This window comes from Ensifer sp. ENS09 (assembly GCF_014852425.1).
Classification (GTDB): domain Bacteria; phylum Pseudomonadota; class Alphaproteobacteria; order Rhizobiales; family Rhizobiaceae; genus Ensifer.
In genome coordinates, this window is the sequence record NZ_JACVBP010000006.1 from 108233 (window position 1) to 164083 (window position 55851).

At 63.1% G+C, this 55851-nt stretch carries 54 protein-coding genes and 1 tRNA gene (2 of these 55 only partly in view); 29 read left to right on the forward strand and 26 right to left on the reverse strand.

From position 1 onward, the window contains the following. Window positions 1-194, forward strand: partial view of a queuosine precursor transporter gene (locus IB267_RS27265; protein WP_192450653.1) — the 3' end only. It extends 448 nt beyond the left edge of the window; 194 of the gene's 642 nt are visible here — the last part of the coding sequence; the start codon falls outside the window, past its left edge; it ends in the stop codon at window positions 192-194. A gap of 103 nt (window positions 195-297) precedes the next feature. Here IB267_RS27265 and IB267_RS27270 read toward each other — a convergent pair whose 3' ends face one another. From IB267_RS27270 to IB267_RS27290, 5 genes are all read right to left on the reverse strand, one after another. Continuing rightward, window positions 298-750, reverse strand: a complete 453-nt coding sequence (locus IB267_RS27270) for a GNAT family N-acetyltransferase (protein ID WP_192450654.1) — start codon at window positions 748-750, stop codon at window positions 298-300. 258 nt (window positions 751-1008) lie between these two features. Beyond that, a complete protein-coding gene (locus tag IB267_RS27275) occupies window positions 1009-2013 on the reverse strand; it encodes an esterase-like activity of phytase family protein (protein WP_192450878.1) in 1005 nt (334 codons plus the stop codon). Window positions 2014-2198: 185 nt separating this feature from the next. Then, window positions 2199-4094: a cobaltochelatase subunit CobT gene (gene cobT, locus IB267_RS27280; protein WP_043623106.1), complete on the reverse strand. Its 1896-nt coding sequence runs from the start codon at window positions 4092-4094 to the stop codon at window positions 2199-2201. 105 nt (window positions 4095-4199) lie between these two features. Beyond that, entirely contained in the window at window positions 4200-5195 is a 996-nt protein-coding gene (cobS, locus tag IB267_RS27285; RefSeq protein WP_043623109.1) for a cobaltochelatase subunit CobS, read from the reverse strand. Window positions 5196-5269: 74 nt separating this feature from the next. After that, window positions 5270-5905: a J domain-containing protein gene (locus IB267_RS27290; protein WP_043623112.1), complete on the reverse strand. Its 636-nt coding sequence runs from the start codon at window positions 5903-5905 to the stop codon at window positions 5270-5272. A 148-nt stretch (window positions 5906-6053) separates the two neighbouring features. Here IB267_RS27290 and IB267_RS27295 point away from each other — a divergent pair, with 148 nt between their 5' ends. Further along, a complete protein-coding gene (locus tag IB267_RS27295) occupies window positions 6054-6335 on the forward strand; it encodes a BolA family transcriptional regulator (protein ID WP_192450655.1) in 282 nt (93 codons plus the stop codon). Window positions 6336-6350: 15 nt separating this feature from the next. Here IB267_RS27295 and IB267_RS27300 read toward each other — a convergent pair whose 3' ends face one another. From IB267_RS27300 to IB267_RS27310, 3 genes are read right to left on the reverse strand one after another with little or no spacing between them, the layout of a single operon-like run. Further along, window positions 6351-7658: an HlyC/CorC family transporter gene (locus IB267_RS27300; protein WP_192450656.1), complete on the reverse strand. Its 1308-nt coding sequence runs from the start codon at window positions 7656-7658 to the stop codon at window positions 6351-6353. Continuing rightward, a complete protein-coding gene (gene aroB / locus IB267_RS27305) occupies window positions 7655-8788 on the reverse strand; it encodes a 3-dehydroquinate synthase (RefSeq protein ID WP_192450657.1) in 1134 nt (377 codons plus the stop codon). Before aroB ends, IB267_RS27300 begins: the two co-directional genes overlap by 4 nt. Further along, window positions 8781-9371 (reverse strand): shikimate kinase, encoded by a 591-nt coding sequence (locus IB267_RS27310; protein ID WP_043623123.1) that lies wholly within the window; start codon window positions 9369-9371, stop codon window positions 8781-8783. Before IB267_RS27310 ends, aroB begins: the two co-directional genes overlap by 8 nt. A gap of 234 nt (window positions 9372-9605) precedes the next feature. On the opposite strand from IB267_RS27310, the gene IB267_RS27315 reads away from it, so the two are divergent. From IB267_RS27315 to IB267_RS27335, 5 genes are all read left to right on the forward strand, one after another. Beyond that, complete coding sequence (locus tag IB267_RS27315) at window positions 9606-9755, forward strand: hypothetical protein (RefSeq protein WP_192450658.1); 150 nt, start codon at window positions 9606-9608, stop codon at window positions 9753-9755. Further along, window positions 9752-10708, forward strand: a complete 957-nt coding sequence (gene xerD / locus IB267_RS27320; protein WP_192450659.1) for a site-specific tyrosine recombinase XerD — start codon at window positions 9752-9754, stop codon at window positions 10706-10708. The genes IB267_RS27315 and xerD overlap by 4 nt, the downstream gene beginning before the upstream one ends. 64 nt (window positions 10709-10772) lie before the next feature. Further along, complete coding sequence (locus IB267_RS27325) at window positions 10773-11726, forward strand: acetyl-CoA carboxylase carboxyltransferase subunit alpha (RefSeq protein WP_034806530.1); 954 nt, start codon at window positions 10773-10775, stop codon at window positions 11724-11726. Window positions 11727-12006: 280 nt separating this feature from the next. Further along, window positions 12007-13449 (forward strand): murein L,D-transpeptidase family protein, encoded by a 1443-nt coding sequence (locus tag IB267_RS27330; RefSeq protein ID WP_192450660.1) that lies wholly within the window; start codon window positions 12007-12009, stop codon window positions 13447-13449. Beyond that, window positions 13449-13685 (forward strand): sulfurtransferase TusA family protein, encoded by a 237-nt coding sequence (locus tag IB267_RS27335; RefSeq protein WP_043623130.1) that lies wholly within the window; start codon window positions 13449-13451, stop codon window positions 13683-13685. The genes IB267_RS27330 and IB267_RS27335 overlap by 1 nt, the downstream gene beginning before the upstream one ends. A 193-nt stretch (window positions 13686-13878) precedes the next feature. On the opposite strand, the gene IB267_RS27340 is transcribed toward IB267_RS27335, so the two are convergent. Both IB267_RS27340 and IB267_RS27345 read right to left on the reverse strand, forming a co-directional pair. Beyond that, window positions 13879-15018 (reverse strand): GTP-binding protein, encoded by a 1140-nt coding sequence (locus tag IB267_RS27340; RefSeq protein ID WP_192450879.1) that lies wholly within the window; start codon window positions 15016-15018, stop codon window positions 13879-13881. Between the two features lie 12 nt (window positions 15019-15030). Beyond that, window positions 15031-16101 carry a D-alanyl-D-alanine carboxypeptidase family protein gene (locus IB267_RS27345; RefSeq protein ID WP_192450661.1) on the reverse strand — a complete coding sequence of 357 codons (1071 nt, stop codon included), beginning with the start codon at window positions 16099-16101 and terminating at the stop codon, window positions 15031-15033. A 201-nt stretch (window positions 16102-16302) separates the two neighbouring features. On the opposite strand from IB267_RS27345, the gene IB267_RS27350 reads away from it, so the two are divergent. Further along, window positions 16303-17466: a M20 aminoacylase family protein gene (locus tag IB267_RS27350; RefSeq protein ID WP_192450662.1), complete on the forward strand. Its 1164-nt coding sequence runs from the start codon at window positions 16303-16305 to the stop codon at window positions 17464-17466. A gap of 19 nt (window positions 17467-17485) precedes the next feature. Further along, a complete protein-coding gene (locus IB267_RS27355; protein WP_034806518.1) occupies window positions 17486-17950 on the forward strand; it encodes an Lrp/AsnC ligand binding domain-containing protein in 465 nt (154 codons plus the stop codon). Window positions 17951-18018: 68 nt separating this feature from the next. Here the strand turns inward: IB267_RS27355 and IB267_RS27360 are convergent, their stop codons facing one another. Continuing rightward, a complete protein-coding gene (locus IB267_RS27360) occupies window positions 18019-19071 on the reverse strand; it encodes an NAD(P)-dependent alcohol dehydrogenase (protein WP_192450663.1) in 1053 nt (350 codons plus the stop codon). 217 nt (window positions 19072-19288) lie between these two features. On the opposite strand from IB267_RS27360, the gene IB267_RS27365 reads away from it, so the two are divergent. Further along, a complete protein-coding gene (locus tag IB267_RS27365) occupies window positions 19289-20227 on the forward strand; it encodes an AraC family transcriptional regulator (protein WP_192450664.1) in 939 nt (312 codons plus the stop codon). A 30-nt stretch (window positions 20228-20257) separates the two neighbouring features. Here the strand turns inward: IB267_RS27365 and IB267_RS27370 are convergent, their stop codons facing one another. Continuing rightward, window positions 20258-20692 (reverse strand): Lrp/AsnC family transcriptional regulator, encoded by a 435-nt coding sequence (locus tag IB267_RS27370; RefSeq protein WP_034806510.1) that lies wholly within the window; start codon window positions 20690-20692, stop codon window positions 20258-20260. A 126-nt stretch (window positions 20693-20818) separates the two neighbouring features. Between IB267_RS27370 and IB267_RS27375 the strand changes: the two genes are divergently transcribed. Continuing rightward, window positions 20819-23875 carry an aminotransferase class III-fold pyridoxal phosphate-dependent enzyme gene (locus IB267_RS27375; protein ID WP_192450665.1) on the forward strand — a complete coding sequence of 1019 codons (3057 nt, stop codon included), beginning with the start codon at window positions 20819-20821 and terminating at the stop codon, window positions 23873-23875. A 106-nt stretch (window positions 23876-23981) separates the two neighbouring features. After that, window positions 23982-25004: an amino acid ABC transporter substrate-binding protein gene (locus IB267_RS27380; RefSeq protein ID WP_192450666.1), complete on the forward strand. Its 1023-nt coding sequence runs from the start codon at window positions 23982-23984 to the stop codon at window positions 25002-25004. Window positions 25005-25103: 99 nt separating this feature from the next. Here IB267_RS27380 and IB267_RS27385 read toward each other — a convergent pair whose 3' ends face one another. Then, window positions 25104-28028 (reverse strand): aminotransferase, encoded by a 2925-nt coding sequence (locus tag IB267_RS27385; RefSeq protein WP_192450667.1) that lies wholly within the window; start codon window positions 28026-28028, stop codon window positions 25104-25106. Window positions 28029-28143: 115 nt separating this feature from the next. Beyond that, on the reverse strand, window positions 28144-28887 hold the full coding sequence (gene hutC / locus IB267_RS27390; protein WP_192450668.1) for a histidine utilization repressor: 744 nt from the start codon (window positions 28885-28887) through the stop codon (window positions 28144-28146). A 136-nt stretch (window positions 28888-29023) separates the two neighbouring features. Here hutC and hutF point away from each other — a divergent pair, with 136 nt between their 5' ends. The 6 genes from hutF (at window position 29024) to IB267_RS27420 (ending at window position 35336) form a co-directional block, all read left to right on the forward strand. Beyond that, window positions 29024-30400 (forward strand): formimidoylglutamate deiminase, encoded by a 1377-nt coding sequence (gene hutF, locus IB267_RS27395; RefSeq protein ID WP_192450669.1) that lies wholly within the window; start codon window positions 29024-29026, stop codon window positions 30398-30400. A gap of 35 nt (window positions 30401-30435) precedes the next feature. Next, window positions 30436-31470, forward strand: coding sequence for an ABC transporter substrate-binding protein (locus tag IB267_RS27400; RefSeq protein WP_192450670.1), 1035 nt, complete (start codon window positions 30436-30438; stop codon window positions 31468-31470). A 136-nt stretch (window positions 31471-31606) separates the two neighbouring features. Beyond that, complete coding sequence (locus IB267_RS27405) at window positions 31607-32464, forward strand: proline/glycine betaine ABC transporter permease (protein ID WP_192450671.1); 858 nt, start codon at window positions 31607-31609, stop codon at window positions 32462-32464. Beyond that, the gene (locus IB267_RS27410) at window positions 32457-33284 is read left to right on the forward strand and encodes a glycine betaine/L-proline ABC transporter ATP-binding protein (RefSeq protein ID WP_192450672.1); all 828 of its coding nucleotides are present in this window, start codon (window positions 32457-32459) and stop codon (window positions 33282-33284) included. Before IB267_RS27405 ends, IB267_RS27410 begins: the two co-directional genes overlap by 8 nt. Next, window positions 33277-34758, forward strand: coding sequence for a histidine ammonia-lyase (hutH, locus tag IB267_RS27415; protein ID WP_192450673.1), 1482 nt, complete (start codon window positions 33277-33279; stop codon window positions 34756-34758). The genes IB267_RS27410 and hutH overlap by 8 nt, the downstream gene beginning before the upstream one ends. Next, a complete protein-coding gene (locus tag IB267_RS27420; RefSeq protein WP_192450674.1) occupies window positions 34755-35336 on the forward strand; it encodes a HutD family protein in 582 nt (193 codons plus the stop codon). Before hutH ends, IB267_RS27420 begins: the two co-directional genes overlap by 4 nt. A gap of 21 nt (window positions 35337-35357) precedes the next feature. Here IB267_RS27420 and IB267_RS27425 read toward each other — a convergent pair whose 3' ends face one another. After that, window positions 35358-35798, reverse strand: coding sequence for an acetyltransferase (locus tag IB267_RS27425; protein ID WP_192450675.1), 441 nt, complete (start codon window positions 35796-35798; stop codon window positions 35358-35360). A gap of 315 nt (window positions 35799-36113) precedes the next feature. On the opposite strand from IB267_RS27425, the gene IB267_RS27430 reads away from it, so the two are divergent. Beyond that, the gene (locus IB267_RS27430) at window positions 36114-36272 is read left to right on the forward strand and encodes a hypothetical protein (protein WP_162768803.1); all 159 of its coding nucleotides are present in this window, start codon (window positions 36114-36116) and stop codon (window positions 36270-36272) included. An 86-nt stretch (window positions 36273-36358) separates the two neighbouring features. Here IB267_RS27430 and IB267_RS27435 read toward each other — a convergent pair whose 3' ends face one another. Then, window positions 36359-37297: a hypothetical protein gene (locus IB267_RS27435; RefSeq protein ID WP_192450676.1), complete on the reverse strand. Its 939-nt coding sequence runs from the start codon at window positions 37295-37297 to the stop codon at window positions 36359-36361. A gap of 88 nt (window positions 37298-37385) precedes the next feature. Between IB267_RS27435 and IB267_RS27440 the strand changes: the two genes are divergently transcribed. Continuing rightward, window positions 37386-37850 (forward strand): hypothetical protein, encoded by a 465-nt coding sequence (locus IB267_RS27440; RefSeq protein ID WP_192450677.1) that lies wholly within the window; start codon window positions 37386-37388, stop codon window positions 37848-37850. 376 nt (window positions 37851-38226) lie between these two features. Continuing rightward, window positions 38227-38481: a hypothetical protein gene (locus IB267_RS27445; RefSeq protein ID WP_192450678.1), complete on the forward strand. Its 255-nt coding sequence runs from the start codon at window positions 38227-38229 to the stop codon at window positions 38479-38481. Window positions 38482-38888: 407 nt separating this feature from the next. Here the strand turns inward: IB267_RS27445 and IB267_RS27450 are convergent. From IB267_RS27450 to IB267_RS27460, 3 genes are all read right to left on the reverse strand, one after another. After that, window positions 38889-38965: transfer RNA gene (locus IB267_RS27450), tRNA-Met, on the reverse strand. 135 nt (window positions 38966-39100) lie between these two features. Further along, a complete protein-coding gene (mnmA, locus tag IB267_RS27455) occupies window positions 39101-40354 on the reverse strand; it encodes a tRNA 2-thiouridine(34) synthase MnmA (protein ID WP_052201569.1) in 1254 nt (417 codons plus the stop codon). 178 nt (window positions 40355-40532) lie between these two features. Then, the gene (locus IB267_RS27460; RefSeq protein ID WP_034806462.1) at window positions 40533-41282 is read right to left on the reverse strand and encodes a LuxR C-terminal-related transcriptional regulator; all 750 of its coding nucleotides are present in this window, start codon (window positions 41280-41282) and stop codon (window positions 40533-40535) included. A 478-nt stretch (window positions 41283-41760) separates the two neighbouring features. Here IB267_RS27460 and IB267_RS27465 point away from each other — a divergent pair, with 478 nt between their 5' ends. Further along, a complete protein-coding gene (locus tag IB267_RS27465; RefSeq protein ID WP_003527546.1) occupies window positions 41761-42036 on the forward strand; it encodes a DUF1153 domain-containing protein in 276 nt (91 codons plus the stop codon). A 207-nt stretch (window positions 42037-42243) separates the two neighbouring features. Next, a complete protein-coding gene (locus IB267_RS27470; RefSeq protein WP_192450679.1) occupies window positions 42244-42525 on the forward strand; it encodes a GNAT family N-acetyltransferase in 282 nt (93 codons plus the stop codon). Window positions 42526-42850: 325 nt separating this feature from the next. Here IB267_RS27470 and IB267_RS27475 read toward each other — a convergent pair whose 3' ends face one another. After that, window positions 42851-43201 carry a flagellar export protein FliJ gene (locus IB267_RS27475; RefSeq protein ID WP_034806460.1) on the reverse strand — a complete coding sequence of 117 codons (351 nt, stop codon included), beginning with the start codon at window positions 43199-43201 and terminating at the stop codon, window positions 42851-42853. Window positions 43202-43642: 441 nt separating this feature from the next. On the opposite strand from IB267_RS27475, the gene ctrA reads away from it, so the two are divergent. Then, window positions 43643-44344, forward strand: a complete 702-nt coding sequence (gene ctrA / locus IB267_RS27480) for a response regulator transcription factor CtrA (protein ID WP_025424706.1) — start codon at window positions 43643-43645, stop codon at window positions 44342-44344. A 278-nt stretch (window positions 44345-44622) separates the two neighbouring features. Here the strand turns inward: ctrA and IB267_RS27485 are convergent, their stop codons facing one another. Continuing rightward, a complete protein-coding gene (locus IB267_RS27485; protein ID WP_034806707.1) occupies window positions 44623-44985 on the reverse strand; it encodes a PleD family two-component system response regulator in 363 nt (120 codons plus the stop codon). Between the two features lie 253 nt (window positions 44986-45238). After that, window positions 45239-45889 (reverse strand): histidine phosphotransferase ChpT, encoded by a 651-nt coding sequence (gene chpT, locus IB267_RS27490; protein ID WP_043611903.1) that lies wholly within the window; start codon window positions 45887-45889, stop codon window positions 45239-45241. Window positions 45890-46162: 273 nt separating this feature from the next. Here chpT and IB267_RS27495 point away from each other — a divergent pair, with 273 nt between their 5' ends. Both IB267_RS27495 and IB267_RS27500 read left to right on the forward strand, forming a co-directional pair. Further along, window positions 46163-46756, forward strand: coding sequence for a DUF1134 domain-containing protein (locus IB267_RS27495; protein WP_082005878.1), 594 nt, complete (start codon window positions 46163-46165; stop codon window positions 46754-46756). Between the two features lie 161 nt (window positions 46757-46917). Further along, entirely contained in the window at window positions 46918-48081 is a 1164-nt protein-coding gene (locus IB267_RS27500; RefSeq protein WP_192450880.1) for a hypothetical protein, read from the forward strand. Between the two features lie 48 nt (window positions 48082-48129). Here the strand turns inward: IB267_RS27500 and IB267_RS27505 are convergent, their stop codons facing one another. Beyond that, the gene (locus IB267_RS27505) at window positions 48130-48966 is read right to left on the reverse strand and encodes an RNA methyltransferase (RefSeq protein ID WP_192450680.1); all 837 of its coding nucleotides are present in this window, start codon (window positions 48964-48966) and stop codon (window positions 48130-48132) included. Between the two features lie 4 nt (window positions 48967-48970). Next, window positions 48971-49354 carry a hypothetical protein gene (locus tag IB267_RS27510; protein ID WP_034806447.1) on the reverse strand — a complete coding sequence of 128 codons (384 nt, stop codon included), beginning with the start codon at window positions 49352-49354 and terminating at the stop codon, window positions 48971-48973. A 29-nt stretch (window positions 49355-49383) separates the two neighbouring features. Here IB267_RS27510 and IB267_RS27515 point away from each other — a divergent pair, with 29 nt between their 5' ends. Beyond that, the gene (locus IB267_RS27515; protein ID WP_192450681.1) at window positions 49384-50412 is read left to right on the forward strand and encodes an RluA family pseudouridine synthase; all 1029 of its coding nucleotides are present in this window, start codon (window positions 49384-49386) and stop codon (window positions 50410-50412) included. A 210-nt stretch (window positions 50413-50622) separates the two neighbouring features. Then, on the forward strand, window positions 50623-51528 hold the full coding sequence (rpoH, locus tag IB267_RS27520) for an RNA polymerase sigma factor RpoH (protein ID WP_043611895.1): 906 nt from the start codon (window positions 50623-50625) through the stop codon (window positions 51526-51528). 110 nt (window positions 51529-51638) lie between these two features. Here rpoH and IB267_RS27525 read toward each other — a convergent pair whose 3' ends face one another. Together IB267_RS27525 and IB267_RS27530 are read right to left on the reverse strand one after the other, a co-directional pair. Continuing rightward, window positions 51639-53978 (reverse strand): hypothetical protein, encoded by a 2340-nt coding sequence (locus IB267_RS27525; protein WP_192450682.1) that lies wholly within the window; start codon window positions 53976-53978, stop codon window positions 51639-51641. A gap of 63 nt (window positions 53979-54041) precedes the next feature. Then, window positions 54042-55340 carry an adenylosuccinate synthase gene (locus IB267_RS27530; protein WP_043623234.1) on the reverse strand — a complete coding sequence of 433 codons (1299 nt, stop codon included), beginning with the start codon at window positions 55338-55340 and terminating at the stop codon, window positions 54042-54044. A gap of 204 nt (window positions 55341-55544) precedes the next feature. Here IB267_RS27530 and IB267_RS27535 point away from each other — a divergent pair, with 204 nt between their 5' ends. Further along, a protein-coding gene (locus IB267_RS27535) for a DMT family transporter (RefSeq protein ID WP_192450683.1) crosses the window boundary here: on the forward strand, window positions 55545-55851 show its 5' end (the start). Its footprint extends 575 nt past the window's final position; 307 of the gene's 882 nt are visible here — the first part of the coding sequence; its start codon is at window positions 55545-55547; the stop codon falls past the right edge of the window.

A 55851-nucleotide genomic window follows, 5' to 3' on the forward strand; every position in this document is an offset into this window, starting at 1 on the left:
GCCCGAACGACAGCTTTGCGCTGGAGACCGCGCCGCTGCTCGGCGTGCTCGCGGCTGAAGCACCGCGCTGGATCTCCTGGGCGATCGGCGACCTGAGCGTGAAGATCCTCTGCGGCCTCGTCATGCTGCTCCCCTATGGCGCGCTGATGAGCATCGTGAAGCCCATGCCCGCAGCGGAAAAGCAGGCGGCCTGAAGGCCGCTTGGCGGCAAGCCTCGGCCCGCGCCTAAGGGGTGACCGGGCATCGATTGCCGGGCGCGGGGAAGAGCGGCAGCCGCCCTTCCCCGCGCCGCGCCTGCTAGCGCTGCCTCAGGAGCATCTGCGCGTTTTCGAATGGCAGCCCCTCGTCGTCTTCCGACCGCCGGGTCTGTTCTTCAAAGCCGAGCTTCTCGTAGAAGGCATAGGCCTGTGCGTTGGCCGTGTAGACCTCCAGGCGGAGCTGCCCCTTCAACCGCAGGGCATGCGAAACCAGCAAGCGGCCAATGCCGGCACCCTGATGTCGCGGCGACACGAAGAGCCCGCCGATGAAATCGTCGAGCAGGCTGACGAACCCGGCCGGTTCGTCGCCGCGGGTGGCGACCCATGTCTCTGCGTTCGGCAGATAGACGGTCTCGATCAATACGCGCTGTTCGCGCAACCGCGCTTCGCCGACAAATGCGTGCGCCGTGATCGAGGCCTCGAACCAGATGGCAGATAGTTCTTCCATATCCGCAGCCCGGTAGGCGCGGATCATTACATCCATATTTTTCATGGTTTTTCCGTTCAATAGATATGCGTCAAGAGGGACGCCTGTTGGGCGCCTTGAACAACCGCAAATGCGGGTAAATTTTCAGCCTCTGCGCATAAATCTCCTTCAACGGACAATCGGCCAATAGGCCTTTGCCGAGACGCGGTCAAGCATCGTGCCGGCCGATCCGCGGCTTAGCCACGCGAGACGGCCCGATCGTCCGCCGGTTCTTGACCGGATCTCCGCACGACCGGGCGGAGATCGCGCCTTTCAGGCGTTGGCTTACTGCGTCAGCGCGGTGTTGAGCCGGAACTCCAGCATCAGGTTGCGCTCCAGGATCGAATGGTTGTCGTCGGAAACGACGATGACCCGCACTTCGCCGTCGGGGCGCACGACGACGTCGAGGCCCTCCATGTTGTCGATCTGGTAGCGCATGTCCGCCTCGAAGACGACGTCGCCGTCGACGACCGCACCGGGCTTGATCCTGTCGCCAGGGATCCGGCGGATCTGCATGCCGAGCCCCGAACCGAAGGAGAAACACCGCTCCAGGAGAAGCAGGTCGCCGTTCGGCAGGAAGGCGCCATCGGTCGCCGCATAGGGATCCTTGCGCACGACGCTGAATGCGCCGCGTTGCGGTCCGTCCAGGATGCCGGCAAGAAGATTGTCCGCCTTGTCGACACTGCGCTCGGCAATGGCGATCATCGCGCCTGCAAGCGGGCTGTCTTTCGGCGAGACGGCAATCGTTTCGATGCCGGCATTGCTGCGCAGCTCGCTGATCGGGAACGGCAATGCCAGGCTTCCGATCGGCTTCGAGCCGGCAAAGCCCGGATCCGGGTAGATGTCGATGCGATGGGCCTGCTCGTAACTGACGATCGCCTGGCCGTCACGAAGAGCAAGCCCTTCCGAATCCACCTTCCATTTCGCAAGGCCCACATCGCCGTTGCGATCCGCCATCGGTGTGGCGGTCAGGTTGGTGATCCCGGAAAGCCTCCCCTGCTCGTCACGGGTCACGGCCCCTTCCAGCCAGTGGCCGGTGTCCATGACGGCGACGAAAGAGCTGCCGTCAGGACGAAAACGGATCGCGGAGACGGCGCCGAACAAGGGATTTGACGAGGTCATCTCCAGGCCGCCGAGAAACTCCAGGGCGCCGAACCGGGTGGCGCTGGAGCCGACCTCGAAAGAGCTGATCTGACGGCTGCGGATCGGCAAGTCTTCACTATCGGAAGCGGACCATGCCGGGTAGGCCGAGGCCAAGAGGAAAAGGGCAAGGAGACCGCGGCCAAGCATCAAGAGAAGTACCTTCAGGGGAGCATCGGGAATGAAGCGGCGTGCGAACATAGCAACGCCACCAGGCATTGTCGCTTGGTAGACTGTAAAACTATGTCCGTAAATTGACTTCGGCCACCAGCGATGCGTGCAGGCGCTGATTGGCAGCTCGGAGGCGATGTTCCACCGCCCCCAAGCGGGAAGGATCACCCGGCGCGGCGAAGACGCGAGGGACCACGGCGCTGGCTTTCGTCCTCGAAGAGTGCGGCCAGCTGCTCGGTCATCGCGCCGGCGAGCTCGTCGGCATCGACGATGGTGACGGCGCGGCGATAGTAGCGCGTCACGTCGTGACCGATACCGATCGCCAGGAGCTCCACCGGCGAGCGCGTTTCGATCTGCTCGATGACCGCGCGCAGGTGCCGCTCAAGATAATTCCCGGGATTGACCGACAGCGTCGAGTCGTCGACCGGCGCACCGTCCGAAATCATCATCAGGATGCGGCGCTGTTCGCGCCGCGCCATCAGCCGCTCATGCGCCCAAATCAGCGCCTCGCCGTCGATGTTTTCCTTGAGCAGGCCTTCCCGCATCATCAGGCCGAGATTGCGGCGTGCCCGGCGCCACGGAGCGTCGGCAGACTTGTAGACGATGTGGCGCAGGTCGTTGAGGCGACCCGGAGCCTGTGGCTTGCCGCCGGCGAGCCACTTCTCGCGTGACTGCCCGCCCTTCCAGGCTTTGGTGGTGAAGCCGAGGATCTCGACCTTGACGCCGCAACGCTCGAGCGTGCGCGCCAGGATATCGGCGCAGGTGGCGGCAACCGTGATCGGCCGGCCGCGCATCGAACCGGAATTGTCGATCAGCAGCGTCACCACCGTATCGCGGAAGTTGGTGTCCTTCTCGCGCTTGAAGGAGAGCGGCTGCATCGGGTCGATGATAATGCGCTGCAAGCGTGCGCTGTCGAGGTAGCCCTCTTCGAGATCGAACTCCCAGGAACGGTTCTGCTGCGCCATCAGGCGCCGCTGCAGCCGGTTGGCAAGCCGGCCGACCGCACCCTGCAAGTGGGCGAGCTGCTTGTCGAGGAAGGCGCGCAGCCGGTCGAGTTCGGCTTCGTCGCATAGTTCTTCGGAAGCGATGGTCTCGTCGAACTCACGGGTAAAGACGGCGTAGTCGACCTTCTCGTTGAAGTCGGCAAACGGCTGGTTCGGACGCTTGACCTCGCCGGGCGTTTCGCTGTCTTCGTCACCCTCGTCCTGGAGATCGTCGTCGGAGATCTCCGCGCCGTCCATCTCGCCTTCTTCCATCTGCTCTTCGGCAGCCTGGTTTTCATCGGCAGGGGCAGCATCGTCGCCGGCTTCCTCGTCGCTGGCGTTCTCGTCCTGCTCCTGACTGCGCGGCTGGTCTTCGTCGGTTTCGCTTTCCTGCTCGTCCGGCTCGTTGTCGTCGTCACCGTATTTCTCGGCGACGTCCATCGAGGTCAGTATGTCGCGAACGACACGGGCGAAAGCCTGCTGGTCGTTGATCGTCGAGGACAGGTTCTGGATATCGCCGGACGCCTTGCCTTCGATGAACTCGCGCCACAGGTCGAGCACCTTGCCGGCGGATGCCGGCGGCTTCTGGCCGGTCAGCTTCTCGCGCACCAGCAGCGCCACGGCCTCGCCGAGCGGGGCGTCGGCCTGCCGCTCGATCGTTGCGAAATTCGCCTTGGCGTATTTCTCTTCGAGCATGACGTTGAGGTTCTTGGCGACACCCGCCATGCGCAGCGAACCGATCGCCTCGACACGCGCCTGCTCCACCGCATCAAAGATCGCGCGGGCGTCTGCCCCTTGCGGCGACATGGTCGCGTGGATGCGCGCATCGTGACAGGCCTTGCGCAGCGCCATGCTGTCGCCGAGGCCCCGCGTAACGCTGAGTTCCTGCAGGGTCGGGCGCTTGGAAAGTTCCGGCAGACGGATGCGTTCGCCGGTCATGCCCGGCCGCTCGTTGGCGAAGGCGACTTCCACCTCGGCATCGCCCGCGATCGATCGGATGCAGCCGGAAAGCGCCCGCTTGAACGGTTCCGCAGCATTCTCGCGCGTGGTTGGCTTTGCCTTCGAATTCGAGCTCACGACAGTTCCTTCTTCAGCCAGAGGCGATAACGCCCCAGCGGGGCATTATCCGGTTTGCCACAGCGTCATGGCCCGCCCTCGCCAAAGGGACGGCAGGCCGTGGGATCAGGCGGTGGCTTCGAGCACGATGTTGGCAGCGCTTTCCTTCAGCTCGATGCCGAAGGCGCGCTGGTAGTGCTCGGCGACCAACGCCCGCTCCAGCTCGTCGCACTTGTTGAGGAAGGTCACGCGGAAGGCGAAGGCGATGTCGCCGAAGATGTGGGCGTTCTCGGCCCAGGTGATGACCGTACGCGGGCTCATGACGGTCGACAGATCGCCATTGATGAAGGCAGCGCGCGTGAGGTCGGCGACGCGCACCATCTTCGAGACGGTCTCGCGGCCCTTGTCGGCGGTGAAGCCCTTGACCTTGGCGGCAACGATGTCGACTTCCTTGTCGTGCGGCAGGTAGTTCAGCGTGGTGACGATCGACCAGCGGTCCATCTGCGCCTGGTTGATCTGCTGCGTGCCGTGATAGAGGCCGGTCGTGTCGCCGAGGCCGACAGTGTTGGCGGTCGCGAACAGGCGGAAGGCCGGGTGGGGACGGATGACACGGCTCTGGTCGAGCAGCGTCAGGCGGCCGGAGGATTCCAGCACGCGCTGGATGACGAACATGACGTCCGGGCGGCCGGCATCGTATTCGTCGAAGACGAGCGCGACATTGTGCTGGTAGGCCCAGGGAAGAATGCCGTCCTTGAATTCGGTGACCTGCATGCCGTCCTTGACGACGATCGCGTCCTTGCCGACGAGGTCGATACGGCTGACATGGCTGTCGAGGTTGACGCGCACGCACGGCCAGTTGAGGCGGGCGGCAACCTGTTCGATATGGGTCGACTTGCCGGTGCCGTGATAGCCCGAGACCATCACGCGTCGGTTGTGGGCGAAGCCTGCGAGAATGGCGAGCGTCGTTTCGCGGTCGAAGAGGTAGTCCGGATCCAGGTCCGGGACATAGGCGTCACCCTTCGAATAGGCAGGAACGCGCAAATCCGTATCAATGCCGAAAACCTCCCGGACGGAAATCGTGGTGTCGGGGAGGTTGGAAATGTCGAGGTCAATCTTGCTCATCATGTCTCCAGAGCGGCCACCGGACGGCATCCGCGCATTCGCCTGCAAAAGTGCTTCTGTAATAATCCGCGTTGTTAGCAGAAGCCAGCCTGTTTTAACAATTGGTAGGCTTGAATAACCGCGCGAAAACGCTCTTCCGACCCTCTATCTCCGCCATTGGCATCAGGGTGATGCTTTTTGACGAGATCCTTGTAGGCAGCCTTGATGTCGGCGGTCGTCGCCGAGGCGGTCAGGCCGAGCGTGTCGAAGGCCTTGGCCTCGAGCGTCTTCAGTTTGCGCTGGCGCGGCTCCGGGCGGCCGGACCGCGCCCGCGCCTCGCTGACAAAGCCGAAGGGATCGCGCATGCGGGCCTGCGCGCCGGCGGAACCGGACCGCGTCTGCGACTGGGTCGGGCCGTTCTTGGCGTTCTTGTTGACGCCGACGGTCCAGGTGGGCCGATGACCGGTGATCGCTTCCTTCTGGTAGCGGGCGACCTCGCCGTCGGAGAGGCCGGAGAAGAAGTTGTAGCCCTTGTTGTATTCCTTCACGTGCTCGAAGCAGAACATGAAGTACTGCCCCTCGGCGTTGCGGCCGACCGGCGCCCGGTGCACACCCTTCTGGTCGCAGCCGTCCCACTGACAGACAGGAGCCGCCGGCTCCGCCTGCGGCTCGACCTTGCGCCGGGTTCGAATGCGATCGAAGTATTTTGAATCGAGTCTCATGGCGCTCATTATGGGGTTTGGCGGGAGTCACAACAAGAATTGACAAAGCGGAATGTTGCTGGCTTTGTGCGGGCATTTTGCGCCGCCGTGCCAGCAATTGCCGGGTTCTTAGGAGCTGCGAGGGGGCGACAAGCAAACAGCAAAATTGGACGGAAGAATGTCGCTCACCGAGACCATCGAAAAGAAGCTGACCGAGGCCTTCCACCCTGAACGGCTCGAGGTCATCAACGAGAGCCATCAGCATGCCGGCCATCAGCCGGGCTTCGATGGCAGCGGCGAGTCCCATATGCGCGTGCGCATCGTTTCAAGTGCCTTTACAGGCATGAGCCGTGTCGCCCGCCACCGCGCCATCAACGATCTCCTGAAGCCCGAACTCGACGCCGGTCTGCACGCGCTCGCGGTCGAGCCAGCCGCCCCCGGCGAGCCGACCCGCTGGTAAAGGCAATCGCGGTGATCAGGTCGGCGGAGCGCCCTCTTCCGCCGGGCGGATGCGCAGCTTGGTGATGCGGTTCTTCACCCGCTTCATCACGATGAAGCGCTTGCCGTGGAAGGTGAAAGCCTGGCGCTCCTCGGGAATGCTCTTGGATTCGTGGATGACCAGACCGGCAACCGTCGTCGCCTCCTCGTCCGGCAGCGACCAGTCGAGCGCGCGGTTGAGATCGCGGATCGGCACCGAGCCGTCGACGACGATCGAGCCGTCAGCCTCCTGGCGCACGCCCTGGATATCGAGGTCGTGCTCATCGGCGATATCGCCGACGATCTCCTCCAGAATGTCCTCCAGCGTCACCAGGCCCTGAACCTGGCCATATTCGTCGACGACGATGGCCAGATGCAGCTTGCGGCGCAGGAACGCGTTGAGCTGGTCCTTGAGGTTGGTCGTATCCGGCACGAACCAGGGTTTCTGCGCGATCCTGACGATATCCAGGTTCTCGGGCTCGACATTGGGTTCGGCCAGCGCCCGCAGCAGATCCTTGGAATGCACGACGCCGATGATGTTGTCGGTCGAGCCACGCCAGACCGGCAGCCGGGTGAACGGGCTCTCGAGGATGTCGCGAACGCACACCTCGGGCGGCTCATCGGCATTGATCGCCCGCATGCTGGTGCGGTGGATCATGATGTCGGAGATTTCGAGCTCGCCGAGGTCGAGAACGCCGCCGAGCCGATCGCGGTCGGCCTTGATCACCGAACCCTCGCGGTGCAGCAGATCCACCGCGCCACGCAGTTCCTCATGCGCCGAAAGCATCGACATGTCGGCGGCGAGATTGACACCGAAGAGGTTCAGAATCCGACGCACGATGCCGTTGACGAGGCTGGAGAGAGGTCCAACGACCGCAACGAAGGGGCGAACGAGGGGCGCCACGGCGATCGCGAAACGATCCGGCGAGGCAATCGCCCAGCTCTTCGGCAGCACTTCCGAGAAGATGACGAGCAGCACGGTCATCGCAAGTGTGGCGATCGCCACACCGCTGTCGCCGAGCAGGCCAATCAGCAGGCTCGTCGTCAGCGACGACGCCAGAATGTTGACCAGGTTGTTGCCGATCAAAAGCGTACCGATCAGCCGGTCGCGCCGTTCGATCAACCGGTTGACGATGCCGGCCCGCTCCTCGCCGTTGTTTTCGAGCGTATGCATGCGCGAGCGCGAGGCGGCAGTCAGCGCTGTTTCCGAGCCCGAAAAGAAAGCCGACAGCAACAGCAGGCAGAAGACCGACAGGATCGACAGCCAATACTCCGCCAGGAAGGCAATGAAGGCTTCGCCGGTCATTGCGGGTGTTTTTCCCTCAGGAAGTTCAGGACCTCGGACGACGGAACGTCATCGGCGACGAAGGACTGGCCGACGCCCCTGGTCAGGATGAAGGTGAGCTTGCCGCCCTTGACCTTCTTGTCCTGGGCGATCGCATCCATCAGCCGTTCGGCCGGCGGCAGCGTGCCCGGGATTTCCGCCATGCGCGTCGGCAGGCCGACCGCCCTCAGATGCGCCTCGACACGGGACGCATCGTCGGGGCTTGCAAGGTTCATGCGCGCCGAAAACTGATGCGCCAGCACCATGCCGATCGAAACGCCTTCGCCATGTACCAGCCGGGCGCTGTCATATTCGGTTGCCGCCTCCAGCGCATGGCCGAAGGTGTGGCCGAGGTTGAGCAATGCCCGCAGGCCGTTCTCGCGCTCGTCTGCGGCGACGACATCGGCCTTGGCCTGGCAACTGACCGCGATCGCCTCGATACGGGCAGCGCCGCCGGCAAAGACCGCCTGCCAGTTGTTCTCGAGCCAGGCAAAGAAGTCCGGCTTGTCGATCAGCCCGTATTTCGCCACTTCAGCATAGCCGGCGCGGAACTCGCGCTCACTCAGCGTGTCGAGCACGTCGGTATCGGCCAGCACCAGGTCCGGCTGGTGGAAGACGCCGATGAGGTTCTTGCCATGCGGCGAATTGATGCCGGTCTTGCCGCCGACGGAGGAATCCACCTGCGCCAACAGCGAAGTCGGGATCTGGATGAAGCGCGAGCCGCGGCGCACTATGCCGGCGGCAAAGCCGGTGAGGTCGCCAATGACGCCGCCGCCAAGCGCGATCACCGCATCGTTGCGCTCGATCCGGGCGCCGAGAACGGTTTCGCAGACGGGGATCAGATGTTCGAAGCTCTTGGTCTTCTCGCCAGCGGGAAGCACCAGCGACACGGCGTCGATATCGCGCTCCTTCAAGCTCGCCATCAGTGGCTCGAGGTAGCGCGGCGCGACGTTCTCATCGGTGATGACCGCCATCTTGCGCCCCTTGAGGCGAGCCGCGATCTCTTGGCCGGCGGCGGCGATCAGCCCGGGACCGATCAGGATATCGTAGGAACGGTCACCGAGGTCGACACGGACCTTGCGTTCGGCGGCAGGCATCGCATGGCTATTCATGGGTCTTCTTGTCCTGGTACTCGATGACGGCGTTGAGGACGTCCTCGACCATCGTCTCTTTCTTCACATCGCGCGACAGCACCGTCAGGTCCGCTTCCGCATAGATCGGGTAACGCGCATTCATGAGGTTTTCGAGCGTCTGCCTGGGGTTCTCGGTCTTCAGCAGCGGCCGGGTGTCGCGCTTGTTGACCCGCTCCCAGAGCACGTCGAGTTCGGCATTGAGCCAGACCGTCAGGCCGCCCTTCTTGATCTGGCGGCGCGAACGCTCGTTGATATACGCGCCGCCACCGGTCGAGACCACGCGCGGCCCGCTGCGCAAGAGCCGCTTCAGCACCCGCGTTTCGAGTGCCCGGAACTCGTCTTCGCCATAGCGGGCGAAGAGATCGCTGATCGTCATGCGCGAGACGCGCTCGATCTCATGGTCGGAATCGACGAAGGGAATGCCGAGCGCCTGGGCCGTCAAGCGACCGATCGCCGATTTGCCGGCGCCCATCAGGCCGATGAACACGAGATTGCGTTTACCGAGTACAAGCTTCGCCCGCTCGGCCAGCGTTGCGGAAACCGGTTCGATCACGTCGTTCATTGGACTTCTTATTCCCCATTCCCTTTCGGTATCGACAAATCAGGGTGTAGCGTCAAGTCGTCGCGCGCGTCCGCTCACGGTTCTTGAACTCGGCGGAAGCGGCGTTCATATAGGTCTGGCACCCGCCACGGCGTCGCGCGCTCATTCCGGGCGCTGAAACGCACTGGCCGTTTGAACGCCTGCATGTATCCTTGCGTCCGCTTCGATCGAAAGGCACATGCAGAGGAGATTGAAATGCCGACCCTCTTCCGGTTCCTGTTCTTCTGCGCCGTTATCGCCGGGATAGTGTACGGCACGATGATCTCTCTCGTCACCTTCGTCGAGCCGACGCAGCGCGACGTCACCGTCAAAATTCCGTCCGAACGGGTGAACAAGACCCAATGAGCGATCTTTCCGCCGCCCACGTCGAGGCTTTCCTCGAAATGATGAGCGCCGAGCGGGGTGCCGCGATCAACACGCTGCAATCCTACGAGCGTGATCTCGAAGATGCCTCCTCGCACCTGCGCACACTTGGAACCGGGCTGACGGCAGCGACACCGGACGATCTTCGCGGGTATCTCGCCCACCTCGCCGGCCAGGGCTTCAAGGCGTCCTCGCAGGCGCGGCGGCTTTCGGCACTCAGGCAGTTCTACAAGTTCCTCTACGCCGAAGGCATGCGCGGCGACGACCCGACGGGGATCCTCGACACACCGAAGAAGGGACGCAGCCTGCCGAAGACGCTAAGCGTCGACGACGTCTCGCGGTTGATCGGCCAGGCGGAGACCGAGGCGGCAGCCGGCGGCGCCGACCACCTCGGCAGATTGCGCATGCATGCGCTGATCGAACTGCTCTATGCGACCGGCATGCGCGTCAGCGAACTCGTGTCGCTGCCGGCAAGTGTGCTGGCGCAGAACGGCCGCTTCCTCGTCATCCGCGGCAAGGGCAACAAGGACCGCCTCGTGCCGCTGTCGCAGGCGGCGATCCGGGCCATGCGGGCCTATGGCGAGGCGCTCGCCGACGAGATGGCGCGCGACGAAACTGGCAACCGCGAGAACCCGTGGCTCTTTCCCTCCTCGGGCAAGCAGGGCTTCCTGCCGCGCCAGGTTTTTGCGCGCGACCTGAAATCGCTTGCGGCCCGCGCCGGAATAAGGGTCGCCACGATCTCCCCGCACGTGCTCAGGCATGCCTTCGCCAGCCACCTGCTCGCCAATGGCGCCGACCTTCGCGCGGTGCAGGAACTGCTGGGGCATTCAGACATTTCCACGACACAAATCTATACGCATGTGCTGGAAGAACGGCTGCACAACCTCGTGCAAAACCATCACCCTCTTGCCAAACAGGCGAAAAAACAGGATTAGGACCGCCGGGCAGGCTGGTTTCGGCCCGCAGACCCTTGTCGCAAAATGATCGGAAACGCATCTCATGCACAACTATCTCGATTTCGAAAAACCCATCTCCGACCTCGAAGGCAAGATTCTCGAATTGAAGAAGCTCGCCGGCGAAGACGAGAGCGTGAACACTTCGGATGAGATCGAACGCCTGGAGACGCGCGTCCGCGACGCGATGGTCGAGATCTATTCCAAGCTGACGCCGTGGCAGAAGACCCAGGTCGCCCGCCACCCTTCGCGTCCGCACTTCCTGGACTATGCAGCAGAACTCTTCACCGAGTTCACGCCGCTTGCCGGCGACCGCAACTTCGCCAATGACGACGCCATCCAGGCTGGCCTTGCGCGTTTCCGCGGCATGCCGGTCGCCGTTCTCGGCCAGGAAAAGGGCAACGATACGAAGTCGCGCATCAAGCACAATTTCGGCAGCCCTCGTCCGGAAGGCTACCGCAAGGCGATCCGCGTCATGGAAATGGCCGATCGCTTCGGCCTGCCGCTGATCACGCTGGTCGACACCGCCGGCGCCTATCCGGGCGTTAACGCTGAAGAGCGCGGCCAGGCGGAAGCCATCGCCCGTTCGACCGAAATGTGCCTCAACGTTCGCGTGCCGATCGTCACCGTCGTCATCGGCGAAGGCGGCTCCGGCGGCGCGATTGCGATCGCCACCGGCAACCGCGTCTACATGCTGGAGCATGCGATCTACAGCGTCATCTCGCCGGAAGGCGCTGCCTCGATCCTGTGGCGCGATTCCACCCGCGCGAAGGAAGCGGCCAGCAACATGAAGATCACGTCCGAGGATCTGAAGGCGCTCGGCGTCATCGACGGCATCATCCAGGAGCCCGTCGGCGGCGCGCATCGCGACCCGAATGCGGTCATCGGTCGCACCGGAACCGTGATCGCCGACGCGCTCAAGGAACTTTCCGGACGCGATGGCGACCAGTTGCGCACCGATCGCCGACAAAAATACCTGAATATCGGCCGTAATCTCTAAGCCGGGATCGGCAGTCCTTAGGCGGGGACGGGGCGAAAGTCCCACGCCTTTCCCCTCGCCGGTCTCCATGGCCCGCGATTGCGGTAGAGTGTTTCGCAACTGCAAAGCGGAGTGTGGCCAAATCTTGGCCATATTCATAAGGTCATGAACAGCGCATCGGCAGGGCCACCCTGCAGGGTTAAGAATTCGTGAAGTATAATCGCTTAGTGATTCTCTAAAGGGCCCACCCTCGCGGACTGGGCTATCCTAGTCGAGTTTGGGTTTGAACGGGCCTCTGCTGATGCGTTTCTGGAACCTTTTAGCTTCCGCCGCCATTGTCGCCACACTTGCCGGCTGCACCAACGAAGCGCTGGATGCGACGACGTCGGTCGATATCAAGTCCGTCAAGAACAAGACCGAGTACCAGGTCTCTGCGCCGATGGTCAGAAAGATGACCGAACTCGGCATGCAGAAGCAGGCGCCGATCGCGCTGCGCATCTTCAAGGAAGAAGGCACGCTCGAGGTCTGGAAGGCCAATACGGCCAACCGTTTCCAGCTCTTGAAGACCTACAAGATCTGCGCCTGGTCCGGCAAGCTCGGCCCCAAGGTGAAGGAAGGTGACCGGCAGGCGCCGGAAGGTTTCTACCCGCTCTTCCCCCGCCAGATGAACCCCAACTCCAACTATTATCTGGCGATCAACACCGGCTATCCCAACGCCTACGACAAGGCGAACGGCCGCCAGGGCACGCACCTGATGATCCACGGCGCCTGCTCGTCGTCGGGCTGCTACTCGATGACCGACGAGCAGATGATCGAGATCTTCGCGCTCGCCCGCGACAGCTTCAAGGGCGGCCAGGAGAGTGTGCAGTTGCAAGCCTTCCCCTTCCGCATGACCGCGGAAAACATGGCGCGGCACCGCGACAATCCGAATATCGACTTCTGGAAAATGCTGAAGGTCGGCTACGACCAGTTCGAAGTCACCAAGCGTCCGCCGGAAGTCAACGTCTGCGAAAAGAAGTACGTCTTCAACCAGCAGGCCTCCGGCCCGTTCAATCCCGGTGGCCAGTGCCCGGCGATGTCGACGCCGCCGGCGCTGCAAGTCGCCATGGCTGGCTTTGAGAAGACCTACCAGACCGACTACGACAAGGCCATGAAGAAGTATGACGGCATGGTCTGGTACGAGCCGAGCGAGGCCGAGCGCAAGGCGATCGTCGCCAAGCAGCGCGTCGGCCGCGAGCTCGCCTATGCTCCGACCGGCAACTCGCTTGACGCCGGCAAGATGATGAAGGCGAGCGATCTCGAAAAGAAGCTCGCCGATCAGAAGGAAGCGGAAGAAACCAAGGTGGCTGTCGAGCTCCAGAAGAAGGAACTCGAAAAGGCGACCGATGGCGGCAAGCACGTGCCCGTCCCCGCCGCCAATCCCATTCCGCAGCCGGTGATGCAGGCAGCCGTCGAAGAGCCGAAGAAATCCTTCTGGAGCCTGTTCTCGAAGAGCGAACCGGAATTGCAGATGCCGGCTCCCGTCGTCGTGACGCCGGACCAGCAGGCAACCGCCGCACCGCAGGCACAGCCGGCTCCGGCAACGACCGCAAAGCAGGCGAAAGCAGCGGCTCCCGCCGCCCAGCAGCAAGCCGCTGCCGTGACCACGGCAACGACGCCGGCAACCGGTGCGACCGCCGAGGCGCCGGTTCTGACGGAAGAGCCGCCGAAGAAGCGCCCGTTCTGGAAGATCTGGGGCAATTGATGCCGGACGAACAGAAGATCGTCTACGACCTGAGGGGGCTTAAATGCCCCCTTCCCGTTTTGAAGACGCGCAAACGCATGACCTCGCTGGCGCCAGGCGCTTTGCTGGAGATTACGACCACCGACCCGCTGGCCGTGATCGACATTCCGCATTTCTGCAACGAGGACGGCCACAAGCTCGAAGAGACCGCACCCGCCGACGGTGGCCACCGGTTCCTCATCCGCAAAGGCGCGTAAGGTGCAGCAAGCCGCAGAGCGGCTTCGCATGATTTATTCGGGTTACTCGCAGACAGAAACCGGTCCACACTTGTCCCGAAAGGTGCCTCAAGGTCGCAACTCCGGACGGAAAACCGCTTCGCACTTTTCCTGGAGCTTGCCTCAAAGGCGCAACTCCGGACGGAAAACCGCTTCGCACTTTTCCTGGAGTTGCTTAGAACCGCATGCCCGGAACGGCGAGCGGGTTGTCGGAGAGCGCCTGGGCGTCCGGCCGGTCGATGCGCGGCTTGCCGGTGAAGGCATCGAAGAGATCGCGAACGAAGTCTTCCGTCAGCCCCTTGGTGATCAGCACCATGCGCGTGCGCCGGTCGTTCGCGTCCGGCCAGGCGGCGAGCCGCTCCGGCGTGTGGAAGACGTTCTGCACGCCGTGCAGGACAAGCGGCCGGTCCGGCCTGTCGGCAACCGCAACGATCGCCTTCATCCTCAAGAGCTTCTCGCCATGCGCCGAGCGCAGCAGGTCGATGAACATATCAAGCGCCATCGGCTCGATCGGCCGGTCATGCACGATGCTGAAGGAACGGATGTCGCCGCCATGCCGCGTCACATCGTGATGGTGGTGATGATCATGGTGGTGATGATCGTGATCGTGGTCATGGTCATGATGATGGTGGTCGTGGTGCGCCTCGTCCTGCAGCCAACGGCCGACATCGGCGATCTTCGATGAAGGGTCGTAAAGACCGCAATCGAACAGCTCTGCGCGCCCTGCCTCGGCACTGTCGCCATCGATCAGCGGCGCGCGCGGATTGAGCGCGCGGATCCTCGCCGTCAGCGCATCACGCTCCGACGCTTCGGCAAGGCCGGTCTTGCTGATGACGATGCGGTCGGCAACGGCAACCTGCTTCAGCGCTTCCTCGTGGTTGGCGATCGTCTGCAGGCCGTTGACGGCGTCGACGACGGTGACGACGCCATCCAGCCGGAAGTTCTGCGCGATGATCGGGTTGCCGATCACCGACTGCAGCACCGGCGCCGGGTCGGCAAGGCCCGTGGTCTCGATGACGACGCGCTTCAGCGGCTTGATCTTGCCGGTCTGCATACGATCCATGAGATCGGCGAGCGTATCGACCAGTTCGCCGCGCACGGTGCAGCAGAGGCAGCCGTCGGAAAGCTCGATGACCCCGTCGCTGGAGGCTTCCACCAGCAGGTGGTCGATCGAGACGTCGCCGAACTCGTTGATGATCACGGCCGTATCCGAGAGATCGGGATCCTTCAGCAGCCGGTTGAGCAGCGTCGTCTTGCCCGCACCGAGAAAGCCGGTGAGGATCGAGACCGGCACCGCCGACAAGGGACTAACCATCATGCACTCCGATCAGAAGGTCGGCCGCGGCACCGGGATCGGCACATTGGCGACATCGCCCTGGCCGGCCGGGTCGCCGGCAAGCTTCGGAGCCTTTTCGCCGCTGCCGGCGATGAGCCCGGCGAAGGCGAGCTTCAGCGGCCGGTTGATTTCGTGGATATAGGGCGAAAGCAGCTTCTGGCGGCCGGCCTCGTCGCGGCCTTCGCTGCGAACCTTCGCGGCCGATTTCGAGCAGATCTGCTTGCTGACGTCGGCGACCATGTCGCGCGTCTCGCCATAGGGCGGGATCTGCACCAGCGACGGTTTGCCGTTGCCGTTCGTCGTCAGTGCCATCTGCAGGAGCCTTGCCGACTCGTCCGCACGCGCACCGAGGCTGTCCTCGCCGAGCACGACCGAGACGACGCTGCGCCCCTCGCGGGTGGCGGACGAAACCTGGTTGAAGCCCGAGGCGCAGATGAAGCCGGTCTTCATGCCGTCAGCCCCTTCGAAGCGGCCGATCAGCATGTTGTAGTTCGGATAATCCTTCTTGCCGGTGGTAAAGCCTTCCAGCGAGAAATAGGAGGCGTATTGCGGAAACTCGCGCTTGAGCGTGATCGCCAGCACCGCAAGGTCGCGGGCCGTCGTGTACTGGCCGGGACCGGGCAGACCGTTGGGGTTGACGAAGTTCGAGGACGTCATGCCGATGCGGCGGGCCTCGGCGTTCATCCGCTCGATGAAGGCGGGCTCCGAACCCGCGACCGTTTCGGCGATCGCGACGGCGACGTCGTTTGCCGACTTCACCAGCATCATCTTCAGCGCGCTGTCGAGCGTCATCGCTTGGCCGGGCTTGTAGAACATCTTGCTCGGCGGCTCGGCGGCGGCGTTCTTGGTCATGACGACCGGGCTCTCGAGCGTGAGCTGGCCGGACTTGATGGCGCGGAAGGCCGTGTAGGCCGTCATCAACTTGGTCAGAGACGCCGGATACCATTTCTGGAAGATATCCTGGTGCTCGTAAACCTTCAGCGAATTGACGTCGACGACCAGCCTCGGATTGGCCGCAGCCGGCAGCGCCGCAAGAAGCGTGGCGCATGTCGCCGCCGTCACTCCGAGCGCCTTTATCTTGCCACGCGTGAAAAATCCTGCTGTCACCACGATAGGACCTCGAAAATCCGCTGTTGCCTCGTCTCGTCCGGCTATTTAGCCTATATGGCGAGGAGATGGCAAAGCCCATTCACGGGCAGTGATGCCAATCCACACCGATACGCAGATACAATTAGTGATCGAACAGACCGACAGGACGAAACGATGCCGATACTCAACCGTGCCGCCGAGCTCCAGAATGAAGTCACCGAATGGCGGCGCCACCTGCACAGGAATCCGGAGCTCCTGTTCGCGGTCGAAAATACGGCAGCCTTCGTCGAAAAGAAACTGAAGGAGTTCGGCGTTGACGAAATCGTGACGGGGCTTGGCCGCACCGGCGTCGTCGGCCTCATCCGCGGCAATCTCGGCGCGGGCCGCACCATCGGCCTGCGCGCCGACATGGACGCGCTGCCGATCACCGAGACGAGCGGCAAGGACTGGGCGTCCGAGACGTCTGGCAAGATGCATGCCTGCGGCCACGACGGCCACACGGCCATGCTTCTCGGCGCGGCGAAGTATCTCGCCGAGACCCGCAACTTCGCCGGCCAGGTCGCCGTGATCTTCCAGCCCGCCGAAGAAGGCGGCGGCGGCGGCAACGAGATGGTCAAGGACGGCATGATGGAGCGCTTCGCCATCGCCGAAGTCTACGGCATGCACAACATGCCGGGCATGCCCGTCGGCCAGTTCGGCAGCCGCGTCGGCCCGATCATGGCTTCGACCGACGAGTTCACCATCACCATCAAGGGCCGTGGCGGCCATGCCGCCCAGCCGCACAAGACGATCGACCCGATCGTCGTCGGCACCCAGATCGTGACCGCCCTGCAGACGATCGCGTCCCGCACCGTCGACCCGCTCGCCTCCGTCGTCGTCTCCGTGACCAAGTTCAATGCCGGCTTCGCCCACAACGTCATTCCGCAGGAAGCCGTGCTCGGCGGCACCGTGCGCACCCTGATGCCCGAGGTGCGCGAGATCGGTGAAAGCCGCATCCGCACGATTGCCGAGGGCGTTGCCCAGATCTACGGCGCGACGGTGCAGGTCTCCTACAACCGCAACTACCCGGTGACCGTGAACCATGCCGACGAGACCGGTTATGCCTTGCAGGCAGCCGCCGAAATTGCCGGCGCCGGCAATATCCAGCCGTCGCTCGATCCGATGATGGGGGGCGAGGATTTCTCCTACATGCTGCTTGCCCGCCCCGGCGCCTTTATCTTCATGGGCAATGGTGACACCGCCGGGCTGCATCACCCGGCCTATGACTTCAACGACGAGGCGATCCCCCACGGCATTTCCTACTGGGTGAAGCTCGCGGAAACGCGACTTGCCGCCTGAGGCACGGTTGGGAGGCTCCATGCATCAGATCGACAAGATTGACCGACGAATTCTCAACATCCTCCAGGCAGACGGCCGCATCACCAATCTGGAGCTGGCCGATCGCATCGGCCTGTCGCCGACCGCGACCAGCGAACGCCTGCGCCGGCTGTTGAAGGAGGGATACGTCTCGGGCTTCGGCGCGCGATTGGACCCGCAGAAGCTCGGCTTTGGGCTGCTGGTCTTCATCGAGGTCATGCTCGACAAGACGACGCCCGACGTCTTCGACCAGTTCGCCGCCGCCGTCAAACAGGCGCCGGCCGTGCTCGAATGTCACATGGTGGCAGGCGGCTTCGACTATCTGGTCAAGACGCGGTTCGAGGACATGGCGGCCTACCGCAACTTCCTCGGCCAGGTTCTCTGGACGCTCCCGGGCGTCAAGGAGACCCGCACCTATGCTGTCATGGAAGAGATCAAGAACGACGGGCCGCTGCCGCTGGTGTGAGCCTCTGTCGCAGAAAATAACAGAACGGCCCGGGATCTACACAGATCCCGGGCCGTCTGTTTTTCAACTTAGGCGGCGTCCGCCAACGACGCCATGTCGATGACAAACCGATAACGGACGTCGCTCTTGACGACGCGTTCATAGGCCTCGTTGATTTGTTGGATGCGGATCGTCTCGATTTCCGAGACGATGCCATGCTCGCCACAGAAGTCGAGCATCTCCTGGGTTTCCTTGATCGAACCGATCATCGAGCCGGAAATGCTGCGGCGCGCCGGCACCAGCGAGAAGGCGTGCACCGGTACGGCGTTTTCAGGAATCCCGACCAGCACGAAGTCGCCGTCGACCTTCAACAGGCTGACATAGGCGTTCCAGTCGATCTCGGCCGCAACCGTGCAGATGATCAGGTCGAAGGTGCCTGCCAGCGCCTTGAAGGTCTCGGGGTCGTTGGTGGCGTAGTAATGGTCGGCGCCGAGCTTCAGCCCGTCTTCCTTCTTGGAAAGCGTCTGGCTGAGAACGGTCACGTCCGCGCCCATGGCATGCGCCAGCTTGACGCCCATATGGCCGAGACCGCCCATGCCGACGATCGCGACCTTCTTGCCCGGGCCGGCCTTCCAGTGGCGCAGCGGCGAATAGAGCGTGATGCCGGCGCAAAGCAGCGGTGCCGCAGCGTCGAGCGGCAGGTTCTCCGGGATCGACAGAACGTAGCCTTCCTTGACGACGATGCTGTCGGAATAGCCGCCCTGCGTCGGTGTCTTGCCGTCGGCTTCGACGCCGTTATAGGTCACGACCAGGCCGGGCATGTAGTGTTCCAGATCCAGATCGCGGGTAGCGCAGGTGGTGCAGGAATCGACGAAGCACCCGACGCCGGCGCGGTCGCCGACCTTGAACTTGGTCACCTTGGAGCCGACCGCCGTGACGATGCCGACGATCTCGTGGCCCGGAACCATCGGGAACGCCGAGTTGCCCCATTCGTTGCGGGCCTGGTGGATGTCGGAGTGGCAGACGCCGCAATATTTGATCTCGATCACCACGTCGTCGTCGCGCGGTTCGCGGCGTTCGAAGGTGAAGGGCGTCAGCGGCTTCGACGCATCGGTCGCCGCATATCCTCTTGCAATGGCCATCAGTCTGTCCTCATTTTGGGAAAGGGTGCAGGTCCGGAGGGAGCCCGGCCTGACGCATCAGGACTATGAGGGTGCGCACGCTGCAAGCGTTAGAGCGATCCTGCAAAGTTTTTGCACGATCCTACAAGATTGACGGGGGCATCCTGGAGATGGCACGTCGAGACCCTATCTGAGCCTTGCCTCACACGACGCTAAGCCGCTGGAAAGACCTGATATTATGACAGCCACGCGACAGACTGCCCGCCCCGAGATGATCGACGTCATTGCCCGGTTTGCCAAAACCGACGGCGATCACATGACGCAGATTGCCGGCCTGAGCCTGCACCGCCACGGCGGCGATGCCCCGGTCAACTGCTCCGCCTACAGGCCAAGCCTGGCGATCATCGTGCAAGGGGCCAAGCGCGTGGTGCTCGGCGAAGAGACGCTGATCTACGGCGCCTCGGATTATCTGCTGACGTCGATCGACCTGCCCGTTCTGTCCCAGGTCTGCCAGGCCTCCGCAGAAGAACCCTATCTCAGCATGGCCTTCACGCTCGACCCGGGCAAGATCCAGGCGCTGCTTGCGTCCCTGTCGCAACTGCCGGCATCCGCCACCTCCGTGCGCGGCATGAGCGTCAGCAAGATCACTGTCGAACTCGAAGATGCGGCCCTTCGGCTCTTGCGCCTGCTCGAACGACCGGACGATATCCCAGCACTCCTGCCCCTGATCGAACAGGAGATCCTCTATCGGCTCCTGACCGGCCCGCATGGCCACCGGCTCAGGCAGATGGCGACGACCGACAGTCAGCCGCATCAGGTCGGCCGCGCAGTCGCCTGGCTGAAGGAACATTATTCGCGGCCCTTGCGGATCGACGACCTCGCCAACCGTGTGTCGATGAGCGTCTCGTCGCTGCACCATCACTTCAAGGCGATCACCGCCATGAGCCCGCTGCAATACCAGAAGCAGCTGCGGCTGCAGGAGGCCCGGCGGCTGATGCTGGAGGAGAGTCTCGACGCCGGCGATGCCGGCCATCAGGTGGGTTATGAAAGCCAGTCGCAGTTCAGTCGCGAATATGCCCGCCATTTCGGCGAGCCACCGATGCGCGACATCGGCCGCGTGCGCCGCTCGCTGCTCGAACGGCTTGCTCCGCAAGCGGAGATGCTGAGCGAGGGCTGACGAGGCGCCCTCGGTTCCGCTGGCGGCGTATCAGCTTCGCTCGATATCCCGCCTAAGCACGATCGAGGTGGTCAGATCCTCGACATTGTCCATCGTCGCCACTTCGTTACGCAGCTCGTTGAGCGCATTGATCGAGCCGACCTCGACCTCGACGACGAGATCAAGCTGGCCGCTGACGGAGGACACCTTGCGGACCGCAGAGAAACCGGCAAGCCGGTCGAGCACGCCGATCGATGGCGTGCGCTTCAGCGTCACCAGCAGAAAGGCCTGAATCGTGCCCTCGTCCAGCTGGCCGATATCGGCGCGATAGCCGCGAATGACGCCAGCCTTTTCCAGTCGCGTGACCCTCTCGGTCGTCGCACTTCTGGAGAGCCCGATCCGGCCCGCCAACGACTTCATCGGGATCCGCGCCTCCTGCGACAGGATGCTGAGGATGGTGCGGTCGATCGCGTCGATGTCCTGCATGCCCCCTTCTCCGTGCCCGCCGACAAGATGACGGTTATTATAAACATAGTGCCGGTGCAACCGGCATATTGCCGGATGCATCCCCTCGCCGCTCATGCAAATCTTCTCACCGAGATGAGGATCCCCATGAACGATATGCTGAAGACCACGCCCGACTTTTCGACCGAAGCGGCAGCCGCCTTGCTGAAGGAGCATTACGGCCTCTCCGGTACGCTCTCGCTGCTCGCCAGCGAACGCGACCAGAACTTCAAGGTCGAGGCTGAGGACGGCAGCATCTCCATTCTGAAGATCGTCAACGGCGCCGAGCCCGAGGTCGAAAGCGATTTCCAGACCGCACTGCTCAGCCACGTCGGCACCCATGCCGCCGACCTGCCGGTGCCACATATCCGGCCGACGCTGTCGGGCGCGAGCCTTGCTTCGACCACCAGTGCGGGCGGCGTCACCCACCGCCTACGGCTCGTCAGCTGGGTCGAGGGCCTGCCGCTTGCCGAAACCGGACGCAGCGAGGCGGCGCTCCAGTCGCTTGGGCAGATGCTCGGCCGCTTCGATGCCTCGCTCAAGGGCTTCATGCATCCGGGCGCGCTGCGCGATCTCGACTGGGATATCCGCCACGCCGGCCGCTCGGCTGACCGGCTGCACCACGTCACCTCGGCCGAAGACCGTGCCTTGCTCGAACGCTTCCTTGTCCGCTTCGAAAAGGCCGTGGCACGACGACTTGCAACCCTTCGTGCCGCCGTCATTCACAACGACGCCAACGACTGGAATGTGCTGGTCGATAAAGTCGATCACGACACCATTTCCGGCCTGATCGATTTCGGCGACGCCCTGCATGCGCCCGTGATTGCAGAGGTGGCGATCGCCGCCGCCTATGCCGGGCTCGACCATCCCGATCCGATCGGCGCCGCTGCGGCAATCGCCCGCGGCTTCCATGCGGAGTATCCGCTGGCGGAAGAAGAGGTCGATCTGCTCTTCGATCTCATCGCCATGCGCCTCGTCACGTCGGTCACGATCTCGGCGTCCCGCCGCGCCCACACCGACGACAATCCCTATCTCGCCATCAGCGAACGGCCGGCCTGGACGCTTTTGCGCAAGCTCGACCGGATGAATCCGCGTTTCGCCACCGCCATCCTGCGGCATGCCTGCGGCTTCGAGGCAAGCCCGGGCGCGCGTGCCGTTGCCGCCTGGATCCGCGAGAACCGCAAGACGCTGAAGCCGCTGCTCGCACGTCCGGCCGCCACCTACCCGGCAGCGCTCGTTCCCTATGGCGACCCGCAGCATCCGATGACCGTGAAGTCGGCAGCCGAACAACCGAATGAAGCCCAGGCGATCTGGGAAGACTATTGCCGCACGCACGGCGTCGAACTCGGCATCGGCCCCTTTGGCGAAGAACGCACAGTCTATGCCGGCGAGATGTTCGTCTCGCGCTTCATCGACCACACCCGCCGCACCCGCCATCTCGGGCTAGACCTGTTCATGGCCGCCGGCACCAGGCTCTACACCCCGCTTGCAGCAACCGTCGTCAGCGTCGAAATCGAGAAAGATCCGCTCGGCTACGGCTGCCTGATAGCGCTTCGCCACGAGCCCGAGGGCTGCCCGCCCTTTGTCACGCTCTGGGGTCATATGGCGCACGAAGCGATGGGACGCATCAAGGCCGGCGATCGGCTGGAGGCCGGCGCGCTGGTCGGCGAGATGGGCGCCCCGCAGGAAAACGGCGGCTGGGCGCCGCATCTGCACCTGCAGCTTTCCGCCGATACCAGCCTGACGGCGACCGAAATCCTCGGCGTCGGCGAACCGCAGTTTCTCGATGTCTGGGCCGAACTCTTCCCGGATGCGCGCACCTTTGCCGGCATTGCCGAGGAATTCTATGAAAAGAAGGGCCGCTCGCACGAGGAGATCGTCAAGCGCCGCAAGGAACTGCTCCTGCCCAACCTCTCGATCTCCTACGACAAACCGATCAAGTTCGTGCGCGGCGAAGGCGTCTGGCTGATCGACGACAGCGGCCGCGCCTATCTCGATTGCTTCAACAATGTCTGCCACATTGGTCACGCCCATCCGGCAGTGGTCGAGGCGATGGCAAAGCAGGCAGCGATCCTCAACACCAACACTCGCTACCTGCACGACAACATCGTCGCCTATGCCGAGCGGCTGACTGCGACGCTGCCTGGGGAATTGACGGTCGCCGGTTTCGTCAACAGCGGTTCGGAAGCCAACAGCCTGGCGCTCAGGCTGATGCGTGCCCATACCGGTCGCGAGAATGCCATCACACTCGACTGGTCCTATCACGGCACGACCCAGGAGCTGATCGACATCAGCCCCTATAAGTTCCGCCGCAAGGGCGGCAAGGGTCCGAAGCCGCATGTGCATGTGGCGACCATTCCCGACAGCTACCATGCGCCGGCGGACTGGCCGGCCGAGGAACACGGTAAGCGCTTCGCCGAAAGCGTCGCCGAGCTGATCCAGGCGATGCAGGCCAAGGGCGAAGGCCCGGGCTTCTTCATCGCGGAGTCGATCCCGAGCGTCGCCGGCCAGGTGTTCCTGCCGGAAGGCTACCTGAAGGAAGTCTATCGCCTGGTGCGGGAAGCCGGCGGCGTGTGCATCGCCGACGAGGTGCAGGTCGGCTTCGGCCGCATCGGCAGCCATTGGTGGGCCTTCGAGACGCAAGGCGTCGTGCCTGACATCGTCACCATGGGCAAGCCGATCGGCGACGGCCATCCGCTTGCAGCCGTCGTTACCACCCGCGAGATGACCGACAGCTTCAACAACGGCATGGAGTACTTCAACACCTTCGGCGGCAACCCGGTCTCCTGCGCCGTCGGTCTCGCCGTACTCGACGTGATCGAGGGACAGGACCTGCGCGGCAATGCGCTTTCGGTCGGCAACTATCTGATCGATGCCTTCCGTGCCATGCAGGCGCGTTACGAGGTCATCGGCGACGTGCGCGGTATGGGCCTGTTCCTCGGCATCGAACTCGTGACCGACCGCAAGACAAAGGCGCCGGCAACCGAATTCGCCCGCGCGGTCTCCAACGGCGCCCGCCACCGCGGCGTGCTGATGGGCACCGAAGGTCCGCACGACAACATCTTGAAAATGCGCCCGCCGATGATCTTCTCGAAACGCGATGCCGATCACCTGCTCGCCGTGCTCGAAGAGACTTTCGCGGAAGTTGCAAGGACGCTCGGCTAAGGCCGGGTCGAACAGCAGAAAAACCAGATGCAATGACCGGGGTGCACGACACGCATCCCGGCAACGAAGACGCATGTCCTAAAACAAGAGAAGAGGAGAACAGGAAATGAAACTTGGAGTGAAACTTGGAGTTCTGGCTCTGGCGAGCGCGGCGTTTCTTTCCGGCACCGCCGCCAACGCCGGCATGCTCGACGTCATCAAGGAACGCGGCGAGCTTCGCTGCGGCGTCAGCCAGGGCGTGCTCGGCTTTTCCGCACCCAACGACAAGGGCGAATGGACCGGCTTCGACATCGATTTCTGCCGCGCGGTGGCTGCCGCAGCGCTCGGCAATCCCGACAAGGTGAAATACGTGCCGCTCTCGACCAAGGAGCGCTTCACCGCATTGCAGTCCGGCGAGGCCGACCTGCTTTCGCGCCAGACCACCTGGACGCTGTCGCGCGACACCGATCTCGGCATGAGCTTCGTCGGCGTCAACTACTACGACGGCCAGGCCTTCATGGTGCGCAACGACCTCGGCGTGAAGAGCGTCAAGGAACTCTCCGGCGCCTCCGTCTGCACCGAGACCGGCACGACGACCGAGCAGAACATGGCCGACTATTTCGGCGCCAACAACATCCAGTACCAGGTCGTCGCCTTCGAGAAGGCCGACCAGACGATCCAGGCTTTCAACACCGCGCGCTGCGACGTCTACTCGACCGACGCTTCGGCGCTTTATGCCCAGCGCCTGACGCTGAACGACCCCGATCGTTTCGTCGTTCTGCCGGAAGTCATCTCCAAGGAGCCGCTTGGCCCGGCCGTCCGCCAGGGCGACGATCAGTGGTTCAAGATCGTGCGCTGGACGCTGTTCGCACTGACCGAAGCGGAAGAACTCGGCATCACCAAGGACAATGCCGCCAAGCTGATCGAAAGCGGCACGACCGCCCAGAAGCGCTTCCTCGGCATCGAGAACGAAGCGGGCAAGTCGCTCGGCCTCGATCCGAAGTGGGCCTACCAGGTGGTTTCTGCCGTCGGCAACTATGGCGAAGTCTTCGAACGCCACCTCGGCAAGGACAGCCCGCTGAAGATCGATCGCGGTCTCAACAAACTCTGGAGCCAGGGCGGCCTGATGTACGCCCCGCCGGCACGCTGATCCGCAAGGAGCAATTCCGGCAAGTCTCCGTTCGGAATTGCTAGACCCAAGGAAAAGCGCCAACGAGACGCCGCGGCCCTCCCCGCGGCGTTTTCGCTTTTACCAGCCTTCCTCCAGCACGCGGCCCAGCATGTCGGCGAAGAAGTCGGCGCTCTCGCGCGACAGGCAGAGCGGCGGCTTGATTTTCAGCACGTTCAGGTGGTCGCCGGTCGGCTGCATGATGACGCCAAGATCGAGCAGGCGGTCGCAGATCGCCGCAGTCTCTTCGGTTGCCGGCGACAGGGTCTCCCGATCGCGCACGAATTCGACGCCGAGATAGAGCCCCATGCCGTGCACCGCGCCGATCAGCGGGAAACGCTGCCCGAGCGCTTCGAGCCGCGCTTTCAGATAGCCGCCGACTACCTGTGCGTTTTCCGGCAGCCGTTCCTCGGTCAGGATATCGAGCACCACCTGCCCGACGACCGAGCTCACCGGGCTGCCGCCCGAGGACGAGAAGAAGTATCCCTCCTTTTCCAGCGCATCGGCAATCTCGCGGCGGGTAATAACGGCGCCAAGCGGATGTCCGTTGCCCATGCCCTTGGCGACCGTGATGATATCGGGCACGACACCCTGCTCCTCGAAGCCCCAGAAATAATCGCCGAGCCGGCCGTAGCCGACCTGCACCTCGTCGGCGATGCAAACACCACCACGCGCCCGCACCATCGCATAAACAGCGTCGAGATAGCCCTTCGGCAAGGGAATGCCGCCGGCGTTGCCGTAGACCGGCTCGCATATGAAGCCCGCGAGCTTCTCGTCCGCCGCGTCCAGTTCGGTCAGCTTCTTGACGACGGAGCGCACATAGCTGTCGGTCGTGTCGGCGCCGCGGAATTCGCCGCGATAGGTATTGGGCGCGGTGACCGGATGCACCCAGGCCGGGCGGGTTTCGAGCGCCTGCGGATTGTCGGCGATCGAGGTCGACACCGCATCGCTCGCGACCGTCCAGCCGTGATAGGCCTCGAGCAGGCTCACGACATTGCGCGCACCAGAATAGGCCCAGGCAAGCCGCAGCGCCAGGTCGTTCGCCTCCGAGCCGCTGTTGACGAGGAACACCGTGTCGAGCCCATCCGGCGCGAGGGCTGCAAGCCGCGTCGAGAATTCGGCGACGGAGGCATAATGGAAGCGCGAGTTGGTGTTGAGCAGCGACCATTGCCGCCCGACCGCGGCGGCAAGCCGGGGGTGCCCATGGCCGAGAATGGTGACGTTGTTGACCATGTCGAGATAGCTGCGGCCCTCGATATCGAACAAATGGTCCTTCCAGCCGCGCTCGATCTGCGGCGGTTGCAGGTAATAGTTCTTCTGCGGCCTGGCGAAGTGCTGCTGGCGGCGGGCGAGCAGTGTATCGCTGTGCGGCTCCGGCCCATCGCATTCGAAGCCGAGGATGCCAGCCGGTGACGGGCACAGGTGCTTCCACGCCGCCGCCTGATGCGGCATGACGAAAAGCGGCGGCACGAGGCCATGCTCGCGGCAAAGCTGGACACGGATCAGGCCGTAGGACTTCTGTTCGCCGGAGACGACGCCCAGCACGGCACCAGCAACAATCGTGTCCTCAAGGTCGGCACCGGCTTCCACGCCCTCGAGAAACAGGCTCGCCTCAGCCCCCTCGAGCACCAGCAGCCCGTCCTGCCGGACGATACGAGCGGCAAAGGGAGCGACAATCTCGCGCCCGGCCTCCAGGCAGATATCGACATGCAAGGCAAAGGTGGCATCGGGCTTCGGTGACCGCAGCAGGGTCTCCGTCATCCGGTATTCGCCGTAGCGCGTCGTCGCGATGCCGATTGCGTGCGCGGCGTGCTGCAGCAGCGAGATCGGCAATCCCTGGTGCTGCCAGCGCTCCTCCGGCAAAAGCGGACTCAGGATCGAAAGGTCGATCTGGCGCACGTCCGTGGGGCCGAGCCCCGGGATCAGGCTCTCACCGGTCACCCGGGCCGAGACCGGCGCGAAGCCGACGGCTGAAAGAATGGCGTGCTCCATCAACGCCGAAGGCACCGACGAGGCGACCTCGAAGATCTCCCGCTCATGCGCGGCATTGCCTTCGACGTAAGCGTTGTCGGGCTCGCGAGAGAGCTGGTGTTCGGAGCTTGCGACCAGTACCGCAGCGCGCGCAACGATCAGCGGCCAGAGCGCTTTCAGTTCCACCTCGGTCAGCGGGCATGCCGCATGAAACGCCTTGACCGCGGGCAGGATGTACCAGGGGTCGCCATCCGCATGATGCAGCAGCGAGGCGCAGGTGACGGCAAGTTCGGCGACCAGCCAGCCATTGAGGATATCGCCGAAATCGATCACGCCGTCCGGCATCGCCCGGCCGGCCGCGTCGGGCCGGCTGACGACGTTGTCATCGGTGACGTCATGGTGGATCGCCTGGGTCCTGAGGCCAGGGGTGAGCGGCTGCAGCCGCCGCATGGCGCCGACCATCACTTCAGCGATGCGCTTCTTGCGCTGCTGGTCCGCCATATCAGTAAGCAGATGCAGGACGACGGGGCCGGCGCGCCTCAGATCCCATTGCAGCTCCCGTTCGAGCCCCGGATGCTCGAAGTCCTCCAGTGCCGACGCGAGCTGGCCTGCCAGGCCGCCGAGGGCAGCCACGGCTTCGCGCGACAGATGTTTGCGCCGGGTGAGCGGTTCGCCTTCGAGATAGCTGAGCAGGCGAATGCGATAATCCGCGCCGCGCACGGCGACGCTCTCGATCGCCTCGCCCTTGAGAGAGGGCACGACTTCCGCAACGCGTGCGGTCGGCAGACGGTTGCCGAGATGCCGCAACGCCGCGTTCTGCGCTTCCAGTTCCAGCGGCTCGTATTCCGCCCGGCAGATTTTCAGAACATAACGCCGTTCGCCCGTGTCGAGGCGGTAGTTGCGGTCCTGCTGGCTGCCAAGCTCGCTGATCGTACCCGACAGGCCATAGTGTTCGGCGAGCAGTGAACGTGCCTCCTCGGCTCCGACATCGGGTCTTGGGAGCTCGGTGCGAAGCTTCAGCGCGTCCTCAACCATGGTCTCGTCATCCTCCCCTTCGGCGGTCGATCCTCCGAATCGACCGGAATGTTGTCGAGATTAGAGCGGGATCAAGGAAAAGATGTGCGGTTTCCCGTTTACACCCACCCGCAGCCTACTGCGACATGCCTTCCAGCCGATAGCGCGTGCCGGGATAGAGCAGCCGCGCCGTCGTCACATTGCCGGCGTCCGACCAGGTGCGGCGCCGGATCATCAGGCATGGCTCGTTGCGGTCGATGCCGAGCAGCTTGCATTCCCAGAGCTGCGGCGCCACCGCTTCGACGATCTGCTCGGTGCGGGTGATCGGCGCCATTGCGGTGAGATAGGCGTTCGGCGTCATCGCCTGGAAATCCTGTTCCAGATAGCGCGGGCAGATCGCCGGATTGACGAAACGATCCTCGATCTGGATCGGCAGCCCGTTTTCCGAATGCACCATGATCGAGTGAAAGACGCGGGCCCCGGTGGCAAGGCCGAGCGCATAGCCGATTTCAGGCGTCGCGACCTCTTCCTTGAGCAGCGTCATCAACGACGTATGGGCGTGGCCACGTTCGTGGATCTCGTCGGCAATGTTGCGCACTTCAAGCAGCGCGGTGCTGCCCTTGTGGGCGGCCACGAACGAGCCGACGCCCTGCACCCGCGTGATCGCGCCTTCGGTTGCCAGTTCCCTCAGCGCCCGGTTGGCGGTCATGCGGCTGACGCCGAGGTCGGCGACGATCTCGTTTTCCGAGGGAATGCGATGATGGGCGGGCCATTCGCCGCTCTCGATGCGGCTGCGGATGAACTGCTTGACCGCCTCGTAGCGCGGCACCGGGCCGTCTTCGAAAGCGGTCGTCTCGTTCCGTTTTCCCAGTGCCGTCATCAACTCAAGCCCCGCCTTTCCGCGCCGCCGAACAAATCGTGCGCATTCGCACTCGAATCTTTTCGTTCATTTCACGCTTGCGCGCCAGCGCAAAATATCTATAGTTCCATATACAACTACGTACAGGAAAATGCACATGGCTAGTTTTCCCGTCAACCGGATCTTTGCAGAGCGGGCTCTCCTGCCCGGCGGCTGGGCCGAAAACGTCGCGATTTCGCTCGACGCGTCCGGTCGCATTGCAGCGATCGAAACCGGCAGCGCCGCCGCTGGCAGCGACGAGCGCACGGCCGGCCCGCTGATCCCGGCGATCGCCAACCTTCACTCCCACGCCTTCCAGCGCGCCATGGCCGGCCTTGCCGAAGTGGCGGGCAGCGGCGACGACAGTTTCTGGACCTGGCGCGAGGAAATGTATCGCACCGTCGGGCTGGTAAACCCTGACGATGTCGAAGCGATCGCCGCCAAGCTCTATATGGAAATGCTGAAGGGCGGTTTCGGACACGTCGCCGAATTCCACTACCTGCACCACCAGGCCGATGGCACGCCCTATTCCGACCCCGCCGAGATGTCGCTGCGCATTCTTTCAGCCGCCCGCACGACCGGCATCGGCCTTACCCATCTGCCTGTCTTCTACGCCCACGCCAATTTTGGCGGCGTCGCGCCTAATCCCGGCCAGCGGCCGTTCCTGCACGATCCTGATCATTTCCTCGCACTGCTTGAGCGGCTCGCGCCGCTCTGCCGCGACGCGGGCCAAACGCTCGGCTATGCCATCCATTCGCTGCGCGCGGCGACGCCTGAGGAGATGCGCATCATCCTCGATGCCGCACCTGTTGCCGGTCCGATCCACATCCATGTGGCCGAGCAGACCAAGGAAGTCGACGACAGCCTCGCCTGGAGCGGCCGCCGCCCGGTCGAGTGGCTGCTCGATGAAATGCCGGTCAATGAGCGCTGGTGCGCAATCCACGCAACGCATCTGACGGAAAGCGAACGGCAGCGTCTGGCGCGTTCGGGCGCCGTTGCCGGTCTCTGCCCGGCGACCGAGGCCAATCTCGGCGACGGCATTTTCCCGGCGGTCGATTTCATGGCCGAAGGCGGCGTCATCGGCGTCGGCACCGACAGCCATGTGGCGACCAGCGTTGCCGAGGAACTGCGGCTGCTCGAATACGGCCAGCGGCTGCGCGATCGCCGCCGCAACCGGCTGGCGACCGGCCCCGGCGCCTCGATCGGCCGGACGATTTTCGACGCTGCCTATAAGGGCGGCGCCCAGGCGGCCGGCCAGAAGACGACCGGCATCACCGTTGGCGCGCGCGCCGATTTCGTCGTGCTCGACGGCAGCAATCCCTACATCGCCGCCGCCACCGACAACCAGATCCTCGACCGCTGGCTCTTTGCGCTCGGCGGCGAGACTGTCCGCGACGTCATGGTCGCGGGCGCGTGGAAGATCCGGAACGGACGCCACGACCGGGAGGACGATATCGACCGTGCCTTCGCGCGGGTGCTGATGAAACTGAAGTAATCGTCAAAGCCAAAATCAAATCAGGGAACAGCTTAATGTCGATCAACAAACTGAAACTCATCCTCGCCGCCACCGGCCTCGTGCTTGCGGCCTCCACCGGCAGCGCCAGCGCTTCCTATTGCGGCGACGGCAAGACCGTCATGTTCGCCGGCATCGACTGGGAAAGCGGCGCCTTTATCACCGAAGTGATGAAGACCATCCTTTCCAAGGGCTACGATTGCCAGGTGGATTCGATCCCCGGCAACTCGGTGACGCTGGAACAGGCAACCGCCAACAACGACGTGCAGATTTTCGCCGAGGAGTGGCTTGGCCGCTCCGATATCTGGAACAAGGCGGTCGAGGAAAAGAAGGTCGTCGCCGTCGGCAAGACCTTCGTCGGCGCCAGCGAAGGCTGGTTCGTGCCGGAATACGTGATCAAGGGCGACGCCTCACGCAGCCTCGAAGCCAAGGCGCCGGACCTGAAGAGCGTCTCGCAGCTTTCCGACCCGAAGATCGTCGAACTCTTCGCCGATCCGGAGGAGCCGACCAAGGGCCGCTTCCTCAACTGCCCGTCGGGCTGGACCTGCGAGGGCGTGAGCTCCGCCAAGCTCGAAGCCTACAAGCTCGGTGAGACCTACGTGAACTTCCGTCCGGGCACCGGCACGGCACTCGATTCCGCCATCACGTCCGCCTATCTCCAGGGCGAGCCGATCCTCTTCTACTACTGGTCGCCGACCGCGATCATGGGCAAGTTCAAGCTCGTGCAGCTTGAGGAGCCGGCCTATAGTGAAGAATGCTGGAAAGAGCTTTCGAGCGCCAACGGCAAGCGTGAACAGGGCTGCGCCTTCCCATCGGTGGACGTCTCCTATGGCGTCAACAGCACCTTCGCGCAGGAAGCCCCCGAGATCATCGCCATCCTCGAAAAGGCGACCTTCCCGCTCGAAGCCGTCAACGGCAGCCTCGCCTACATGGCCGACAACAAGGTCGATGCGACGGCGGCCGCCGCCGAATTCCTGAAGACCAAGGCAGATGTCTGGGGCAAGTGGGTTTCGGACGAAGCCCGCGGCAAGATCGAAGCCAGCCTGAAGTAATCACGCAATCGCTGCGATCGGGCCCCACATACATGTCGGTGGGGCTCCTCCCGGCCCCTTGCGACCATTCCCGAGGCAAGCGTCATCGATGACCGCAGGAGGCGGCCATCGATGACCCGAGCAAGGAACGTTTCCGATGTTTCCGGATTCTCTCAATCTCTCCATTCGCGGGCCGGTGAACGATTTCATCCAGGCGCTGGTCAGCGGCTATGGCTGGGTCTTCAAGGCGATCAGCGCCGTCATTCTGAAAGCCGTTCTGTTCATCGAATGGATCCTGCGCGGCCTGCCCTGGTGGGTCGTCATCCTCATCTTCATGGCGCTTGCCTGGCAAAGCTCGAAGCGCTGGACCCTGACGGTCTCCGTCGGCGTGCTTCTGTTCTTCGTCGGCGTTCTCGGCCTCTGGGACCTGACGATGCAGACGCTGGCGCTGATGCTGATGGCAACGATCGTCTCGGTCGTCATCGGCGTTCCCATGGGCATCTTCGTCGCCAAGAGCCGGACGGTGCGCAGTATCACCCTGCCGGTGCTCGACGTCATGCAGACGATGCCGAGCTTCGTCTACCTGATCCCGGCGCTGATGCTCTTCGGCCTCGGCAAGGTGCCGGCGATCCTTGCCACCATCATCTACGCCGTGCCACCGCTCATCCGCCTCACCGATCTCGGCATCCGTCAGGTCGACCATGAGGTCGTGGAAGCTGCGACCGCCTTTGGCGGCAGCCCCAACCAGATCCTCTTCGGCGTCGAGCTGCCGCTCGCCACGCCGACAATTATGGCCGGCCTCAACCAGACGATCATGATGGCGCTGTCGATGGTGGTCGTCGCCTCGATGATCGGCGCGCGCGGCCTCGGCGAGCAGGTTCTGAACGGCATCCAGACGCTCGACGTCGGCAAGGGGCTGGAAGCCGGCATCGGCATCGTCATTCTCGCGATCGTTCTCGATCGCATCACGCAAGGCTTCGGCAAGAGCCAGACGGAGGATCCCCGCAATGGCTGATATCGAGATCCGCAACGTCTACAAGATCTTCGGACAGGACGCGAAAGCAGCCCTCGCCATGGCCAAGGAAGGGCTCAACAAGAGCGAAATCCTTGCCCGTTCCGGCTGCAGCGTCGGTCTCAACAATGTCAGCCTGACGATCGGCGCCGGCAAGATCTTCGTGATCATGGGGCTTTCCGGCTCCGGCAAGTCGACGCTGGTGCGCCACATCAACCGGTTGATCGAGCCGACCAGCGGCGAAGTGGCCTTCGACGGCAACAACATCCTCGACCTAGACGCCAAGGCGCTGCGGACCTTCCGCATGCACCGCGTCAGCATGGTGTTCCAGAGTTTTGCCCTGATGCCGCACCGCACCGTGCTGCAGAACGTCGTCTACGGCCAGCGCGTGCGCGGCCTGCCCAAGGCCGAGGCCCGCGACATCGGCATGAAATGGATCGAGACGGTCGGCCTTGCCGGCTACGACGCCAAGTTTCCGCACCAGCTTTCGGGCGGCATGAAGCAGCGCGTCGGCCTCGCCCGGGCGCTTGCCGCCGATACCGACGTGATCCTGATGGACGAAGCCTTCTCGGCGCTCGACCCGTTGATCCGTGCCGACATGCAGGACCAGTTGCTGCAGTTGCAGCAGAACCTTTCAAAGACGATCGTCTTCATCACCCACGATCTCGACGAGGCACTGCGCATCGGTTCGGAAATCGCCATCCTGAAGGACGGCCAGGTGGTGCAGGTCGGCACGCCGGACGATATTCTGCAACGGCCGGCCAACGATTATGTTGCCCGCTTCGTGCAACGCCGACAGGGACGACCGGAAGCCCATGAGTGAGAATGTAGTCCTCGATGCGCCGCTGACCTGGAAGCAAATCGCAGCGGTCGCCAATGGCGCACCGCTCGCGCTTTCCGCTACGGCACGCCAGCGCATCGTCCACGCTCGCCGGGTCGTCGACGCTCTGGTCGAGCGCGGCATCCGCGGCTACGGCATCAACACCGGTGTCGGCGCGCTCTGCGACGTCGTCATCGACCGCGAGAACCAGCAGGCGCTGTCGCGCAACATCATCCTCAGCCATTCCTGCGGCGTTGGCGAGCCGCTTGCCCGGCCCGAAGCCCGGGCGGTGATGGCCGCCCAGATCGCTAACTTCGCCCACGGCTATTCCGGCGTGCGCATCGAGACAGTCGAGGCGCTGCTGGCACTGCTCAACGCCAACCTCATCCCCTACATCCCCTCGCGCGGCTCCGTCGGTTATCTCACCCATGCAGCGGCGATCGGCCTCGTGCTGATCGGCCACGGCATCGTCGATGACGGCAAGGATAAGATCAGCGGCATCGAGGCGCTCGCGCGGATCGGCCTCAAGCCGCTCAGGCTCGAAGCTAAGGAGGGCCTGAGCCTCGTCAACGGCACACCCTGCGCCACCGGCCTTGCGGCGCTTGCGCTTTCGCGCGCCACGCATCTCTTCGACTGGGCGGATGCCGCCGCCGCCATGACCTATGAAAACCTCGGCAGCCAGGCCAATGCCTTTGCCGCCGGCCCGCTGGCGCTTCGTCGCTCGGACGGATTGGACGCGGTCGGAGCAACGCTACGCGCCTATCTCGCCGATAGCCCGATGCTGGCCGAGACTGCCGGCACCCGCACGCAGGATCCCTTGAGCCTTCGCGCCGTGCCCCACGTGCACGGGGCCGCGCGCGATGCGCTCGCCCAGGTCGCCGAAGTCGTCGACCGCGAGCTTGCAAGCCTCACCGACAACCCGGCCGTGTCGGGCACGCCTGAGGCGCCGGAAGTGCATTCGCAGGCCCATGCGGTGGGGGCAGCCCTCGGCCTTGCCATGGACAGCCTGGCCGTCGCCGTCGCCGAAGTCGCGGCCATTTCCGAGCGTCGCATAGACCGGCTGGTCAATCCGCTGGTGAGCCGCCTGCCGGCCTTCCTTGCCGGCGACAGCGGTGTTGCCTCCGGCTTCATGATCGCGCAATACACCGCCGCCTCGCTTGCCGCCGAAAACCGGCGCCTAGCCGCACCCGCCAGCCTTGACGGCGGCATCACCTCGGCGCTGCAGGAGGATATCCTCACCCATGCGACGCCCGCCGCCTGGAAGGCGCTCGCAATCGCCGACAATCTCGAAACGATCCTTTCGATCGAGCTGCTCGCCGCGACGCAAGCCTATGACCTGCAGCCGCGTGGCCGCGCTGCCCGCACCGGCGCGCTCTACCGGCGCATCCGTGCGGACATTCCCACCTATGCCGACGACCGGCCGCTCAACGGCGACTTCGCCCGCATGCGCACGCTGATCGAAGGAGGCACGCCATGAAGATCCTGCGCGCGAAAGACTACAAGCGCATGCCCTGGAAGAACGGCGGTGGCGAGACGGTGGAGATCGCCATTTTCCCCGAGAAGGCCTCGCTTGGCGATTTCGACTGGCGCGTCAGCATGGCGACCGTTGCCACCGATGGCCCCTTCTCCAGCTTCCCCGGCATCGACCGCACGCTGTCCATCCTTCAGGGTAAGGGTATGCGGCTGATGATCGAGGGCCGCGCGCCCGCCTTGATGACCGGCGAGACGGCGCCGCTCCCCTTCCCGGCCGACGCCGCAACCTCGGCGACGCTCGTCGATGGTCCGATCGTCGACCTCAATGTCATGACACGGCGCGGAAAGCTCGCGCACTCGGTTCAGCGCCTGGCGATAGACCACCCGCACAGGGCGGAAAGCCTGGGGGGCACGACCCTCCTGCTTTGCCACGGCGGCGCCGCGCGGCTGACCGCAGGCGAGACCACTGCCGACCTCGCAGCGGGCGACGCGGCGGTGCTGACGGACGCAACCGCCGTCACCATCGAACCGGCGGCCTCTGCCGTCCTGTTCCTGATCACCATCGACAAGCCGGCCGCCTGATCGGGCGCCGGCTCGCAGCGTTCAGCCGCGCTTGAGATGCAGCAGCGGATAGGGCCGGCCCGCATCGTCGACAGGCGAACGCCCGACCACCTCAAAGCCCATCCGCTGATAGAAACCGGCGCCCGACACATTCTGCTCGTTGACGTCGACCGTCAGCACCGGATGCAGGCTCATCGCATGCTCGACGAGCCGCCGGCCGACACCTGCGCCGCGCGCGTCGGCGTGGACGAAGAGCGAGTCGATCTGCGCCACGCTCATGCCCATGAAACCGAGCGCCTGGTCATTTTCGTCCGCTGCAATCCAGAACTCGGCGGCCGGCAGATACTGGTCGCGCACCAGCACCTCGATTGAAGCAAAATCCTCCGGCGTCAGGAAATCATGGGTGGCAACGACGGCGCTACGCCAGATTTCGAAGGTGCGCGGAAAATCGGATGGACGGGAGGAGCGGATGGAGATGGTCATGATGCAATCGCTTCTGAAAATCCGGCGGGGCGAGGCGTTGCCGCGCGTCCGGTTGAGGCCAACGCCGTTTTGCGCGGGCGCCAGCCTGTGAAGATGTCCGGTCCTGATCCGGTCCGGCCGAGCCGCGCACCTTATCCGCCGCCCCGACGATCGCAAGCAATCTCTGCACCTGCGGTTTTCAGGCCACGCCGGTTAAGAATTCAGCAACCATATTTCATGTTCCCCGGGGAACAGCACAATTGACGCCACACGATAGTCTCCATGTCACGGTTTTTAACCACACATCAACAAGCGCAGGACATGGGGGACAAGGACATGATCAAAACCGCTTTCGGCGTCAACGTCACCGTACTGGTCTTCTCGATCACCGTGATCGCGATCATGCACTTCGCCCTGTCCCAATATCGCGCGGCCGAAATCGCCAATATCGACCTGCCGGACTACACGACGATCACCTCGTCGATCAGCAGATAATCATTTGGTTTTTTCGATTGGGCGTCGGCCAAGTCACGGCGAATGCAACGTCGCTGCCATGAGCGACCGTCCCCGGGCGGTGTTGCTTACGTACCGCCAACACAATTCCAGAGCCTTGCAACCGCAGCTGGCGCGCCTTTCAGGTCGACCTTGACCTCGGCGTCACCAACGCGGAACGTGAGTTGGACGCTTTGTTCGATTGGCGCCTGGAAGCCACCTTCCTCACCCCCGCCGCGCACGACCAGTTGCTGCGGCGTGAGAACCTCGACGCTGACGGCGGGGTAAGGCTTGCCATCGAAAAGCAACTCGGCGCTTGGAGGCGTCTCGGCCTTGAACGACCAGGCTTCGTTGTAGAATCCAAGATCAAATGCCTCGTTGGCGTTCGCATAGACCATGAATGTCGTCGCCCCATCGGCGTCTCGCGACAGCACGCAGCCATTCGCTTTGTCGCCGTTCAGGCGCGCACCACTCCAAACGCCGAACTTGAAAGCGCGATCCGGGGCGTCCTTGGCAGTCTCCTCGATCCCATAGTTCAGGAGGTTCGGCGGCGTACCATCCGTCCTAAATTGCAGAACATAGGCACTTTTCTCGGCATCAGTGCCTTCACATTTGGTCGTCGCCGGTCCTTTGAACGGATTTTCGTAGAAACAGGAACCGGTTACGTCTTTGGAGCTTATAGGCTCGCCATCCTTGCCGCGGTTCACAATGACCTTGTCGACACTCTGCAACTGGCTATCGGCGTCCGGCTTTTCGCCTTCGATGCCGCTAAAGGTGATGGCGCCGCCAAAGCCGATGTTCACTGTGAAGCCCGTCCGGCCGGTGCGGTAAATCGACTGGATGAGCCGCCCCTCGCACGTGTTCGTCATATCTTCGCCAGCAACGACCAAGCGTTCGCAGGTGCCAGTCACCATCGCCACGCCACTCAGATCACCCATCCCTTGCGCGGCAGCCGGCACACTGGCAAGGCCGCCCGCCATCACGGTTGCAGCCAGCAGACCAAAGAAGAGGCTCGACGTCGCACGCATCCCTATCTCCACAAAACCGTTCGAATATCCAAAGTTGTAGTCAACCTACATAGCTATCGTTTGGTCCGCCAGTGGCGTCGGCACCTGTATGAAGTGGATTGGGCGATGGATTATGATACGGAACGCTGATCAACGAACCAGCACTTGGAACAAGCGCGAGAAGAACGTGCAGAAAGGCCCAGACAAAATGACGGACCCGCAAAACGAGCTGAAGCTCAGTGCCTTCAAGTTCCACGAACAGGCGGTCCGCGCATCCGTCGGCAGCAAGCAATTGACACTCGATGCCATCGAACTCGGCGGCGAAATCCTGGTTGTGCTGACATGGCTCGGCAATTCCGAGAAGGGCCTGCGCAAACCGGAATATGTCCTGCCCTTGAGCGCCGTGGCCCATCAGGAACTGGGCAACGAGCCGGACGCGAAATACAAATGGGCCATCAGCGCGCCCCTGCCGCAATCGCTTTTCGACGGCACCGCGTCACGGCCGTTCAGAAGGCAGTTCGGGGTCAAGAGTGGGCCGGCGCTGACATTGCCGCTGAAGCTGGCAAAGCCTTAAAGACGGGTGCCGGCACGCAGCACCGGCAACATAAACCGGTCTCCTTCTGGCGAGCGGCCGTTCCCTCGTTCTCGTGGGCGAATCGGGCTATGGTCGCAGCATGACCGCGACCACAGTCGAGCGCTTCAAAAGCCATGACCGAGCTTGAGGTGGCTTGCCAGTTCGTCTGACCGCTGCAGCAGCGAGCGATGCTCGGAGGTAAACGCCGCCCGAAAAACCGGGCGGCGGGAATCCTCGGCTGCAGCCAATTTCCAATGTTCGTCAGAGGTCGTTGTCAACGAACGACGATCTAGCTGCAACGCATCACAGGGTTGCCGAACTCGTAGGAAGTGGTTCTGCAAGTAACTTGTGGGCTGACTGGAGCAGGGTTTGCGAGTTGGATGTCTTCGCGCTGCTTGGCCCGCACGCGCAAGGCGACTTCACGCTTGTATTCTGCATCATAGCACTGGCGAAACTCACCGGACTGGGGCCCATAACCCTGCTTCACGCAGCGCATGGCCATCTGGTTCACGAATTCCTTCTGCTGGGTCTAGGTCATTTCCTCGACCTGCTGGGTTTGACAGCCAGCCAAAAGCGTTGCGGCAACGACCGCTGGCAGTATGCGCATTTTCATGTGAGCCCCTTCAACTAATGGGGCCATCAACCAGATCGCCGGCAAGTTGTCGAGCGATGAGCTTTCTCGCCGAACCGTCGATCCACAGTCCGGAGCAACAGATGAGCGTCACGGCCATTGGCACGTTCAGGATGCTTTGCGGCACGGCACTCTGTCCGTTTCTTTACAGCCAGATGACGAAGCCGCCGATCAGGATCAACGCACCCCCTGGCCAAGCCGGTAGTGCTGCGAGCCACTCGAAGAATCGGCCACGGGCGGCGATTTTCTCGGCGGAAACGTCACGCTCGCGTATGAGGCCCTCAGCCAGAGTTTGGGATTTAACGATCCATCCCGCGTGATACTGCGGTCCTAGTGTTAAGACTCAGGAAAATCGCAGCGAGCTATAGCCAGCGCCACAGTCGCGTTTCGTCTTGGATGTGGAAAAATGGTAGCGGAGGAGGGATTCGAACCCCCGACACAAGGATTATGATTCCTCTGCTCTAACCTACTGAGCTACTCCGCCGGGTACCGCGTCAGCGCTTCGAAGTGGAAGCCGTCTTGACTGGACGGGCGGCTTATACGGCCCGCTTCCGTCCACTGTCAACCCAAGTCTCCGGGAAAATGTGAAGTTTTCACAACAGCCTGGAAATCAAGGGCTTCAGGCGGCTGCCTGCGCCGAAAGCAGCGCCTTCAGCGCGGCTTCCGCGCCGGCTTCGCGTTCCGATTTGCGAATAAATCCGCCGCCATAGACGCGCGCGTCCTCACCGACGCCGGAATAGAGCGCGCAGGCCTGGCCGGGCGCGATGCCGGCTTCGCCCTCGGCAAGCTCCACATAGATGCCCTCGTCGTCCATCGCGAGCACGGCAGGCGCCGGCTGGCGGGTGGAGCGCACCTTGGCGAAACATTCAAAGCCGCGTGCGGCTGCCGCTTCGACATCCTCGTCGCCCAGCCAGTTGACATCGCGCAGGTAGACGCGTCGCGTCTCCAGCGCTTCCTTGGGGCCGACGATGACGCGGCGCGAGCGGGCGTCGAGATAGACGACATAGAGCGGCTCGCCGGTCGCAACGCCGATGCCGCGGCGCTGGCCGATCGTGTAGTGCAGGATACCCTCATGCGTGCCGAGCACGCGGCCGTCGAGATGCACGATGTCGCCGGAGAGTGCTGCATTCGGCTTCAGCTTCGAGACGATGTCGCTGTACTTGCCCTGCGGCACGAAACAGATGTCCTGGCTGTCGGCCTTCTGGGCGACGACAAGGCCCATCTCTTCGGCGAGCTTGCGGGTTTCGGCCTTGGAGAGATGGCCCAAGGGGAAGCGCAGGTAGTCGATCTGCTCCTGCGTCGTCGCAAAGAGGAAGTAGCTCTGGTCACGATCGGCATCCGTCGGCCGGTAGAGCGCTCGCTGGCCGGCATAGCGCGGGTTCGGGCTCGGGCGCGAGCGGATATAGTGGCCGGTCGCCAGCGCATCGGCACCGAGTTCCTTGGCGGTCAACAGCAGGTCGGCGAACTTGACCGTCTGGTTGCAGGCGACACAGGGGATCGGCGTCTCGCCGGCGATATAGCTTTCGGCGAAGGGATTGATCACCGTTTCGCGGAAGCGCGCTTCGTAGTCGAGCACGTAATGGGGAATGCCGAGCGTTTCGCAGACGCGGCGCGCATCGTCGATGTCTTGGCCGGCACAGCAGGAGCCGGCCCGGTGCACAGCAGCGCCGTGATCATAGAGCTGCAGCGTGATGCCGAGAACATCGTAGCCCTCGCGTTTGAGCAGGCCGGCAACGACGGAACTGTCGACGCCGCCGGACATGGCAACGACGACACGCGTATCTTCGGGCTTGCGGTCAAAATCGAGACTGTTCACGGGATCCAATCCGGCCTTCGGGCGGCAACCTTGCGCCTGCCCTGTTTCACGCTTCATGCGATGCTTTGCCGAGCAACTCTCGGCCCACGGCATCTTCGGCTCCGCGGCGGCCGGCATCAATCGGATGCATAGAGCGCGTCGCGGTACTTTCAGTTTCGCGACATATAGAAACTTGTCCGTCCGGCGGCAAGGCCGGCCGCTGCGGATGACATGCGCGTGCCTGGCCCTAAAGGCGTCAGATCAGCTTCAGCCGCATGGCGCGGGCAATCGCCTGCATGCGGTTGACGGCATCGAGCTTGCGGGTCGCGCTCTTGAAGTAGCTGCTGACCGTATAGGTCGAGATCCCCAGGATGATGCCGATCTCGTCGCTGCTCTTGCCGGCAGCCGCCCAGCGCAGACATTCCAACTCGCGGCTCGACAGCTTTTCGCGTGCGGTATTGCCGGTGTCGAAGGTGCGCTCCAGGCATTCGAAAAGCTGGACCAAAGTGAGATAAAGCGTGGCGCGCTCGACGCCCGCCGGCGCCTCGCGGCGGCCCGACAGCATGGCGATGAAGGGATCGCCGCCGCTTGTGTGCAGCAGCACCGCGAAATGGCGCGCCATCTCCGGATGGGCGAGCAGCCGGTGCACCATCGCCTCGTCCGCAGGCTTGGCCGCGACATCGAGCAGTTCGGCCCCGCCGGTTACCGGCAGCTTGGTGAAACGCAACTTTTCGACCAGCCCGCTCGACTGGAAAGTCTCGCAGGCGTCGTATTGGCGCACCAGTTCGGACGGCCAGTTGCTAAGCACCAGCCGCTCGGAAAAGCGCTGCTGTTCGGCAAGCGGCATGCGCGCGATCATGAAATGGCCGAAGCCATAGCGCGCGATCAACCGCCGCATGAGATGCAGAAGTTCGTACTCGGTGCGCACCGTGGCCGTATCGATGTCCGAAAACATCTCCACCGTTTCAGCCTCGCGCAGCAAGGCCGGTTCATGCGATTCCTTCATCTGCGATCACCACATCCCCGGCGCCACCGCACCGGTCGAGAGAAATACAAAAAACGCCCCACATCGTCAGGAGCATGAAATTCACCCGGCAGGCGAAATAAAACTGCCGCTACCGGCCTGCCCGCGAAAGAAACGCGTCCGGTTGTGAAAAATATGACGATGCACCAAGAATGAATGCGGGAGCGTACATACGACGCTCATCCTTATTTCGGGGCTTCGTTACCAAAAATTTTAGTTAAAGTGAAATGTGGTATTTGCATGGCTCCCATGTCAATTCCGGGAGAATCCGGATTGTTCTCAAGCGTTTCCACAAGTCGGGGAAATATTGCCGCAAGTTTTGGGGGACGCCGCACATGGGCAAAGGCCCATCGGAAGTGTCTCAAATTATGAGCAAATTGTTACTTGACGCTTAGGCAAATGTTAAATGTGGCAGGCTAAGGTCACGGTCATATGGTCTTGAGTTTGTGTAGAGAGTCCCATGACCGAAATGATGCGACCACGCGTGAAATATGTCATCGGCCCCGATGGCAGCCCTCTGACGATTGCGGATCTGCCGCCGGCGAATACCCGGCGCTGGGTAATCCGCAGGAAGGCTGAGGTTGTTGCCGCCGTGCGCGGTGGCCTGTTGAGCCTGGAAGAAGCGTGCGAACGCTATACCCTTACTGTCGAGGAGTTCCTGTCCTGGCAGTCCTCGATCAACGATCACGGTCTCGCCGGCCTGCGCACCACTCGCATCCAGCAGTATCGCCACTAATTTCGCCCATCACAGGGCCATAGGTCGCGCGGCGGCTCCGGGTTCCCCGGGGCCGCCGCCGTCGTTTTTAAAGGTCCCGTGCGGACCGGCATTGGTTGCGTTTCGCGAACGCACTGTGCACCGGCGATGGCCGAGCGGGCGATTCCGATTTGCGAAAAACTGCGCTAGCTTCCACGCAGACAAACCCGTTTACCAAGGAAGGTTGCCATGGAAATCATGCACGAGGAAACCGGATCGCACGGCCGCTACTCGACATCAGTCGAAGGCCATACCGGTGAAATGACCTATTCTCGCACCTCGCCGCAACTGATCATCGTCGATCACACGCTCGTTCCGGATGCCCTGCGCGGCAAGGGCGTCGGCCAGGCCCTGGCCAAGCATGCGATCGAGGAAGCCCGCAAGGGCGGCTGGAAGATTATCCCCCTCTGCCCTTTCATGAAGGCCCAGGCGATGCGGCATCCCGAATGGCAGGACGTCGTCCAGGGTTGAGACACCTGCGCCTGCGGCCGCGGCACAAATCTTAAATCGAAATCGCGTGCACCTTGAAAGAACCAACGGCGCTGTCGGTCCCGAAATGAGAAGACCCGCCCGGATGCCGAGGCATCGGGCGGGTCTTTTTGTCTTGTCACGATCGTGCCGGATCGGATCATGCCAACCGCATGATCCGTCAAGGATGGAACCATCTGCTCCGAAACGGGCTGTCGGCCCGTCCAACGGACAAATCCCCCTTGCCGCATCCGGCTCGGGGTTCAAATCACCCTTTGGACCAAGACGTTACGGCCCGCTGCGCCGGATTGTGGCGCAGGAGCCGCAGCTATGCCCGCAGGCGGGTCGACGTGTCCCGCTCTTCGAGGGCCGCCGCCTTCGCGTATTCGGCCTGCACTTCTTCGAGCGCGAGTTCGGCAGCATCCTGCTGCGTCTTCAGCTCGCGAATGGAGACCTGAAGATTGTCGGCTCTCTGACGTGCGGCCTTGGCGAAGGTGGGATAGGCGAAGTGCTGGGGATCGGAGATACCCGACTTCTTCTCCTCGAAAATAATCTGATTTTCCAGATCCTTGGTCATCCGTTCGAACTCAGCCATCATCATCTGAAGCTGGTTCAGCTGACGCTGCTTCTCCCGGACCTGAAACTCCTTCAGGCGGACAAGGCTCTCACGTGCTTTCATACGCAATACTCCCGTGGATAACGAGACCCCGGTTACTGATTTGCCCGCGAGCCGGCCCGAACAGGGCCGGAAACGAAAAATCTTCAGCGATATTAACAAAAGCCTACCGCTGGTAACCTTTCGTTTACGGGCATCGTTAATCATAGGCGTGATGATTTAAGGCTCCGTAAATGCTGAGGCACGAAATGTGACCGCCCCGGCATTAACGAGTCAGAAGAGTCAGATAACGGGATTTCCTCATGTTTCACATGAGATTAGCCGTTCTGGATTCACGTTTGAAATCAGGAGACTGCTAAAAATATTTAACAAACTCGATACACCTTGCCAGAGGGAATCAGAATTTGTTAACCATTTGGTGGCAGCCTCCAAATCAGGCAACGACTGGATCCGTATCGCGTAAGGGTGCCACGACAACCTTGGGCGGCGGAAAAGGGGAAGAATATGCGGGTTCTATTAATTGAAGACGACAGTGCAACGGCTCAGAGCATTGAGCTGATGCTCAAGTCCGAGAGTTTCAACGTCTACACCACCGATCTCGGTGAAGAAGGCGTCGATCTCGGCAAACTTTATGACTATGACATCATCCTTCTCGACCTCAACCTGCCGGATATGTCCGGCTACGAAGTCTTGAGAACGCTGCGTCTTTCCAAGGTGAAGACACCCATCCTGATTCTTTCGGGCATGGCCGGCATCGAAGACAAGGTTCGCGGCCTGGGCTTCGGCGCAGACGACTACATGACCAAGCCGTTCCACAAGGACGAACTGGTCGCTCGCATTCATGCGATCGTCCGCCGCTCCAAGGGCCACGCCCAGTCGGTCATCTCCACCGGCGAGCTTATCGTCAACCTGGATGCCAAGACGGTTGAAGTGGGCGGACAGCGCGTCCACCTGACCGGCAAGGAATACCAGATGCTCGAGCTGCTCTCGCTGCGCAAGGGCACGACGCTCACCAAGGAAATGTTCCTGAACCACCTCTACGGCGGTATGGACGAGCCGGAACTGAAGATCATCGACGTCTTCATCTGCAAGCTGCGCAAGAAGCTTGCAAACGCCGCCGGCGGCGCCAACTACATCGAAACCGTCTGGGGCCGCGGCTATGTGCTGCGCGAGCCGGATGGTGCCGAATACGCCGAAACTGCCTGATTCCCTGCCAGGGCTTGCACCGATCCCCGCATGATGCGGGCCCGACATTCGAGAGTTTCGCAAAACCCGCCTATGAGGCGGGTTTTGTTTTGCGCGGAAAACGACCACGCTCGCCTCTTCTGCGATGATGTTCCCTCGGATCCCGGGGCGTACCGCATCTGCCGCCCTCCCCTTTCCCAATGATCGAAAGCCTGTTCGGCGCGCCGGGTTGGCACAACAAAAAGCCGCGGCAAACGCCACGGCTTGATTTCGCTGCAAGGATGCCAGGATAAGGCGGCTCAGGCCGCCATCGACTGGCTCGCGAAAACGCTGGTCAGGATCTTTCGGTCGAAAGGCTTCAGCAGGAAGTCGTCGGCACCAGCCCGCTTGCCGGCCATCATCTTCTTCAGGTCCGCCTCGACGACGCAGTAATAAATCCGCACCGACGGGCCGTTCGGCAGCCGGCGAATGTTGCCGATAAGCTCAAGCGCGCCTTCAAGACCCGCGTCGATGATCAGGATGTTCGGGAGTTCCGCTTCGCAGCGCACGAGCGCCTCGAGGCTGTTCGACGCCTCGTAAACCATGAAGCCCATACCGGAGAGGATACGTTTTCCAACTTTCCGGACGACATCCGAGCCGTCGGCAATCATCAAACGTCGCATGTCCAACTCCCTTCGCCACTTACCTATACGCGTATCGGCATTACTGAAACAACTCTATACAAATTTGGGAAAGATTTCGTTACGGAGTTTGCTTAACGAATCTTTTTCGCGCGAGATCAACCCACTGAAAATATTAAGTTTTCTAAGATTCAGGTGACAGTGAAACGCCTATGGCAGATACGATTCCGCCGGATGCGATGGCACCCGGCGGCTGTCGAGACGTCAAGAAATCGGGGCGCCTGGCGCCGCCGACTTAAACCTCAGGCTGCATCTTGGCGGTGAAGATGATTTCCTCGCCGGTCGAGGTGACGGCGATTTCCATGCCCGCCTCCTCGCCGAGAAGCACCGTGTAGTAGGGCTGGATTGAATGGGCGTCGACGGCCTCTTCCGGCGTGCCGGACAGGAGTTCCACCAGCCTTGGAGGCACGCGCATCATCCGGCCCTTGGCAACGAGCGTGAACACGGCGTCGAACTCCGGGTTCTCGAGCGTCACGTCGATCGAGCCGCCGCGCGGAATGGCGCCGTAGGCGATCAGGAAGAGGTTCAGGAGCAGCTTGACCCGGTTCTTGGCAATGATCGCCCGCGGGCCGTGCCAGTTGACCTCGGTCTTCTTCTCGGCCGCGGCAAAATCCTTCGCCGCCTTTTCCGCTTCGCCGGTATCGATCGACGCACCGACCGAGCCCGACGCGCCGAAGGCAAGGCGTGCAAACTTCAGCCGGACCGAGGCGTTGAGCGCGCTCGTGCGGATGAGATCCATCGCATCGGCATCGGCGCCGCCCTCGTCGAGCAATTCCAGGCCGTTGTTGATGGCGCCGACCGGGGAAATGATGTCGTGGCAAACCCGGCTGCACAGAAGCGCGGCCAGATCGGGTCCCGTCAATGTCAGGTTCGGATTCGTTGCCATCTTAGTTCCTTGTTTGGTGCCATCGGCCCTCGCCGAAGCACGCGCCGTGGTCACGCCGGTAAAGCCTCCTGCGCGAAGACGCAAGTCATGAGCTGCCCGGCGCGGCCGTTCATCAGTGGAACATAATGACACCACATTTGGTAAACCGATTGTTAAGACCATCGGTTCAAATTGCATGGAATTGGTCCAGACCCCACCTGGCCGCGCAGTGATCTGACTGTCGGCCACTGCAAACCCGCAAGCGAGCAAATTTCGCGCCTGACGGAGGATATGATGCATCAGATCATGAAGGCTGCCACATCGGCTGGTCGTGTTGTCCTGGCCACGATGTTTCTGGTCGCCGGCGCCCTGTCCGTCGCGCACGCCCAGTCGGCGAACAACAACAGCCAATACACCATGCAGGAAATCGTCGATGCCGGTCACGGCTTCTTCGGAGAAACCTCCGGCGGCCTTGCCAAGGTTGTCGAACGTGCCTTTGAACGCTACGGCTTGCCGAACGGCTACATTCTCGGACAGGAAGGCTCAGGCGCGTTCATCGCGGGCCTCACCTATGGCGAAGGCGAACTCAACACCAAGAATGCCGGACAGCACAGCGTCTTCTGGCAGGGTCCGTCGCTCGGTATCGACTGGGGCGGCCAAGGCAGCCGCGCCATGATGCTGGTCTACAATCTGCCGAGCGTGCCGGCGCTCTACAAGCGCTTCGGCGGCGTCTCCGGCTCGGCCTATGTGGTTGCCGGCGTCGGCATGACGGTACTGACCGACGAGAACATCGTCGTGGTGCCGATCCGCACCGGCATCGGCGCACGCCTCGGCGTCAATGTCGGCTACCTCAAGATGACCCAGAATCCAACCTGGAATCCCTTCTAAGACCGTTGCCGGACCTGCCTGTCGCAAAATCCGGCACCATAGACTTGCAGCGCACGAAACGTCATGTTTAGTGCAAGGAAACGGAAGATGGAGCGCCTGCCGTGCCCGTTGTGGCCGGGCAGGCGGTTCGGTTTCCGGTCCAGTTTCGAAACGGCCAGCTCGTGATCCAATTCTCGCTTCTCTTTGCCCTGGGCTTTCTGACGGCGATCATCATCGGTCTCCTGGTCGCACCGGCGATACACCGCCGCATCGTGCGTTTCGCCGAGGACCGGCTGAAGGCGACGATGCCGCTCAGCCCCCAGGAGGTGCGCGCGCAGAAGGATGCGGCCCGCGCCGCTTTTGCCGCCGAGAACGCCCGCACGCTTCAGGCCCTGAAGCGCGAACGGGACAAAGGCGTGTCACTGATGCTCACAAACGAGAAGAGCCTGCAGGAGGCCCGTCGCCTCAGCGGCGAAAACGCCGATCTGCATGCCCAGCTTGCCGACATGAACGTCGAGGCGGCAGACATGCGCTCGGCCATCCGCCAGTTCGAACAGCGCCTGGAGCGGATGAAGGCGACGCTCGACAGCGTCGAGCGGGACAACGCCGGCAAGGCCGACGAGATCAGGAAGCGCGACGTTCAGCTCGCCCAGAATGCTGCCGAGACCGACAATCTGCGGATCAACCTGGCCGCACGCGACACAGAGGTCGAGCATCTGAAAAGCCGGATTGCCACGCTGCGCGACGAGCGCGAAGCCCTGCGCGGCGACTTGAAGACCGAGACCACCCATGCAAAGGAAATGGAACTCCGCCTGTCGCGCGACGAAACCCGCCTGCACCGGTTGGAAGACAAGCTTGCGCGCGAAATGGCAACCAGCGCCGATCGCGAGAGCGCGCTCGAAAGGCGCGCCGGTGAAATCGAGAGATTGAAGGCCAAGGTGAAGGACACCAACCAGGAAATGCGTGACGCCGCCAAGGCCCTGCGCGCCGCCGGCGTCGCCTTTCCCCTGCGCCGCGACCGCAAGCCGGCATCCGAGCAGGCGGGCAATGGTGCTGCAGCGCCGGTCGAATTGGCAAACGGGGATTCCGGCTCCATTGTCGCCGCCGACGATCTGCGCAATCGCGCCACCGCCCTTTCGGAGCGCCTGACCAACTCCAAGTCCTCAGCCCATGACGAGGCGCTGCGCGACGAAGTCGCAGCAATCGCCGCAGGCATGGTCGCCCTTACGGCGGCGAATGAGGGCGCCACCTCTCCCATCCTCGGCCTGCTCTCGGGCGAGGAAGAAGGCACAGCCAACAGAAAAAGCCTGGCGAAGCGCGTCAAGGATATTCTTCCGCGCGAGTAGGCGCCCGCTGCCGTCGCGGACTGTCTGCCCTCACACCAGCGCGCGCCCTCAGATCCGGCCGTTGATCAATGCCACCTGGTGCAATGCGATGCCGGCCGCGGTCGACACGTTGAGGCTGTCGAGCCCCGGCCGCTGGCGGATGCGCGCGGTCTGGATCGCGGTCATCACCGCTTGCGGCAGTCCCTCGCCCTCGGTCCCCATCAGAAGCGCCGTGCGCGGTGCCGGAAGGATTGCGCCGATGTCTGTCGTTCCTGCCGGCGACAGCCCCCAGATCGCAAAACCTGCATCGTGCAGCCGCTCCAGCATGGCGGCGACGGAACCCTCGCGAGCGAAAGGCACCGTCAGCACGGAGCCGACAGAAACGCGGATCGCCTTGCGATACATCGGATCACAGCTCGTCTCGTCCATCAGCACCGCATCGACCCCAAAGGCCGCGGCGTTGCGGAAAAGCGCACCCATGTTGTCGTGGTTGGAGATGCCGCACGCCGCCAGCACCAGGCTCGACGTGGGCAGCGACGCGATCAGCGCATCGCGATCCGGCTCGCCTTCGCGGCGCCCGAGCGCCAGAACGCCGCGATGCATGTTGAAGCCGGCGATCGCGTCGAACACCTGCGCGTTCGCCACATAGACCGGCACGTCAGGCGGGAAACGCCGAAGAATGTCGCCGACGCCCTCCAGACGGTTTTCCAGAAGCAGGAGGGCCTCGGCCGCGAAACCGCGGCCGGCCGCGTGCGCGGCGGCGAGCATGCGCAGCACCACGGTGCCCTCGGCAATGAAGCGGCCCTGCCGCCCCGTCAGATCGCGCTCCTTGATCGAGACGAAACCGGCGATCCGGGGATCGGCGGGATCGTCGATGCGCAGGACGGGCGGGAGGGCGCCGGACATGCCGTCAGTTCGTCCGAACGGTGATATCCGCGACGATGCGGCCGGTGCCGATGTCGAAGACGATCGCACGCGGCTCGGCGCCGGGCAGGTTGCCGTAGAACAGCACCTGCGAGCCCGAAAGCGCGACATTCGTCACGGTGAAGCCGGCAGGCAGCGCGGCAACGGCGTTGAGCGGCGCCTCGCTCGGAACGACGGCGGCGGACGTCTGGGCCGGCGCTTTCTCATCCGTGCGCGTCAGCTTGTAGACAATCGTTCCAAGGACAGCCATAAGCATGACCAACATGACGCCTGCCGAGACGAGCTGCAGCTTCACCATCTTGCGGCGGACATTTTCCATCGCCGGATCTAGCGGCTTGTCTTCCTGGTCATCGGGCTCGATTGCGGTCATGGCTGGCCTTTTTTCGGATTTTTAACGGAATGAACGACCCCTTTAAACAAGCAACGGCCAATAGGAAAGTCCTGACGGCGGGCGAGGATGCCGCAGGACGGCTCGATTCCTTCTTGACGGACGCACTTTCGGGTGAATTCTCCCGCAACCGTATCAAGGCTCTCATCGAGCAGGGTGCCGTGTCGGTCAACGGCAAGCCGGTGAGCGAGCCGAAGAAGAAGGTGCAGCCGGGGGACATCTTCGAGATCGACCTCCCGGAGCCGGAAGATCCCGAGCCGAAGGGCGAGAACATCCCCCTCGACGTCCTCTACGAGGACAGCGACCTGATCGTGCTGTGCAAGCCGGCCGGCCTCGTCGTGCATCCGGGCGCCGGCAACTGGACGGGCACGCTCGTCAATGCACTGATCCACCACTGCGGCAGCAGCCTATCGGGTATCGGCGGCGTCAAGCGCCCCGGTATCGTCCATCGCCTCGACAAGGAGACGAGCGGCGTCATGGTCGTCGCCAAGAACGATGCGGCCCATCGCCATCTCTCCGACCAGTTTGCCGACCACGGCCGCACCGGCCCGCTCGAGCGCGCCTACCGGGCGGTCGTCTGGGGCAGGCCACGGCAGTTGAAGGGCACGATCGACGCGCCGCTCGGCCGCGCCGGCGACCGAACGAAGCGCGCGGTCAAGCGTGAGGATAGCGACGACGCCCGCGAGGCCATCACCCATTACGAGGTGGTCGAGCGCTATCTCGAAAAGCCCGATGGCACCTCGCTCGCCTCGACGATCGAATGCCACCTGGAAACGGGCCGGACCCATCAGATCCGCGTACATATGGCCCATATCGGCCACCCGCTGATCGGCGATCCCGAGTACGGCGCCGCCTTCAGAACCAAGGCGAACCTTCTGCCGGATGCCGCCAAGGCCGTCGTCAACCAGTTCCACCGTCAGGCGCTGCATGCCTTCATGCTGCAGTTCGAGCACCCGTCGACCGGCAAGACCATGCATTTCGAAGCGCCGATGCCGGACGACATGGCAGCGCTGATCGAGGCGCTGCGCAGCGGGGAGTGACCGCCCCTTGAAATCCGTCGGAAGAATTCCGATCTAAAGCGGGCCTCTATTCGTGACATTTCCGTCGCTCCGGCGTCACATCCTTGTGAACCGGACTCCTTGAATCATGCTTTCGCCGTACTTATTTTCTACGTTCGTGGGGTCTTGACGAAGACCCACATGCCCGGCTTGCCGACCGGAGGCCGGAGACTAAAAAGGGGGGTGCTTCATATGGCCCGAAACAATTTGCCGACCATTGCCGCTGGAGAAGGCGGCCTTAATCGTTACCTCGACGAAATTCGCAAGTTCCCGATGCTTGAGCCGCAGGAAGAGTACATGCTCGCCAAGCGGTACCAGGAACACGACGACCGCAAAGCGGCGCACAAGCTTGTCACCAGCCACCTTCGCCTCGTCGCCAAGATCGCGATGGGTTATCGCGGCTACGGCCTGCCGATCGGCGAAGTCGTGTCGGAAGGCAATGTCGGCCTGATGCAGGCCGTGAAGAAATTCGAGCCCGATCGCGGCTTCCGTCTCGCCACCTATGCAATGTGGTGGATCAAGGCGGCGATCCAGGAGTACATCCTGCGCTCGTGGTCGCTGGTCAAGATGGGCACGACCGCCAACCAGAAGCGGCTGTTCTTCAACCTGCGTCGCCTCAAGGGCAAGATCCAGGCACTCGATGAGGGTGACCTGAAGCCGGAGCATGTCAAGGAAATCGCCACCACCCTCAAGGTGAGCGAGGACGAAGTTGTTTCGATGAACCGCCGCCTGTCCGGCGACGCCTCGCTCAATGCGCCGATCAAGGCGAGCGAGGGCGAGTCCGGCCAATGGCAGGACTGGCTCGTCGACGACCACGACAACCAGGAAGAAATCCTGATCGAGCAGGACGAGCTCGAAAGCCGCAGGGCTCTGCTTGCGAACGCGATGAAAGTGCTCAACGACCGTGAGCGCCGCATCTTCGAGGCACGCCGCCTGACAGAAGATCCGCTGACGCTCGAGGATCTTTCGGCCGAATTCGACATCAGCCGCGAACGCGTCCGGCAGATCGAAGTTCGTGCGTTCGAAAAGGTCCAGGATGCCGTGCGCAAGGCAGCGCTGGAGCGCGCCAATTCCCTGCGCGTCGTCGAAGGCGCCTAAAGCAACCGCAGCAACTTAAAGCGGCGGTTCTGCTTCAAGAACGCGAAACCCAATAAAAAACCCGGCGGTTGCTTCCGCCGGGTTTTTTGTATGTTCGGTTCTTTTCGAGCTTACTGGCTGTTGCTCTCGGCAGCCGTACCCGTCGCCGACCAGGCGCGCATGGCCTGGTTGAAGGCATCCGTGCCGCTCTGCCCCTTCTCAAGCGTCAGAAGCGCACGGCGGCCGTTGCGGTAGGTCAGCGGGATATCGATCCAGCTGCGGCTGCGCAGCAGCTGGGTGTTGTTGCCGATAGCGTCCGTCGCATCGTTCAGGGCGATCATATGGAAGTCGTCGGTGATCTTGGCCGGAACCGCGATCAAGGCGTCGCCCCGATCCTGCTCGGTCCGCTTCATCGATACGCGCTGGACGCTGTCGATGGCGCCGCCCTCGAAATTCGACGGCAGCGAGAACACGAACTCGATGACGTGGCTTGCCGGCAGGGACGGATCCGCATTTCGCTTGATCGTCATCAGCGCGGTCAGGCCGCGGTCCGGAACGGTGATCTGGGCCTGGATCGCCGGCTCGGGCTTGGCATCGCCGCCGGGCGATTCCTCCTTCACCGACCACGCCACGGTTCCCGGAACGGCCGTGGGCGAAGACTGGCCGAGACGCTCCTCGTAGAGGAACATCTTCTCGCCGGTGGCAAGGGCGACTTCAGGCTGGTTCGGCTGGCCGGCCGGCTGACCAGTCGCGGGCGCTCCGGCCTGGCCGGCCGTGCCACCCTGGCCGCTCGCCGCTTCGACAGGCTTGCCTGCTTCCGTCTGCGGCGCCACGGACTTGCCTTCCTGCGCAGCGCTCTCGCCCGTTGGGTTGGCCGGGCCGTCGTCGGTCTCCGATCCGTCCGCCATCAGGCGCTGCGTGAACTTCGTCGAGTTGTTGTCCGGCGCAACCGTATCGTCATGCGCGGCCGGTTGCTGCGTGGCCGTTTCGCCAGCGGGCTGCGGCGGCGTGCTTTGCTCGGCCGGCGTTCCGCCGATGCCGGACACCGCCGAGGTTATCGACGACACCATGCCGGAAATCCAGGCATTGCCGGCCTCGCGGTTCTGCCAATAGGCAAATCCGCCGCCGCCAAGCACGAGCAGGGCGACGCCCGCAATGACGAGACGCTTTACGCTGAAACGCGACGGCTTCGGCGTGGCCCGGTAGGATGTCGGCCTGGGCGCTGCCGGGGTTGCTTCGCCAACCCGTTCCGGCTCGCGCGCAGCCGCCGTTGCTCCGGCTCCCGCCGCAGCAGCGTTGGCCGCGTCCTCGAAGCCGAGCAGATCGTCAATGTGATCCCAAGCAGTACCGGCGCGTTCCTGCTGGTTCTGCGCCGCCGGTGCGGCAGCCGCCTGAACAGGCTTTTCGACCGGCCACGACCAGTCGCTGATCTCCGGTTCGGAAGTCTTCTCGGCCCGCCGCTCTTCGATCGGCGCAAAGGGGTCATTGTCGTCGAACGACCAGCCGCGCACGGGGTCCGCCTTGGGCGTCGCCTCAGGGGCCTGCTGCTCCGGCTCGGCGACCGGATGCATCCCCAAAAGCTCGGGCGCGGTGTCCGGGTCGTGGATCTCGGTGGCGCGCTCTTCGCCGATGTGTTCGGTGACCGGCGCGACGGTCGAGGTCGGACCAACGGTCTCCCATTCGGGCAGGTCCCACTCGGAGAGGGCCGGCTTCTGCTCGGCACTTGCAGCCGGCGCTTCGTCCCAGGTCGGCTCGTGCGCGGCATGGTGCTGCGACTCGACCTCCGAGGAAGGCGCCGGTGTTTCCTGTGCGTCTGGCACCGGCTCCGAATATTCGGGCGCTTCATAGGCCTGCACGTCTTCGTGCGGCTGAACGACGACGGGGCTTTCGTCAAGCGGCGGCTCTGCGGCTTCGGCAGGCTCAACGACCGGTTCGTATTCTATCGGCTCGACCGGAGTTTCCTCGACCGGCTCGGCCTGGGGTTCGGCCACATGCGTCGGCGCCTCATAGGCCTCGACAGGATGGTAGGGCTCGGCGGCGATTTCCGGTTCCGATGCGGGCTGCTCGACCGCATCATCGGCAACGGCCACCGGCTCGCTTTCGACGACCTGTACAGGCTGAGCTTCCGGTTCCGGTTCCGGTTCCGGTTCCGGTTCCGGTTCCGGTTCCGGTTCCGGAACGTGCTCTACTGCCGGCTCCGAGGCAACCGGTTCGAAGGTCTCCGCCTCGGCAACCTCGGGCTCGTCGAGCGCCGGCAAGGCCTCGGCATGTTCGCTGTCGACCTCGGCAATCGCATTTTCGAGTTTCGCCAGCTGGCGATTGATCATGTCGTCCGACGGACGCGGGTTCATGTTTTCGAGTTGGCGGCGCACGGCCGCGCGCGCCTTCTCGTATACCCTGTCCCGCATTTCAGGTGTGTTTTCCGACAGGCCGTCAACGGTCCTGCGAATAACTGCAACAAAATCCGCCATTAGTACTTTCTCATACGCCCAGGTATGTCTTTGCGATCACGACGCAATGTCAGTTCGCCGACACTAGTCCTCAAAGGGGTCCGTCACAAGTATTGTGTCGTCCCGCTCCGGGCTGGTCGAAAGAAGAGCAACCGGTGCGCCGATCAGTTCTTCCACCTGGCGGACATACTTGATCGCTTGCGCCGGAAGGTCTGCCCAACTGCGTGCGCCAACCGTCGATTCTTTCCATCCTTCAAGCGTAACATACACTGGCTTTGCCGAAGCTTGCTGCGCCTGGCTTGCCGGCAGATGGTCGATCTGCTGCCCGTCCAGAGTATAGCCGATGCAGATCTTCAGTTCGTCGAGACCATCGAGAACGTCAAGCTTGGTGAGCGCGATGCCAGTGATGCCGTTGGCGGCAACCGACTGGCGTACCAAGGCTGCATCGAACCAGCCGCAGCGGCGCTTGCGGCCCGTCACCGTGCCGAACTCATGGCCCTTTTCGCCGAGGAACTGGCCGATTTCGTCGGTAAGTTCGGTCGGGAACGGACCTTCGCCGACGCGTGTCGTATAGGCCTTGGTGATGCCGAGGATGTAGCCGAGCGAGCCCGGGCCCATGCCCGAACCGGCGGCAGCCTGGCCGGCGACTGTGTTCGACGAGGTGACGAACGGATAGGTGCCGTGGTCGATGTCGAGCAGCGTGCCCTGAGCACCTTCGAACAGGATGCGCGCGCCCTTGCGGCGGGCCTTGTCGAGCAGCACCCAGACGGTGTCCATGAACGGCAGCACCTTGTCGGCGACTGACGAAAGTTCCTGCATGATCGCGTCATGGCTGATCTCGGCTTCACCGAGGCCGCGGCGCAGCGCGTTGTGGTGCGTCAGCAGGCGGTCGACCTTGGCCGGCAGCGTGTCGAGGTCGGCAAGGTCCATGACGCGGATGGCACGACGGCCGACCTTGTCTTCATAGGCCGGGCCGATGCCGCGGCGCGTCGTGCCGATCTTGGTGCCGCTGTTGGAGGCGGCGTCTTCGCGGATGCCGTCAAGCTCGCGGTGCAGCGACAGGATCAGCGTGGCATTGTCGGCGATACGCAGGTTGTCCGGCGTGATCGCAATGCCCTGCTTGCCGAGCTTGTCGATTTCGGCGATCAGCGCGTGCGGATCGATGACGACGCCGTTGCCGATGACGGCAAGCTTGCCGGGACGCACGACGCCGGAGGGCAGGAGCGACAGCTTGTAGCTGACGCCGTCGATCACCAGGGTATGGCCGGCATTGTGACCGCCCTGAAAGCGCACGACGATATCCGCGCGCTCGGAGAGCCAATCCACAATCTTGCCTTTGCCTTCGTCACCCCATTGGGAGCCGACCACTACGACATTCGTCATAATTCTCTTCCTGTTCAGGCGCGCAACCGAGGCTGCGCTGTTCTCAAACCCGCGCATCTATACTGTGTTGTCATCTGGAAAGCGACCCCGTTATGTCGGGCGTTCCGCCCTTTTTGCATGACAAGGCCGGGATTTAGAGCCTATATCTTCCGCTCTCCCGCCATCGCGACAACCGGTCGCCATCCCCATGCAGGTCTGAGCATCGTGAATTCCAGGGCCTACTTCTATCTCTGCATCACCGCTCTGTTCTGGGGCGGCAACTCCGTCGCCGGCAAGATGGCCGTCGGCCATGTGAGCCCGATGATGCTGACGACCCTGCGATGGGTCTTCGCCCTCATCGTCATCCTCGTGCTGATGACACCGCAGATCCGGCGCGACTGGGACAAGATCCGCAAGCACTGGCTGCAGCTTCTCGCCTACGGCGTGGTCGGCTTCACGACCTTCAATGCCCTGCTCTACTCGGCGCTCAAATATACGAGCGCCATCAATGCCGTCATTCTCCAGGCCGGCA

Excerpts from the sequence above, each read along its gene's own strand:
- IB267_RS27270 (WP_192450654.1), bottom strand. The coding sequence starts at position 750 with ATGAAAAATATGGATGTAATGATCCGCGCCTACCGGGCTGCGGATATG.
- IB267_RS27275 (WP_192450878.1), bottom strand. The coding sequence starts at position 2,013 with ATGCTTGGCCGCGGTCTCCTTGCCCTTTTCCTCTTGGCCTCGGCCTAC.
- cobS (WP_043623109.1), bottom strand. The coding sequence starts at position 5,195 with ATGAGCAAGATTGACCTCGACATTTCCAACCTCCCCGACACCACGATT.
- IB267_RS27290 (WP_043623112.1), bottom strand. The coding sequence starts at position 5,905 with ATGAGCGCCATGAGACTCGATTCAAAATACTTCGATCGCATTCGAACC.
- IB267_RS27295 (WP_192450655.1), top strand. The coding sequence starts at position 6,054 with ATGTCGCTCACCGAGACCATCGAAAAGAAGCTGACCGAGGCCTTCCAC.
- IB267_RS27300 (WP_192450656.1), bottom strand. The coding sequence starts at position 7,658 with ATGACCGGCGAAGCCTTCATTGCCTTCCTGGCGGAGTATTGGCTGTCG.
- aroB (WP_192450657.1), bottom strand. The coding sequence starts at position 8,788 with ATGAATAGCCATGCGATGCCTGCCGCCGAACGCAAGGTCCGTGTCGAC.
- IB267_RS27310 (WP_043623123.1), bottom strand. The coding sequence starts at position 9,371 with ATGAACGACGTGATCGAACCGGTTTCCGCAACGCTGGCCGAGCGGGCG.
- IB267_RS27315 (WP_192450658.1), top strand. The coding sequence starts at position 9,606 with ATGCCGACCCTCTTCCGGTTCCTGTTCTTCTGCGCCGTTATCGCCGGG.
- xerD (WP_192450659.1), top strand. The coding sequence starts at position 9,752 with ATGAGCGATCTTTCCGCCGCCCACGTCGAGGCTTTCCTCGAAATGATG.
- IB267_RS27325 (WP_034806530.1), top strand. The coding sequence starts at position 10,773 with ATGCACAACTATCTCGATTTCGAAAAACCCATCTCCGACCTCGAAGGC.
- IB267_RS27330 (WP_192450660.1), top strand. The coding sequence starts at position 12,007 with ATGCGTTTCTGGAACCTTTTAGCTTCCGCCGCCATTGTCGCCACACTT.
- IB267_RS27335 (WP_043623130.1), top strand. The coding sequence starts at position 13,449 with ATGCCGGACGAACAGAAGATCGTCTACGACCTGAGGGGGCTTAAATGC.
- IB267_RS27340 (WP_192450879.1), bottom strand. The coding sequence starts at position 15,018 with ATGGTTAGTCCCTTGTCGGCGGTGCCGGTCTCGATCCTCACCGGCTTT.
- IB267_RS27350 (WP_192450662.1), top strand. The coding sequence starts at position 16,303 with ATGCCGATACTCAACCGTGCCGCCGAGCTCCAGAATGAAGTCACCGAA.
- IB267_RS27355 (WP_034806518.1), top strand. The coding sequence starts at position 17,486 with ATGCATCAGATCGACAAGATTGACCGACGAATTCTCAACATCCTCCAG.
- IB267_RS27360 (WP_192450663.1), bottom strand. The coding sequence starts at position 19,071 with ATGGCCATTGCAAGAGGATATGCGGCGACCGATGCGTCGAAGCCGCTG.
- IB267_RS27365 (WP_192450664.1), top strand. The coding sequence starts at position 19,289 with ATGACAGCCACGCGACAGACTGCCCGCCCCGAGATGATCGACGTCATT.
- IB267_RS27370 (WP_034806510.1), bottom strand. The coding sequence starts at position 20,692 with ATGCAGGACATCGACGCGATCGACCGCACCATCCTCAGCATCCTGTCG.
- IB267_RS27375 (WP_192450665.1), top strand. The coding sequence starts at position 20,819 with ATGAACGATATGCTGAAGACCACGCCCGACTTTTCGACCGAAGCGGCA.
- IB267_RS27380 (WP_192450666.1), top strand. The coding sequence starts at position 23,982 with ATGAAACTTGGAGTGAAACTTGGAGTTCTGGCTCTGGCGAGCGCGGCG.
- IB267_RS27385 (WP_192450667.1), bottom strand. The coding sequence starts at position 28,028 with ATGGTTGAGGACGCGCTGAAGCTTCGCACCGAGCTCCCAAGACCCGAT.
- hutC (WP_192450668.1), bottom strand. The coding sequence starts at position 28,887 with ATGACGGCACTGGGAAAACGGAACGAGACGACCGCTTTCGAAGACGGC.
- hutF (WP_192450669.1), top strand. The coding sequence starts at position 29,024 with ATGGCTAGTTTTCCCGTCAACCGGATCTTTGCAGAGCGGGCTCTCCTG.
- IB267_RS27400 (WP_192450670.1), top strand. The coding sequence starts at position 30,436 with ATGTCGATCAACAAACTGAAACTCATCCTCGCCGCCACCGGCCTCGTG.
- IB267_RS27405 (WP_192450671.1), top strand. The coding sequence starts at position 31,607 with ATGTTTCCGGATTCTCTCAATCTCTCCATTCGCGGGCCGGTGAACGAT.
- IB267_RS27410 (WP_192450672.1), top strand. The coding sequence starts at position 32,457 with ATGGCTGATATCGAGATCCGCAACGTCTACAAGATCTTCGGACAGGAC.
- hutH (WP_192450673.1), top strand. The coding sequence starts at position 33,277 with ATGAGTGAGAATGTAGTCCTCGATGCGCCGCTGACCTGGAAGCAAATC.
- IB267_RS27420 (WP_192450674.1), top strand. The coding sequence starts at position 34,755 with ATGAAGATCCTGCGCGCGAAAGACTACAAGCGCATGCCCTGGAAGAAC.
- IB267_RS27425 (WP_192450675.1), bottom strand. The coding sequence starts at position 35,798 with ATGACCATCTCCATCCGCTCCTCCCGTCCATCCGATTTTCCGCGCACC.
- IB267_RS27430 (WP_162768803.1), top strand. The coding sequence starts at position 36,114 with ATGATCAAAACCGCTTTCGGCGTCAACGTCACCGTACTGGTCTTCTCG.
- IB267_RS27435 (WP_192450676.1), bottom strand. The coding sequence starts at position 37,297 with ATGCGTGCGACGTCGAGCCTCTTCTTTGGTCTGCTGGCTGCAACCGTG.
- IB267_RS27440 (WP_192450677.1), top strand. The coding sequence starts at position 37,386 with ATGAAGTGGATTGGGCGATGGATTATGATACGGAACGCTGATCAACGA.
- mnmA (WP_052201569.1), bottom strand. The coding sequence starts at position 40,354 with ATGAAGCGTGAAACAGGGCAGGCGCAAGGTTGCCGCCCGAAGGCCGGA.
- IB267_RS27460 (WP_034806462.1), bottom strand. The coding sequence starts at position 41,282 with ATGAAGGAATCGCATGAACCGGCCTTGCTGCGCGAGGCTGAAACGGTG.
- IB267_RS27465 (WP_003527546.1), top strand. The coding sequence starts at position 41,761 with ATGACCGAAATGATGCGACCACGCGTGAAATATGTCATCGGCCCCGAT.
- IB267_RS27470 (WP_192450679.1), top strand. The coding sequence starts at position 42,244 with ATGGAAATCATGCACGAGGAAACCGGATCGCACGGCCGCTACTCGACA.
- IB267_RS27475 (WP_034806460.1), bottom strand. The coding sequence starts at position 43,201 with ATGAAAGCACGTGAGAGCCTTGTCCGCCTGAAGGAGTTTCAGGTCCGG.
- ctrA (WP_025424706.1), top strand. The coding sequence starts at position 43,643 with ATGCGGGTTCTATTAATTGAAGACGACAGTGCAACGGCTCAGAGCATT.
- IB267_RS27485 (WP_034806707.1), bottom strand. The coding sequence starts at position 44,985 with ATGCGACGTTTGATGATTGCCGACGGCTCGGATGTCGTCCGGAAAGTT.
- chpT (WP_043611903.1), bottom strand. The coding sequence starts at position 45,889 with ATGGCAACGAATCCGAACCTGACATTGACGGGACCCGATCTGGCCGCG.
- IB267_RS27495 (WP_082005878.1), top strand. The coding sequence starts at position 46,163 with ATGCATCAGATCATGAAGGCTGCCACATCGGCTGGTCGTGTTGTCCTG.
- IB267_RS27505 (WP_192450680.1), bottom strand. The coding sequence starts at position 48,966 with ATGTCCGGCGCCCTCCCGCCCGTCCTGCGCATCGACGATCCCGCCGAT.
- IB267_RS27510 (WP_034806447.1), bottom strand. The coding sequence starts at position 49,354 with ATGACCGCAATCGAGCCCGATGACCAGGAAGACAAGCCGCTAGATCCG.
- IB267_RS27515 (WP_192450681.1), top strand. The coding sequence starts at position 49,384 with ATGAACGACCCCTTTAAACAAGCAACGGCCAATAGGAAAGTCCTGACG.
- rpoH (WP_043611895.1), top strand. The coding sequence starts at position 50,623 with ATGGCCCGAAACAATTTGCCGACCATTGCCGCTGGAGAAGGCGGCCTT.
- IB267_RS27525 (WP_192450682.1), bottom strand. The coding sequence starts at position 53,978 with ATGGCGGATTTTGTTGCAGTTATTCGCAGGACCGTTGACGGCCTGTCG.
- IB267_RS27530 (WP_043623234.1), bottom strand. The coding sequence starts at position 55,340 with ATGACGAATGTCGTAGTGGTCGGCTCCCAATGGGGTGACGAAGGCAAA.